The sequence below is a fragment of the Streptomyces sp. NPDC030820 genome, from assembly GCF_055572075.1.
Genome location: NZ_JBVIEB010000002.1, coordinates 56,494 through 111,905, shown reverse-complemented (window position 1 = coordinate 111,905; position 55,412 = coordinate 56,494). Strand labels below are relative to the sequence as shown.

The window sequence follows — 55,412 nt, the reverse complement described above, 5'->3', positions numbered from 1 at the left end:
GACCTTGACGTCGAAGACCGCCTGGACGGCCTGCTTGATCTGGGTCTTGTTGGCGTTCGGGTCGACGATGAACGTGTACTTGTTCTCGTCGAGGAGCGCGTAGCTCTTCTCGGAGACGACCGGCTTCAGCAGGACGTCACGGGGGTCCGTGTACGACTTGCTCAGCGGGGTCTCGACGGTGTTCTTGCCCTCGGCGGCGTGACGGCGCGCCTTGGCGACGCGCGCGGCCTTGGCGGCCTTGGCCGCCTTCGAGGCGATAGCGGGGTGACGGATAGCCATCAGGCCTCGCTCCCTTCGGTGTCATTGGCCTTCGGGCCGGACACGAAGGACTCGAACGCGGACTGGGTGAAGACCACGTCGTCCGAGACGAGAACGTCGTACGTGTTCAGCTGGCCCGGCTCCAGGATGTGGACCTGGGGCAGGTTGCGGGCGGACAGCCACGCGGCCTCGTCGGCGCGCTCGACGACCAGGAGCAGGTTCTTGCGCTCCGAGATCTTGCCGAACAGCGACTTGGCGGCCTTGGTGCTGGGGGTCTCGCCCTCGATCACGCCGGAGACGACGTGAATGCGGTTGTGACGCGCCCGGTCGGTGAGGGCACCGCGCAGGGCGGCGGCCTTCATCTTCTTCGGGGTCCGCTGCGAGTAGTCACGCGGCACGGGACCGTGCACGACGCCACCACCGGCGAACTGCGGTGCGCGGGTCGAACCCTGGCGGGCGCGACCGGTGCCCTTCTGGCGGTACGGCTTCTTGCCACCACCACGGACTTCACCACGGGTCTTGGTCTTGTGCGTGCCCTGACGGGCAGCGGCCAGCTGCGCGACGACGACCTGGTGGATCAGCGGAACGCTGACCTTGGCGTCGAAGATCTCCGCGGGGAGCTCGACGGAACCGGCCTTCTCGCCCGCCGGCGAAAGGATGTCAACAGTGCTCATCGGTTACCTCAGGCCCCCTTGGCCGCGGTGCGGACCAGGACGAGGCCGCCGTTCGGACCAGGAACCGCGCCCTTGATGAGCAGCAGACCCTTCTCCGCGTCAACGGCGTGGACGGTCAGGTTCTGGGTGGTGACCCGCTCGTTGCCCATGCGACCCGCCATGCGGAGGCCCTTGAACACGCGGCCCGGGGTGGCGCAGCCACCGATGGAACCGGGAGAGCGGTGCTTGCGCTGGGTGCCGTGTCCGGCGCCGAGGCCACGGAAGTTGTGGCGCTTCATGACACCGGCGAAGCCCTTGCCCTTGCTCTTGCCGGTCACGTCGACCTTCACACCGGCCTCGAACACCTCAGCGGTGATCTCCTGGCCGAGCGTGTACTCGGAGGCGTCCGCGGTGCGGATCTCGACGAGGTGACGACGGGGGGTGACGTCGGCCTTGGCGAAGTGGCCCTTGAGGGGCTTGTTCACCTTGCGCGGGTCGATCTCGCCGAAGGCGATCTGGACCGACTCGTAGCCGTCGACGTCGTTCGTACGAACCTGGGTGACGACGTTGGGGCCGGCCTTGACGACGGTGACCGGAACAACACGGTTGTTCTCGTCCCACACCTGCGTCATGCCGAGCTTCTCGCCCAGGATGCCCTTGATCTGCTTAGCCATTCTCAGCCCACCAGCCTCAGAGCTTGATCTCGATGTCGACACCGGCCGGGAGGTCGAGTCGCATCAGAGAGTCAACGGTCTTGGGGGTCGGGTCGAGAATGTCGATCAGGCGCTTGTGCGTGCGCATCTCGAAGTGCTCGCGCGAGTCCTTGTACTTGTGCGGCGACTTGATGACGCAGTACACGTTCTTCTCAGTGGGCAGCGGCACCGGGCCCGCGACCGACGCACCAGTGCGGGTCACCGTCTCGACGATCTTCTTCGCCGAGGAGTCGATGACCTCGTGGTCGTAGGCCTTGAGCCGGATGCGGATCTTCTGTCCCGCCATGGCTACTCAGTAGTCCTGTCTCTCTTACGCTCTGGCACTCGGCGGATTCCTTCTGCTGCCGTCGTTTCTCCGACCCACGCGGTCGGGCGTGTCGCGCTCCCGCTGACATGGATGTCCCTTGTTCGAACATCCCTGCGGGAATGCACACGGCCCTTCCGGAACCGCGGACCGGGGACCTCGGGCCCACCGGGCGCCTGGCCGGTGCCGCGCCCACACTTCCCGGAAGATTCCCGTACGTCCGCCCCAGTGCTGCCCGTGGGCAGTTAGGACGACGAGTACTGTGGGACTCGCTTCCGGTCCTCCCGGCGGGAGGCGCGCAGCATCAACACTCGACCGAGCAACTCGGACAGTCTGCCATATGGGGCGGGGCGGATGCCAATCGGGGCGGAGAGAATACCCCCGAGGTGACGTGGGTCAAACCGGAGCGCCGGTCTCCCCGGCCTCCGCGGTCACCGGAGCTTGTCGACTGCCTCGCTCCGAGCGGAGGCCGCGGTGTCCCGGGAGCCGTACGCCAGTGCGTCCTGCAGCCCGCCGTCGACACCGAGCGCCTTGCCCCAGATGCGGCTCAAGTCCATGCTCTGGGCTTCCAGCTGCGCGAGCGCGTTCGTGGCGTCGGCGCCCTTGAGTAAGCCGACGTCGGGCCGCTCTCGTTGCGGAGGTCGTTCGCGCAGCCAAGCCGAAAACAAAGGAACCCCTGCTCGTGGAGCAGGGGTTCCGCTCGCCGCAACTCGCTAGGGCACCGGACCGGCCGGGGGCCAAGGGGCGGAGCCGGAAGGCGGTGGGCCCCACTGCGGTGGAGGGGCCGACGCGGCGGCGAGGCGGCGGCGGTGGCGGCTGCGCCGCACGCCGGTGACGACGGCGATGGTCACGGCCGCGGCGAACCCGGCGAGCAAGAGCCCGATCCCGGCAGCCATATTGCCGACCGTGGCCCCCACCCGGGGCTTGTCCCCCAGCGCGAACTCGGCCGGCAGCACCGACGACCTGCAGGTGAGCACGTAATCTCCGGTGCTGCCGGGGTGCACCTCGAGGACGCGGTCCCAGGTACGGCTCCCGGCGGTGATGCGGAAGGTGCTGCTCGGCTGGGTCATCGCCCCGGACCGCATCCCCGGGATCCGGCAGACGACGTGGCCCGGCCCCGGCTCGGAGACGTAAATCGCCTTGGTCTTCCCCTGGACGAAGCTGAACGTCCGCGTGTCACCGCTGGAGAAGCTGTGGGCGGTGTCGATCAAGCCCATGGTGTCCTTCACCGTCACCACGATGAACCCGACGCCGGCACCCGCCAGTACCAGCCCCAGCAGCCCGGCCACCAGGTACCAGATACGCCGGGGCCGCAGGTCCTTCGCCGGGATGTTCGGCGGCGGAGGCGGCGGGCCGCCGTACGGGGGTCCCCACGGGTACGGATTCTGTATCGCCACGACGGCGCATCGTACGGCAATCACCGGGCGAGTACGGCGAAGAGGCCCGTACGACCGAAGTCGTACGGGCCTCTTCCAGGTCGGAGACCTCAGGTCAGATGACCCTCAAGCAAGCCGAACTTACTTGATGATCTTGGTGACCTGGCCGGCGCCCACGGTGCGGCCACCCTCGCGGATGGCGAACTTCAGGCCCTCCTCCATGGCGACGGGCTGGATGAGGTCCACCTTCATCTCGGTGTTGTCACCCGGCATGACCATCTCGGTGCCCTCGGGGAGGGTCACCACGCCGGTCACGTCCGTCGTACGGAAGTAGAACTGCGGGCGGTAGTTGTTGAAGAACGGCGTGTGGCGGCCACCCTCGTCCTTGGACAGGATGTAGGCCTGGGCCTCGAACTCGGTGTGCGGGGTGACCGAACCCGGCTTGATGATGACCTGGCCGCGCTCGACGTCCTCGCGCTTGATGCCGCGGAGCAGCAGACCGACGTTCTCACCGGCCTGGCCCTCGTCGAGCAGCTTGCGGAACATCTCGATGCCGGTGACCGTGGTGGAGGTCTTCTCCGGCTTGATGCCGATGATGTCGACGGTCTCGTTGACCTTCAGGACACCACGCTCGATACGGCCGGTGACGACCGTACCGCGACCGGTGATCGTGAAGACGTCCTCGATCGGCATGAGGAACGGCTTGTCGACGTCGCGCTCCGGCTGCGGGATCGACTCGTCGACGGCGGCCATCAGGTTGAGGACGGAGTCCACCCACTCCTTCTCGCCCTCGAGGGCCTTGAGAGCGGAGACCTTGACGACCGGAACGTCGTCGCCCGGGAACTCGTACTCGGAGAGGAGCTCACGGACCTCGAGCTCGACGAGCTCCAGGATCTCCTCGTCGTCCACCATGTCGGCCTTGTTCAGGGCGACGACGATGTACGGAACGCCGACCTGGCGGGCCAGGAGCACGTGCTCCTTGGTCTGCGGCATCGGGCCGTCGGTCGCGGCGACCACGAGGATGGCGCCGTCCATCTGCGCCGCACCCGTGATCATGTTCTTGATGTAGTCCGCGTGACCCGGGCAGTCGACGTGGGCGTAGTGACGCGCCTCGGTCTGGTACTCGACGTGCGCGATGGAGATGGTGATACCGCGCTGACGCTCCTCGGGCGCCTTGTCGATGTTGTCGAACGGGGTGGCCTCGTTCAGGTCCGGGTACGCGTCGTGCAGCACCTTGGTAATGGCGGCCGTGAGGGTCGTCTTACCGTGGTCGATGTGACCGATGGTGCCGATGTTGACGTGCGGCTTAGTCCGCTCGAACTTCGCCTTCGCCACTGGGGTCCTCCTGTGGAGTGGTTCTGTACGCCTTACTTCATCGGCGCCAGGTGATCTTTGCTGTAAAGGCCCGGAACCGGGGGCAAACATCCGGGTTTACGGCTGTTTGCCCCTTGAGGCTCCGGAGTCAAGCCTACGGCGTGTGAACGCGGTGCGTTACTCGCCCTTGGCCTTCGCGATGATCTCCTCGGCGACGTTCCGCGGAACCTCGGCGTAGGAGTCGAACTGCATGGAGTAGCTGGCGCGGCCGGACGTCTTGCTGCGCAGGTCGCCGACGTAACCGAACATCTCCGAAAGGGGCACGAGGCCCTTCACGACGCGGGCACCGGCCCGCTCCTCCATGGCCTGGATCTGGCCACGGCGGGAGTTGATGTCGCCGATGACCTCACCCATGTAGTCCTCGGGCGTGGTGACCTCGACGGCCATCATCGGCTCGAGCAGCACGGGCGAAGCCTTGCGCGCGGCCTCCTTGAAGGCCTGCGAACCGGCGATCTTGAAGGCGAGCTCGGAGGAGTCGACCTCGTGGTAGGCACCGTCGTGCAGGATCACGCGGACACCGGTCATCTCGTAACCGGCGAGGATGCCGAACTGCATGGCCTCCTGCGCACCGGCGTCGACCGAAGGGATGTACTCCTTCGGGATACGACCACCGGTCACCTTGTTCACGAACTCGTACGAGGTGTCGCCACCCTCGAGCGGCTCGATGCCGATCTGCACCTTCGCGAACTGACCGGTACCACCGGTCTGCTTCTTGTGGGTGTAGTCGACGCGCTCGACGGCCTTGCGGATCGTCTCGCGGTAGGCCACCTGCGGCTTGCCGACGTTGGCCTCGACCTTGAACTCACGGCGCATACGGTCGACCAGCACCTCGAGGTGCAGCTCGCCCATACCACCGATGATGGTCTGGCCGGTCTCCTCGTCCGAGTGGACCTGGAAGGACGGGTCCTCCTCGGCCAGGCGCTGGATCGCGACGCCCAGCTTCTCCTGGTCGCCCTTCGACTTGGGCTCGATGGCGACCTGGATGACCGGCGCCGGGAAGTCCATGGACTCCAGGATGACCGGGTTCTTGTCGTCGGACAGCGTCTCACCGGTGGTGGTCTGCTTCAGGCCCATGACGGCGACGATGTCGCCGGCGCCCACCGACTCGATCTCCTCACGCTTGTTGGCGTGCATGCGGTAGATCTTGCCGATGCGCTCCTTCTTGCCCTTGACGGAGTTCAGCACCTGCGTGCCGGACTCCAGGCGGCCCGAGTAGACCCGAACGAAGGTGAGCTTGCCGAGGTGCGGGTCGCTCATGATCTTGAACGCCAGCGCGGACAGCGGCTCGTCGTCGGACGGCTTGCGCTTGACGGTCTCCTCCGGGTTGTTGACCGCGTGGCCCTCGATGGCCTCGATGTCAACCGGGGAAGGCAGGTAGCGCACGACCGCGTCGAGCAGGGGCTGCACGCCCTTGTTCTTGAACGCGGTACCGCAGAACACCGGGGTCACGGTGGTGCCGGTGCCCTTGCCGGAGGCGATGGTGATACGACGGATCGCCGCGTAGAGCTGCTCCTCGGTGGGCTCCTCGCCCTCCAGGTACAGCTCCATCAGCTGCTCGTCGTTCTCGGCGACGGCCTCAAGGAGCTTGCCGCGCCATTCCTCGGCCGCCTCGGTGTGCGTGGCCGGGATGTCGACGACGTCGTACATCTCGCCCTTGGTCGCCTCGGCGGACCACACGAGCGCCTTCATGCGGACCAGGTCCACGACGCCCTTGAAGTCGGCCTCGGCACCGATCGGCAGCTGCATCACGATCGGCTGAGCGCCGAGGCGGTCAGAGATCATGTCGACGCAGCGGTGGAACTCGGCACCGGTCCGGTCCAGCTTGTTGACGAAGCAGATACGCGGAACGCCGTAGCGGTCCGCCTGACGCCACACGGTCTCGGACTGCGGCTCAACGCCGGCGACGCCGTCGAACACCGTCACGGCACCGTCGAGCACGCGCAGGGAGCGCTCCACCTCGACGGTGAAGTCGACGTGGCCCGGGGTGTCGATGATGTTGATGGTGTGGTCGACGTTCTCCAGCGGCCAGTGGCAGGTGGTGGCAGCAGAGGTGATCGTGATGCCACGCTCCTGCTCCTGCTCCATCCAGTCCATGGTGGCAGCGCCGTCGTGGACCTCACCGATCTTGTACGAAACGCCGGTGTAGAACAGGATCCGCTCGGTGGTGGTCGTCTTTCCCGCGTCGATGTGGGCCATGATCCCGATGTTCCGGACCCTGGCCAGGTCAAGTGAAGTGGTAGCCATAAGGCTTCAGTCTTCTCTCGGTCTCGATGTGGGTAGCGACTACCAGCGGTAGTGCGCGAAGGCCTTGTTGGACTCGGCCATCTTGTGGGTGTCCTCGCGCTTCTTCACGGCCGCACCGAGGCCGTTGGAGGCATCGAGAAGCTCGTTGAGGAGACGCTCGGTCATGGTCTTCTCGCGACGGGCGCGGGAGTAACCGACCAGCCAGCGCAGCGCCAGGGTGTTGGCACGGCCGGGCTTGACCTCGACCGGGACCTGGTAGGTGGCGCCACCGACACGGCGGGACTTGACCTCGAGGGTCGGCTTGATGTTCTCAAGAGCGCGCTTGAGCGTGATGACCGGGTCGTTGCCGGTCTTCTCGCGCAGGCCCTCCATGGCGCCGTAGACGATGCGCTCGGCGGTGGAGCGCTTGCCGTTCAGCAGCACCTTGTTGATCAGGGAGGTCACCAGAGGAGAACCGTAGACCGGGTCGATGATGACCGGGCGCTTCGGGGCGGGGCCCTTACGAGGCATTCTTACTTCTCCTTCTTGGCGCCGTAACGGCTGCGAGCCTGCTTGCGGTTCTTGACACCCTGGGTGTCGAGGGAACCGCGGATGATCTTGTAGCGAACACCCGGCAGGTCCTTCACACGGCCGCCGCGCACGAGCACGATGGAGTGCTCCTGCAGGTTGTGTCCCTCACCCGGAATGTAAGCGGTGACCTCGATGCCGCTGGTCAGACGCACACGCGCGACCTTGCGGAGGGCCGAGTTCGGCTTCTTCGGGGTGGTCGTGAACACACGCGTGCAGACGCCGCGACGCTGAGGGGAACCCTCGAGTGCGGGCGTCTTGTTCTTCTCGACCTTGTCCTGCCGGCCCTTGCGGACCAGCTGCTGGATCGTAGGCACTACTTCTCCGGTTTCTGTGTGCCGATGGGTACAGCTAACCTGGAACTTCGCCGACCCACGCGGTCGGGTGTGTCGAATCCGGCGGACTCCCGCCGCAAGGCGAAAAGAGCACAGATTACGGTGGCCGCTCACAGCTCGCCATGCGGTCTGAAGGCACGCACGAGAGCCAGGGCACACCCCAGGCACAAGGTCTGAGCGTACCTACCTCATTCGCTGTGGTCAAAACAAATGGGCCCTGCCTCTATCACGTCGGTCGCGCTGTCAAGCCCCTGCGCCGCGCGACACCCCTGTTGTCGGCGAGTACCGGCAGTCGAAACGGTTGAAACATAGCCGAATCCGGCCACTGACCGTACCGCCGGCCCGGCGCATTCCCGACCCGGGGTGGGGCGGAGCACACCGGCCGCGTCCCGGAGCTCCTGCAGCGCGCCGCGCGGCCCTGGAGCGGCTGGAGACCGCCGCGCGCGCCGGCAGGGGCTCCACTGGACCCCGCGGGCTCCGGCAACGCCCTGGTACGGCTCCCGCGCCCGCCGCGGCGGCTCCGCGCTGCCGGTGTTCGAGCTGGAGCCGCACGCGGCCTTTCGCACCGCCCCGCCGCGCAGCCGGGTGCTGGTGCCGGTCCGGCCCGGCCCCGCGGCAAGCTGTCCCTCGGCGTCCGCACGAGCGGCCGGTGGCGGCTCACCCTGCGGCCGGCCACCGAGATGCACCGCTGGGAGCCGGGCGCGCCGCTCTCCGGGGAGGGCACGGATGTGGTCCTGCGGGACGGGACGTCCCGTCCCTGCGTCACGACCGCCGGCTCACCACCGGCCACGGCCCGTGCCGGAAACGCCGAAGGGCGGCCACCCCACGGGGTGACCGCCCTTCGGCGTCAAACTGCTCGCTTACTGGTTGTACGGACCGTAGTCGTAGTCCTCCAGCGGAACGGCCTGGCCGGAGCCGGTGCCGAACGGCGAGTAGTCGATGTCGTCGTAGCCGACGGCCGAGTACATCGCGGCCTTGGCCTCCTCGGTCGGCTCGACCCGGATGTTGCGGTAGCGGGACAGGCCCGTACCGGCCGGGATGAGCTTACCGATGATGACGTTCTCCTTGAGGCCGATGAGGCTGTCGGACTTGGCGTTGATCGCCGCGTCCGTCAGGACTCGGGTCGTCTCCTGGAAGGAGGCGGCCGACAGCCAGGATTCCGTCGCCAGCGAGGCCTTGGTGATACCCATCAGCTGCGGACGACCGGAGGCCGGGTGACCGCCCTCCTGGACCACACGACGGTTCTCGTGCTCGAAGCGCGAGCGCTCGACCAGCTCGCCGGGCAGCAGCTCGGCGTCGCCGGACTCGATGATCGTCACACGGCGGAGCATCTGCCGGATGATGATCTCGATGTGCTTGTCGTGGATCGACACACCCTGCGAGTTGTAGACCTTCTGGACCTCGCCGACCAGGTGGACCTGGACGGCACGCTGGCCCAGGATGCGCAGCACGTCGTGCGGGTTGGTGGCACCCACGGTGAGCTGCTGGCCCACCTCGACGTGCTCGCCCTCGCTGACCAGGACCTTGGCACGCTTCGAGATCGGGTAGGCCGTCTCGTCGCTGCCGTCGTCCGGGGTGACGACGATCTTCTTGGTCTTCTCGGTCTCCTCGATGCGGACGCGGCCGCTCGCCTCGGAGATCGGGGCGACACCCTTCGGGGTACGGGCCTCGAAGAGCTCGACGACACGCGGCAGACCCTGTGTGATGTCGTCACCGGCCACACCACCGGTGTGGAAGGTACGCATCGTCAGCTGGGTACCGGGCTCACCGATGGACTGGGCGGCGATGATGCCGACCGCCTCACCGATGTCGACCAGCTTGCCGGTGGCGAGCGAGCGGCCGTAGCACATCGCGCAGGTGCCGACGGCGGACTCACAGGTCAGGACCGAGCGGGTCTTGACCTCCTCGACGCCGTGCTTGACCAGCTCGTCGATGAGCACGTCACCGAGGTCGGTACCGGCCGGGGCCAGCACCTTGCCGTCGACGACGATGTCCTCGGCGAGGCAGCGCGCGTACACGGACGTCTCGACGTTGCCCGCCTTGCGCAGCACGCCGTCCGCACCGCGCTCCGCGATGTGGAGCTTGAGGCCACGGTCGGTGCCGCAGTCCTCCTCGCGGATGATGACGTCCTGGGAGACGTCGACCAGACGACGGGTGAGGTAACCCGAGTCGGCGGTACGCAGAGCCGTGTCCGCGAGACCCTTACGGGCACCGTGCGTGGAGATGAAGTACTCCAGCACGGACAGACCCTCACGGAACGACGCCTTGATCGGACGCGGGATCGTCTCGTTCTTCGCGTTCGACACCAGACCACGCATACCGGCAATCTGACGCATCTGCATCATGTTGCCTCGTGCACCCGAGTTCACCATCATGAAGATCGGGTTGGTCTTCGGGAAGTTCTCGTTCATCGCCTCGGCGACCTCGTTGGTCGCCTTGGTCCAGATCGCGATGAGCTCCTGCGTGCGCTCGTCCTTGGTGATCAGACCGCGCTCGTACTGCTTCTGGACCTTCTCGTCCTGGGCCTCGTAGCCCTTGACGATCTCCTTCTTCGCCTCGGGAACGACGACGTCGGAGATGGCGACGGTGACGCCGGAACGGGTGGCCCAGTAGAAGCCGGACGCCTTCAGGTTGTCGAGCGTCGCCGCCACGATGACCTTCGGGTAGCGCTCGGCGAGGTCGTTGACGATCTCGGAGAGCTGCTTCTTGCCGACCTCGTAGTCGACGAACGGGTAGTCCTCGGGCAGCAGCTCGTTGAAGAGCGCACGGCCCAGCGTGGTGTTCAGCCGGAAGCTGTCACCCTGCTGCCACTCCGGCTCGCCCTCCTCGCGCGCCGGCGGGGTCCAGCCGCGCGGCGGGATGGTGCCCACCGGGAAGCGGATGTCCACGCGCGACTGCAGCGAGAGCTCGCCGGCGTCGAACGCCATGATCGCCTCGGCCACGGACGCGAACGAGCGGCCCTCGCCCTTGACGTCACGCATCTCGCCGTCGGTGGTGAGGAAGAACAGACCGAGGACCATGTCCTGGGTCGGCATCGTCACCGGACGGCCGTCGGCCGGCTTGAGGATGTTGTTCGAGGACAGCATCAGGATGCGGGCCTCGGCCTGCGCCTCCGCGGACAGCGGCAGGTGCACGGCCATCTGGTCACCGTCGAAGTCCGCGTTGAACGCGGTGCAGACGAGCGGGTGGATCTGGATGGCCTTGCCCTCGACCAGCTGCGGCTCGAAGGCCTGGATGCCGAGGCGGTGCAGGGTGGGAGCACGGTTCAGCAGGACCGGGTGCTCGGCGATGACCTCTTCGAGGACGTCGTACACGACCGTACGGCCGCGCTCCACCATGCGCTTGGCGCTCTTGATGTTCTGCGCGTGGTTCAGGTCGACCAGGCGCTTCATCACGAACGGCTTGAACAGCTCCAGCGCCATCGCCTTCGGCAGACCGCACTGGTGCAGCTTCAGCTGCGGGCCGACGACGATCACGGAACGCGCCGAGTAGTCGACACGCTTGCCGAGCAGGTTCTGACGGAAGCGGCCCTGCTTGCCCTTCAGCATGTCGCTGAGGGACTTCAGCGGGCGGTTGCCGGGACCGGTCACCGGGCGGCCGCGACGACCGTTGTCGAAGAGGGCGTCAACAGCCTCCTGAAGCATGCGCTTCTCGTTGTTGACGATGATCTCCGGGGCACCGAGGTCCAGGAGCCTCTTCAGACGGTTGTTGCGGTTGATGACACGGCGGTACAGGTCGTTCAGGTCGGAGGTCGCGAAGCGGCCACCGTCCAGCTGCACCATCGGACGCAGGTCCGGCGGGATGACCGGGACGCAGTCCAGGACCATGCCCTTGGGGCTGTTGGACGTCTGCAGGAACGCGGAGACGACCTTCAGGCGCTTGAGGGCACGGGTCTTCTTCTGGCCCTTGCCGGTACGGATGATCTCGCGGAGCTTCTCGGCCTCCTCCTCGAGGTCGAAGGACTCCAGGCGCTTCTGCAGCGCCGCGGCACCCATCGAGCCGTCGAAGTACGTGCCGAAGCGGTCACGCAGCTCGCGGTAGAGCAGCTCGTCGCCCTCGAGGTCCTGGACCTTGAGGTTCTTGAACCGGTTCCACACCTCGTCGAGGCGGTCGATCTCGCGCTGCGCGCGGTCGCGCAGCTGCTTCATCTCGCGCTCGGCACCCTCGCGCACCTTGCGGCGCACGTCGGCCTTGGCGCCCTCGGCCTCCAGCTCGGCCAGGTCGGCCTCGAGCTTCTTGGCGCGGGCCTCCAGGTCGGCGTCGCGCCGGTTCTCGATCTGCTGGCGCTCGACCGAGACATGCGCCTCCAGGGAGGGCAGGTCGCGGGTACGGCGCTCCTCGTCGACGTACGTGATCATGTACGCGGCGAAGTAGATGACCTTCTCGAGGTCCTTGGGAGCCAGGTCGAGCAGGTAGCCCAGACGGCTCGGGACACCCTTGAAGTACCAGATGTGCGTGACGGGCGCGGCCAGCTCGATGTGGCCCATCCGCTCACGGCGCACCTTCGCACGCGTGACCTCGACGCCACAGCGCTCGCAGATGATGCCCTTGAAGCGGACGCGCTTGTACTTGCCGCAGTAGCACTCCCAGTCCCGGGTGGGGCCGAAGATCTTCTCGCAGAAGAGGCCGTCCTTCTCGGGCTTGAGGGTGCGGTAGTTGATGGTCTCGGGCTTCTTGACCTCGCCGTGGCTCCACTGACGGATGTCGTCAGCGGTGGCCAGGCCGATCCGGAGCTCGTCGAAGAAGTTGACGTCGAGCACTATGCGTCAATCCCTCTCAGGGTCGTAAGTCTTTGGTCTGTACGGGGGCCTGGGGGTCGGCGGGGCCCCTGGTGGGTCAGGGGCCCCGCCGGACTCCCGTCAGACCTCTTCGACGCTGCTCGGCTCGCGCCGGGACAGGTCGATGCCGAGCTCCTCCGCAGCGCGGAAGACGTCCTCGTCGGTGTCACGCATCTCGATGGACATACCGTCGCTGGACAGCACCTCCACGTTCAGGCAGAGCGACTGCATCTCCTTGATGAGGACCTTGAAGGACTCGGGGATGCCGGGCTCGGGGATGTTCTCGCCCTTGACGATGGCCTCGTAGACCTTCACGCGGCCGGTGACGTCGTCGGACTTGATGGTCAGCAGCTCCTGGAGGGCGTAGGCGGCACCGTAGGCCTCGAGTGCCCACACCTCCATCTCACCGAACCGCTGGCCACCGAACTGGGCCTTACCACCCAGCGGCTGCTGGGTGATCATCGAGTACGGACCGGTCGAGCGGGCGTGCAGCTTGTCGTCGACCAGGTGGTGCAGCTTCAGGATGTACATGTAGCCGACCGAGATCGGGTCCGGGAACGGCTCACCGCTACGGCCGTCGAACAGCCGCGCCTTGCCGGACGGGAGCACCATGCGCTCGCCGTCGCGGTTCGGGATGGTGTGCTGCAGCAGACCCGCCAGCTCGTCCTCGCGGGCACCGTCGAAGACCGGGGTCGCGACGTTGGTGCGCGGGGCGACCTGGTCGGCGCCGATGGCCTGCAGGCGCTGGGCCCACTCGTCCGCGAGGCCGGAGACGTCCCAGCCGCGGCTGGCGAGCCAGCCGAGGTGGATCTCCAGGACCTGTCCCGGGTTCATTCGGGAGGGCACACCCAGCGGGTTGAGGATGATGTCGACCGGGGTGCCGTCCTCCAGGAACGGCATGTCCTCGATCGGCAGGATCTTGGAGATGACACCCTTGTTGCCGTGCCGGCCGGCGAGCTTGTCACCGTCGGTGATCTTGCGCTTCTGCGCGACGTAGACGCGGACCAGCTGGTTCACGCCCGGCGGCAGCTCGTCGCCCTCCTCGCGGTCGAAGACGCGCACACCGATGACCTTGCCGGTCTCGCCGTGCGGCACCTTCAGCGAGGTGTCACGGACCTCACGGGCCTTCTCGCCGAAGATCGCGCGCAGCAGGCGCTCCTCGGGGGTCAGCTCGGTCTCACCCTTCGGGGTGACCTTGCCGACGAGGATGTCACCGGCGATGACCTCGGCACCGATACGGATGATGCCGCGCTCGTCGAGGTCGGCGAGGACCTCCTCGGAGACGTTCGGGATGTCCCGGGTGATCTCCTCGGGGCCGAGCTTGGTGTCACGGGCGTCGACCTCGTGCTCCTCGATGTGGATCGAGGAGAGGACGTCGTCCTGCACGAGGCGCTGCGACAGGATGATCGCGTCCTCGTAGTTGTGACCCTCCCACGGCATGAACGCCACGAGCAGGTTCTTGCCGAGGGCCATCTCGCCGTTCTGGGTGGCCGGGCCGTCGGCCAGCACCTGGCCGGTGACGACGCGGTCGCCCTCGTTGACGATGACCTTCTGGTTGACCGAGGTGCCCTGGTTGGACCGGGAGAACTTGGCCAGGCGGTACGTGATGTACGTGCCGTCGTCGTTGGCGGTGGTGATGTAGTCCGCGGAGACCTCCTGGACCACACCGTCCTTCTCGGCCTTGACCACGTCGCCGGCGTCGACCGCGGAGCGGTACTCCATGCCGGTGCCGACGAGCGGCGCCTCGGACTTAATCAGCGGCACGGCCTGACGCATCATGTTCGCGCCCATGAGGGCACGGTTGGCGTCGTCGTGCTCGAGGAAGGGGATCATGGCGGTCGCGACCGACACCATCTGGCGCGGCGAGACGTCCATGTAGTCCACGTCCTCGGGGCCGACGTAGTCGACCTCGCCGCCACGGCGGCGGACCAGCACGCGGGCCTCGGCGAACCGCATCTCGTCGTTCAGCGGCGCGTTGGCCTGCGCGATGACGAAGCGGTCCTCCTCGTCGGCCGTCAGGTAGTCGACCTCGTCGCTGACCTGGCCGTCGACGACCTTGCGGTACGGCGTCTCGATGAAACCGAACGCGTTGACCCGGCCGTAGGAGGCGAGCGAGCCGATCAGACCGATGTTCGGGCCTTCCGGCGTCTCGATCGGGCACATCCGGCCGTAGTGCGAGGGGTGCACGTCACGGACCTCGAAGCCGGCCCGCTCACGGGAGAGACCACCCGGGCCGAGGGCGTTCAGACGACGCTTGTGCGTCAGCCCCGACAGCGGGTTGTTCTGGTCCATGAACTGGGACAGCTGCGAGGTACCGAAGAACTCCTTGATCGACGCCACGACCGGGCGGATGTTGATCAGGGTCTGCGGCGTGATCGCCTCGACGTCCTGGGTGGTCATGCGCTCGCGCACGACACGCTCCATACGGGCGAGACCCGTACGGACCTGGTTCTGGATCAGCTCGCCGACGCTGCGGATACGGCGGTTGCCGAAGTGGTCGATGTCGTCGGTCTCGACCATGATCGAGCGACCCGACGCGCCGACCGTCTCGGTCTCGCCGGCGTGCAGCTTCACCAGGTACTTGATGGTGGCGATGACGTCCTCGGTGGTGAGCACACCGGCGTCCAGCGGCTCGTCCGCACCGAGCTTCTTGTTGACCTTGTAGCGGCCGACCTTGGCGAGGTCGTAACGCTTCGGGTTGAAGTACAGGTTCTCCAGCAGCGTCTGCGCGGCCTCACGCGTGGGGGGCTCGCCCGGACGCAGCTTGCGGTAGATGTCGAGCAGCGCGTCGTCCTGGCCCTGGGTGTGGTCCTTCTCCAGGGTGGCGCGCATGGACTCGTACTCGCCGAACTCCTCGAGGATCTGCTCGGTCGTCCAGCCGAGCGCCTTCAGCAGTACGGTGACCGACTGCTTGCGCTTGCGGTCGATGCGGACACCGACCATGTCGCGCTTGTCGATCTCCATCTCCAGCCAGGCACCCCGGGACGGGATGATCTTGGCGGAGAAGATGTCCTTGTCGGACGTCTTGTCGATGGTGGAGTCGAAGTAGACACCGGGGGAACGGACCAGCTGAGACACCACGACACGCTCGGTGCCGTTGATGACGAAAGTGCCCTTGTTCGTCATGAGCGGGAAGTCGCCCATGAAGACCGTCTGGGACTTGATCTCACCGGTCTCGTTGTTGGTGAACTCGGCGGTGACGAAGAGCGGGGCGGCGTACGTGAAGTCGCGCTCCTTGCACTCGTCGATGGAGTTCTTCGGCGGCTCGAAGCGGTGGTCCCGGAACGTCAGGGACATCGACCCGGAGAAGTCCTCGATCGGGGAGATCTCCTCGAAGATCTCCTCCAGACCGGACTTGGTGGGGACGTCCTGACCGTTCTCCAGAGCCTCCTCGACCCGACTCTGCCAGGCGGTGTTGCCGAGCAGCCAGTCAAAGCTCTCGGTCTGCAGCGCGAGCAGGTTCGGAACCTCGAGAGGCTCCTTGATCTTTGCAAAGGAGATGCGCAGCGGGGCGGTGCTGGCGCCGTTGTTCATATTCGCGGTCGAGGCATTGCGCGAGGCGGCCAAGAGGGGGTCCTTCCGAGGGCTCGGACTCACTACGCGCGTACCGGCCCCTCGCCCGTACACAGAGACAGAAACCCCAGGTCAAGGGAGCTTTTGTCGTCAGTGCTCGAGTGAGGGCAGACCCCTGGTGACGGGCAGGGGACAGCTAACAGGCAGCGCAAAGGGTCAGTGTAGCCACTTGGCACACTGATGTCCAGTGCGGGTTTTTCGAGACCCTCGCTGTGCTCACCACTCTTGTCAACGCCCTCGGGATGCTGCCCTCAACGCACGTTGATACTGCCCTCTTCGCCGTCGATCCATGCCTCGGATTCGGATCCTTGTGACGACGCGTCCTGAGAATTGCGCGCTGCGTGCGGTTCGTCAAGGGTTCCCTTGCGGGAACCGGGGATCCGGAGACACGACGAAGATCACCCTACCCCTCACGAACACAGGTGCAAGGTAGCCCGGGCCGGACCCGGCGGAACGCCGAAGGGCGACCACCCAGATGGATGATCGCCCTTCGGTGCGTTCGCGTTACAGCCCTACGAGACTGATTTCAGCGCGCAGTCGGGTCCTGGGGACCCGGAAGGTCTTACTTGACCTCGACGGAGGCACCGGCGCCCTTGAGGGCCTCGGCAGCCTTGTCGGCGGCTTCCTTGTTGACCTTCTCGAGGACCGGCTTCGGGGTGCCGTCGACGAGGTCCTTGGCCTCCTTCAGACCCAGGGAGGTCAGCTCACGCACGACCTTGATGACCTGGATCTTCTTGTCGCCGGCGCCGGTGAGGATGACGTCGAACTCGTCCTTCTCCTCCTCGGCAGCGGCCTCGGCGCCACCGGCGGCACCGCCGGCGATCATGACCGGGGCAGCGGCGGCAGCGGTGACGTCGAACTTGTCCTCGAAGGCCTTCACGAACTCGGAGAGCTCGATGAGGGTCATCTCCTCGAACTGGGCAAGCAGCTCGTCCTGGGTGAGCTTCGCCATGATGGCGGTCCTTCCACTCAAATCGGCAGGTGCCGGATGTACTGGATAAGGCGGGCGTACGTCGGCCCGCTGCGACCCGTGCCGTCGGCGCGGGTCAGAAAGCGAGCCGAATTACTCGGCACCGCCCTGCTCGGCCTGCTTGGCGCGCAGCGCGTCCACGGTGCGGACGAGCTTCGACGGCAGCGCCTGGAAGACGGAGGCAGCCTGGGACTGCTTCGCCTTGAAGGCACCGGCCAGCTTGCTGAGCAGAACCTCGCGGGACTCGAGGTCCGCAAGCTTCTTGATCTCGTCGGCGGAGAGGGCCTTGCCCTCGAGGACACCGCCCTTGATGACGAGATTGGGGTTGTCCTTGGCGAAGTCACGCAGACCCTTCGCCGACTCCACCGGGTCACCGGTGACGAAGGCGACGGCCGTCGGGCCAGCGAAGAGCTGGTCCTCCAGCGTGATCCCGGCCTCCTTGGCCGCAATCTTGGTCAGCGTGTTCTTCACCACGGCGTACTGGGCGTTCTCACCGAGCGACCGGCGCAGCGTCTTGAGCTGCGCCACGGTGAGACCGCGGTACTCGGTCAGCACGGCGGCGTTGGAGCTGCGGAACTTGTCCGTCAGCTCCGCAACCGCGGCAGCCTTGTCGGGCCTCGCCATAGAGCCTCGGCCTCCTTCCGGGTGATTCGGACCGCGCGGACCCGAAGGAGGACTGGGGAAAACGAAACGCCCCGGCGCAGGCGCACGGGGCGGACTCGACCGGCCGCACACGCGCTCGGCGCGCGCACTCCGGGAGTTCTTCCACTGTCACCTGCGCGGGTCGCCCACTTTTCAGCGGATCCTTCGGCCACCGCGCCCTCGTACGAGCGCGCGGCAACGACCAGCGGTCTTTGGCTTCTGGAAGAGAGTACGGGACCTGGGCTCGGTCGAGCAAATCGGGTCAGGACGTCGTGCCGGTGCCGCCACCCGTGGCGGTGCCGTTGGGCAGGCGGCTGGACTTCATGAGCTTGGCGAAGTCCAGCGTGTCGGAGGCCGGCGGGGCCTCGGCGGAGACCGGCACGCCGTAGTCGCTGTAGAAGGCGGTGCTGGTCAGGGCGCCCTTGGCCGTGTCCGCCTTCTCGCTCTTCTTCACGAGCAGGTTCTGGTCGTTGAGCCAGATGTCGACGGTGTCGGTGGTGACGCCCGCCTGTTCGAGCTGCTGCTTCAGGGCGGCCAGCTGGTCCGCGCTGAGGCTGCTGCTCTTGCCCGCGAAGTCGGCGACGTTCACCGTGCCCGAGTAGTGCGTCGTACGGACGCCGGAGACGGTCTCCTCGCCGACCTTCTTGACGTCATGGGAGGCCAGCAGCAGCTTCACCGACTGGTTCGGCGTGGAGTTCTGGAACTGGTCCTTCATGTACGAACCGGAGGCGCCGCCGAACTTGGCGAGGTCGGCGTACGCGTACTTGAGCCAGTGCTTGCCGCCCGTCTTCTGGGCGAAGGTGTCGCTCATGTGCGCGTAGTACGCGTCCGGCAGATAGCGGGCCTCCGTCGTCGACGTGCCGACCGCGCGCATCATCTCGGCCATCCGGCCGCCGGTGTACGTGAGGGTCATGGTGCCCTTGAGGCCGTGGGCCCAGGTAAGGGCGCCGGTCCCGGTCGCCGACATCAGGTTGCCGAGTGACATCGTGGAGCGCACCTTCGCCGATTCCGCCTTGTCGGTGGACTGCTCGGCGCTGCGCAGCACGGCTGCGACGGGGCTGACGCGGATCGTGGTGCCGCCGGCGGCCTTGTCGCCCTTGCCGGAGCCCGAGGAGGACCCGCAGGCTGCCACGGAGGTCAGCGCGGCGACCACCGCTATGGAAAGGGCCGTACGGCGGACGGTCGTGCTCTTCATCTGGTCCCACCCCTAAGACAACTCATGTGTCCTGCACGGTAACTCAGGCCACTGACAGTCGTACGAAAGCTCACACGAAGAAAGGACGGACCCCGCACCTGGAAGGTTGCAGGGCCCGCCCTCACTCACGCGTACCTGACGCGGCTACCGGGCTGAGCGGAGGGCTCAGACGGCGGCCGGGTCCTCCTCGACGAGGAGGTTGCGGGTGCGGTTCGGGTCGACCGGGATGCCGGGGCCCATGGTGGTGCTGACCGCGGCCTTCTTGATGTAGCGACCCTTGGCGGCGGACGGCTTCAGACGGAGGATCTCCTCCAGCGCGGCGCCGTAGTTCTCCACCAGCTTGGCGTCGTCGAAGGACGCCTTGCCGATGATGAAGTGCAGGTTCGAGTGCTTGTCGACGCGGAACTCGATCTTGCCGCCCTTGATGTCGGTGACGGCCTTGGCGACGTCGGGGGTGACGGTGCCGGTCTTCGGGTTCGGCATCAGACCACGCGGGCCGAGGACGCGGCCGAGGCGGCCGACCTTGCCCATGAGGTCCGGGGTGGCGACGACGGCGTCGAAGTCCAGGCGGCCCTTCGAGACCTCGTCGATCAGCTCGTCGGCACCGACGATGTCGGCGCCCGCGGCACGCGCGGCCTCGGCACGGTCGCCGGTCGCGAAGACCAGGACCCGGGCGGTCTTACCGGTGCCGTGCGGAAGGTTCACGGTGCCACGGACCATCTGGTCGGCCTTGCGCGGGTCGACACCCAGACGGAAGGCGACCTCGACGGTGGCGTCGAACTTGGTCGTGGAGGTCTCCTTGGCGAGACGGACGGCCTCGAGCGGGGCGTACAGCTTCTCCCGGTCGACCTTGGCGTCCGCAGCGCGGAGAGCCTTGCTGCGCTTGCTCACAACTTGCTCCTGTGTGTTCTAAAAGGAGTCGTGGTCCCTGGGCCGAGCAGGCCCTGCCACGTGCGACCGGCTACGGCCGCATGACTGCTTGGGGGTTTGGGGTCAGCCCTCGACCGTGACGCCCATGGAACGCGCGGTACCGGCGATGATCTTCGCGGCGGCGTCCAGGTCGTTCGCGTTCAGGTCGGGCATCTTGGTCTGGGCGATCTCGCGGACCTGCGCCTCGGTGATCTTGGCGACCTTGGTCTTGTGCGGCTCGCCGGAGCCCTTCTCGATGCCCGCGGCCTTGAGGATCATCTTCGCGGCCGGCGGCGTCTTGGTGACGAAGGTGAAGGAGCGGTCCTCGTAGACCGTGATCTCCACCGGGATGACCCAACCGCGCTGCGACTCGGTCGCGGCGTTGTAGGCCTTGCAGAACTCCATGATGTTGACACCGTGCTGACCCAGCGCGGGGCCGACCGGCGGAGCCGGGTTGGCGGCACCGGCCTGGATCTGGAGCTTGATGAGCCCCGTGACCTTCTTCTTCTTGGGAGGCATAGCTCTCCGGGTCCTTTCATTCGGGTCCATGCCCGCGCGAGGATCGCGATCCTGACGCAGGCATACCGCACAACGATAACGGGTATAGATGCGCGGCCAAAAACCGCGCAGGTCAGACTGGCTGAGACAGCCCGCCTGACCTGCGCGGAAGAGCGACGTCCAGAAATGGACTAGTTCTTCTGGATCTGGTCGAAGGACAGCTCGACCGGCGTCTCGCGGCCGAAGATCTCCACCAGGCCCTTGACCTTCTTCGAGTCGGGGTTGATCTCGTTGATGGTCGCCTGCAGCGTGGCGAACGGGCCGTCGGTGACGGTGACCGAGTCGCCGACCTCGAAGTCCAGCACCTGGACCTCGACCTTGCGCTGCGGGGCGGGCTTGCCCTCGGCCTCGGCGGCCTCGCGGGCGGCCTTCTCCTCGGCCTCCGGGGCGAGCATCTTGACGATCTCGTCCAGGGTCAGCGGATACGGGTCGTAGGCGTTGCCGACGAAGCCGGTGACGCCCGGGGTGTTGCGGACGACGCCCCAGGACTCGTTGGTCAGGTCCATGCGGACCAGGACGTAACCCGGCAGCTTGTTCTGCTTGATCGTCTTGCGGTCGCCGTTCTTGATCTGGACGACCTCTTCCTGCGGCACCTCGGCCTGGAAGATGTAGTCCTCGACGTTCAGCGAGACGGCGCGCTGCTCCAGGTTGGTCTTCACGCGGTTCTCGTAACCGGCGTAGGTGTGGATGACGTACCACTCGCCGGGCAGAGAGCGCAGTTCTTCGCGCAGGGCCTCGACGGGGTCGACGGGCTCGGCCGGCTCCTCCTCGGCGGCCTCGACGGCAGCCTCCTCGGCCTCTTCCTCGTCTTCCTCGTCCTCGACGTTCAGGGCAGCCTCTTCGGCCGGCTCCCCCGCCTCGGCCTCGGCAGCCTCGAACTCGTCCTGCTCGTCCGCGCCCTCGACGATGTCGCGCTCGTCGTCCACCATCTCGGCAGCGGTCCCGCGAGGCTCGATGGCGTCGTCGTTCAGGTTCGGGTCAGACACGATGGCTGCTTCTTCCTGGATACATAGGGGTGGAACATGCGAAAACGGGCGCCGGTGCCACGGCGCCCTTCGCTCTTGGCTCAGCCGAAGACGTACTTGGCCGCGTGGTTGAGCCCATAGTCAATCACGGTCACCAGCGCGATCATGATGGCGACGAAGAAGATCACCACGGTGGTGTACGACGTCAGCTGGTTGCGCGTCGGCCAGACGACCTTGCGGAGCTCCGCGATGATCTGCCGGTAGAAGGTGGCGAGGCGCTTCAGCGGGCCCTTCTTGGCGCGCTTGCCGCCCTTGCGGGCCCTCTTCTTCGATTCGAGCGCCTCGTCCTGGGCATCAGGCGTGTCGATGGAGCCCACGGCGTCCGTCATTGTCCTCACCTGGTCCCGGGTCGTGGCCGTGCCGCGCCCGGTTTCTGAGCCGCACGGCGGTGCATTGCTGTACGTACATGCGCACACATCCTGGCGGTGTGTGTAGCAGGGCCGGAGGGACTTGAACCCCCAACCGCCGGTTTTGGAGACCGGTGCTCTACCAATTGAGCTACGACCCTTTGTGTGTCCCCCAACGTACCGCATCCGACCGGGTGCGCGGTGTGCACCGGTTTCGGCGGCGGCTTCTGAAGGCCAACGAGGTGAGAGTGTACGTGGTCAACGGCCCGGCGTCGAACAGAAAGTGCCCGTCCGGGGCCGGGTGACCAAAGATCGTCCTGGCCGGAGGCCGGATTCGGACCCGTGTTCACGTCCCGACCCGTTGCTGTTCAGTCTGTGAAACCCGTGTGCCGGGGGGATTTCCGGTCTGGAACGATGGGCTCCATGAGCGCTGCAACCCCACCCACCGAGCGCCGGGTCTCCGCCCGAGTCGGCGCGATCTCCGAGTCCGCCACCCTCGCCGTGGACGCCAAGGCCAAGGCCCTGAAGGCCGCCGGGCGTCCGGTGATCGGCTTCGGCGCCGGTGAGCCCGACTTCCCGACCCCGGACTACATCGTCGAGGCGGCCGTAGAGGCCTGCAAGAACCCGAAGTACCACCGCTACACGCCGGCCGGCGGCCTGCCCGAGCTGAAGGCCGCGATCGCCGCGAAGACGCTGCGCGACTCCGGCTGGGAGCCCGACGTCTCGCAGATCCTCGTCACCAACGGCGGCAAGCAGGCCATCTACGAGGCGTTCGCCGCGATCCTCGACCCGGGCGACGAGGTCATCGTCCCGGCCCCGTACTGGACGACGTACCCGGAGTCGATCCGCCTGGCCGGCGGTGTCCCGGTGGAGGTCGTGGCCGACGAGACGACCGGCTACCGCGTCTCGGTCGAGCAGCTGGAGGCGGCGCGCACGGAGAAGACGAAGGTCGTGCTCTTCGTCTCCCCGTCCAACCCGACCGGCGCGGTGTACTCCGAGGCCGACACCGAGGCGATCGGCCGCTGGGCCCTGGAGCACGGCCTGTGGGTGCTCACCGACGAGATCTACGAGCACCTGGTGTACGGCGACGCGGTGTCCGTGTCGCTGCCGGCGCTGCTGCCCGGGCTGCGCGACAAGTGCATCGTCGTCAACGGTGTGGCCAAGACGTACGCGATGACCGGCTGGCGCGTGGGCTGGGTCATCGGCCCGAAGGACGTCGTCAAGGCCGCGACCAACCTGCAGTCGCACGCCACCTCGAACGTCTCCAACGTGGCCCAGGTGGCCGCCCTGGCCGCCGTCTCCGGTGACCTTGAGGCCGTGGCGAAGATGCGCGAGGCCTTCGACCGGCGCCGCAAGACCATCGTGCGGATGCTCAACGAGATCGACGGCGTGGTGTGCCCCGAGCCGGAGGGCGCGTTCTACGCCTACCCGTCGGTCAAGGCCCTGCTCGGCAAGGAGATCCGCGGCAGGCGCCCGCAGGACACGGTCGAGCTGGCCGCGCTGATCCTGGAGGAGGCCGAGGTCGCGGTCGTCCCGGGTGAGGCCTTCGGCACGCCGGGCTATCTGCGGCTGTCGTACGCGCTGGGCGACGAGGACCTCGTCGAGGGCGTGAGCCGCATCCAGAAGCTGCTGGCGGAGGCCAAGGCCTGAGCCTGTCCACATGTGGACTGGGGCACCCCCGAGGGTTCGGGGGTGCCCCAGTTCGTTTGTGCGAGCAAGACCACGTCCGGGGAAACGGCTACCGGTACGGCAGGGACGTACGGCAGGATCTGGGAATGGAGCGTGTACGTGATCTCTCTGAGCTGCCGAAAGCCCATCTGCACCTGCACTTCACCGGTTCGATGCGGCCGGGGACCGTCCTGGAACTGGCCGACAAGTACGGCGTGCGTCTGCCGGAAGCCCTGACGGAGGCACTGACCAGCGGCGAACCGCCGAAGCTGCGGGCCACCGACGAGCGGGGCTGGTTCCGCTTCCAGCGGCTGTACGACGCGGCGCGCTCCTGCCTGCGCCGGCCGGAGGACATCCAGCGCCTGGTCCGGGAGGCCGCCGAGGAGGACCTGAAGGACGGCTCGGGCTGGCTGGAGATCCAGGTGGACCCGACGTCGTACGCGCCCCGGCTGGGCGGGCTGATCCCCGCGCTGGAGATCATCCTGGACGCGGTGGAGACCACGTCCCGAGAGACCGGGCTCGGCATGCGCGTGCTCGTCGCCGCCAACCGCATGAAGCACCCTCTGGACGCCCGTACGCTGGCCCGCCTCGCGGTGCGGTACGCCGACCGGGGCGTGGTCGGCTTCGGGCTCTCCAACGACGAGCGGCGGGGCATGGCGCGGGACTTCGACCGGGCCTTCCACATCGCGCGCGAGGGCGGTCTGCTGTCGGCCCCGCACGGCGGCGAGCTGACCGGCCCGGCCTCGGTGCGCGACTGCCTGGACGACCTGCACGCCTCGCGGATCGGGCACGGGGTGCGCGCGGCGGAGGACCCGCGGCTGCTGAAGCGGCTCGCCGACCGGGGCGTGACCTGCGAGGTGTGCCCGGCCTCGAACGTGGCGCTCGGCGTGTACGAGAAGCCCGAGGACGTGCCGTTGCGGACGTTCTTCGACGCCGGCGTGCCCATGGCGCTCGGGGCCGACGACCCGCTGCTGTTCGGCTCCCGGCTGGCCGCCCAGTACGAGATCGCCCGGCACGCGCACGGCTTCTCGGACGCCGAACTCGCCGAACTGGCACGCCAGTCGGTACGGGGTTCGGCCGCCCCGGAGGACGTCAGGGAGCGGCTACTGGCCGGCGTGGACGACTGGCTGGCCGGTCCGGCCGCCTGACTCGCGCAACCTCAGCCGCACCGGCGGGTCCCATGCAAGGCGTTTGTCATGCCCAGCGTGAGGCTCACGCCGAGGCAGACGCAACGGAGATCCCGCCCACCAGCGTCCGCGCGAGCCGGGCGGCGAACTCGTCGACCGGCGGCCGCTCCCCCGTGCCGGTCGCGTCGTAGGCGAACGCGCGCTGCGCGCAGGCGCCCAGCAGCAGCGATGCGGCCGCGAAGGTGTCGGCGTCGGCGCGGACCCGGCCGACGGCCTGTTCGGCGCGCAGATAGGCGTCCAGGTCCTGGATGGGCCGGTGCGGGCCGGAGCCGAGCGTGCGCAGGGCGTCGTCGTGGCGCCGCTTGAGCTGGGTCTCGGCGTACAGGGAGGCGGCGATCGGGAAACTCTGCTCGTAGAAGAGCGCGGCCTGGCGGGCGATCTCGGTGAGGTTGCCCTCCAGGGTGCCCTGTCCCGGTTCGGCGGCGAGGCTGCTGAGCAGGGGCGTGAGCCGGGGCAGCCGCTCGGCGAGCACGCGCACGAACAGATCCTCCTTGCTGTCGAAGTACTTGTAGAGGGCCGCTTCGGAGCAGCCGGCCGCGCGGGCGATCTCCTTGGTGGTGGCGCGGGCGAGTCCGATGGTGAGCATGAGCTCGTGGGCGGCGTCGAGGATGCGGACACGCGCCGGCTTCGGCTCCATGGGCGTCCAATCGGGCTTGACGGGTGGGTGAGTGCTTACCCACTCTAGAGGGCGGAGGGGTGAGTGAATACTCACCCACTGGTTCCACTCCACCCATCCCGAGTACGGGAGCACTCATGAACCTCACCGTTTTCGGCGCCACCGGCGGCATCGGCCGCGAGATCGTGCGCCAGGCGCTCGGCGCCGGCCACCGGGTGACGGCCGTGGTCCGCGATCCGGCCCGGCTCGACGTCACAGGGGACGCACTGGAGGTGTTCCGCGCCGACCTCACCGACCCGGAGGAACTGCGCGCGGCGGTCAGTGGCCGGGACGCGGTCCTGTCCGGCCTGGGCGCGCGCAGCCGCAAGGACGCCGGGGTCGCCACCCGGCTGACCCGTACGGTCCTGCGCGCCATGGAGGCGGAGGGCGTACGACGGCTGCTCGTCGTCAGCGCCGGCCCCGTCGGCCCCGCCCCCGAGGCCGACGGCGCGCTGGACCGTGCGATGCGCGGCCTGGTCTCGGCCGTCCTGAAGGACGTCTACACCGATCTGCGCGGGATGGAGGCCGAGCTGGGCCGCAGCGGCACGGACTGGACGTCCGTACGGCCGCCGCGCCTGCAGAACAAGCCGCTCACCGGCCGCTACCGCACCGCCGTCGGCGGCTTCCCGCGCAAGGGCCGCTTCATCGCGCGCGCGGACGTGGCGCACGCGATGCTGGCGATGATCGACGACGAGGGGACGGTGAAGCAGGGGGTGGGCGTGGCGTACTGAGCCCCTGCCGTGGGTGCCGTCAGAGGCTGACGCCGACCGTCACCGGCTCGTTGACCAGCGTGATCCCGAAGGCCTCGCGTACGCCGGCGACCACCTCGCGGGCCAGGGCCAGCAGGTCCTCGGTGGTGGCGGCGCCCCGGTTGGTGAGGGCGAGGGTGTGCTTGGTGGAGATGCGGGCCGGTCCGGAGCCGTAGCCCTTGGTGAAGCCCGCCTTGTCGATCAGCCAGGCCGCGGAGGTCTTCGTCCGGCCCTCCCCCGCCGGGTAGGCGGGCGGCTCCACGCCGTCGCCCAGCCGCTCGCGCACGCGCGCGTGGAACGCGGCGAACTGCTCGGCGCTGAGGATCGGGTTGGTGAAGAAGGACCCGGCGGACCAGGTGTCGTGGTCCTCGGGGTCGAGCACCATGCCCTTTCCGGCGCGCAGCTTCAGCACGGTCTCGCGCGCGTCGGCCAGCGGCACCCGGTCTCCCGGCTCGACGCCGAGCGCGCGGGCCGCCTCGGCGTACTTCACGGGCGCCGAGAGCCCGTCCGCGTCCTCCAGCTCGAAGCGGACGCGCAGCACGACATAGCGCTCGGGGTCGGCCTTGAAGCGGCTGTGGCGGTACGAGAAGGCGCACTCCTCGTTCGCCAGCGTGACGGTCTCGCCGGCGCGCCGGTCGTAGGCGATGACCTCGGTGATGGTGGTGGAGACCTCCTGGCCGTAGGCGCCCACGTTCTGGATCGGCGTGGCGCCGGCCGATCCCGGGATCCCGGCGAGGCACTCGATCCCGGCGAGCCCGGCCTCGACCGTGCGCGCCACGGCATCCGTCCACACCTCGCCGGCCGCGAGCTCCAGCGTCGTGCCGCGCAGCTCGACACCGCGCGTGGCGATGCGCAGGGCGGTGCCGTCGAAGCCCTTGTCGCCGATGACCAGGTTCGAGCCGCCGCCGATGACCAGCAGCGGCGTCCCGCTGTCGTCGGCCTCACGGACGGCGGCGATCACCTCGGCGTCGGTGTCGGCGGTGACCAGCCGGGCCGCGGGACCGCCCAGCCGGAAGGTGGTCAGCGGGGCGAGGGGGGCGTCGTGGAGTACCTGCACGGGCCCAAGACTACGAGATGCCTCCGACAGCACCGCATCCACACGTGCGGCGGCCAGGGAGCCCTGGCAGAGGGCGGTTCCGCGCCATGCAGGGCCGGGTGGGTCTCCATGCCTCGCCCGGCGGGCAGCTCCTCGCCTTGGTGGGCGGGGCGGGGCCCGCGGCGGTTGGCCGGGAGCGCGTCGCCGGGACACGCCGCGTCCCGGCGCGGTGCCGCCTACGGTCCCGGCCAGGCGACCGCCCCGAGCGACTTCGCGGCATATACGGCCTCCGGCCCCGGCCACGCCCGCGGGCGGCGGCTGCGTTGCGCCGCGCGCGGCCTGCGACCCCGCCAGGCCCGCGGACACCAGGGACAGCGGCCTCCCCACACGCGCAACCTCCCACCCAGACCACACCCGCGCACAGCAGGGACAGCAGCATTCCCGCACGCGCAACCTCCCACCCCGACCACAGCCGCAGGCCAATCGGGAGCGGCGGCCTTCCCGCGCGCTGTGTCCCTTGGCCCCGTGCCCACGCGGGCCGGGCGGAACGGCGGCCCTTGCGGCGCGGCGCATTGTGCTCGTGCCGACCGCGACCAGCGGCCCCGGCCGCCCACCGGCGCGAGCCGCCACTCGCGCACGCGCGCGTGGGCTCCTGATACGCGTGAGCGCCCGACACACGTGCACGCGCGCGTGGTCTCCTCCCGAAGCCCACGCGCGCGTACCCCACGTACCGCAACTGCCGACCGGCGGTCTACCCGAGCCGCCGTTCCGCCTCCTCCCAGCTCACCGGCAACTCGTCGCTGGAGGTCTGCCAGGTGGCGAACGCGGCGTCGCGCATCTGGGAGGCCAGCCCGCGGGAGGTGGGGCGGTGGGCACCGGAGTGGGCGAAGGCCTTCAGCGCGTCGGCGGACTCCCAGGCGGACAGCGTCCAGAAGGTCCGCCGCAGGGGCTGTGCCTTGAGGGAGGCCCCGTAGGCGCCGGGTGCCTTGCCCACCTGCCGCCATACGGCCGGGGTGCGGGCGAGGAAGCGGAGCGCGCCCCACAGGGAGCGGGTCTCGAAGCGCGAGGCGAAGACGTGCACCTCGGTGCCCTGCGGCGGGGTGTTCGGCACGATCCAGGGAAGAGCGGGGAGAGCGGGCATCGCGAACTCCTTGGGACGAGGGTGACGAGGTTCCGGGCGGGTCTCAGCGTGCGGTGCTCTCCAGGGCGGTGCCCGCCGGCGCGGGAGCCTCGGCGGCAGCGGCCCCCAGGGCCGGCGCGGGCGTCCCGTCCCCCGCGGCGAGGCGGGCGGCGGCGCGCCGGGCCGGGATCACCAGAGCCGCGACCGCGGCGAGGGCGACCACCGCCGAGCCGGTGACCAGGGCGGGCCGCAGGCCGTCGACGAAGCTCTGCGCACTCTCGTAGCCGCCCTGTGCGGAGAAGATCGACGACATCACCGCGATGCCGAGCGCGCCGCCCACCTCGCGCAGCGCGTTGTTGGCGCCGGAGGCGATGCCCTGCTCCTGCGGGCGGACGCTGGACATCACCAGATTGGCGGCCGGGGCGAAGTACAGGGCCATGCCGATCCCGCTGACGACCAGGGCGGGCAGCTGGGCGGCGTAGGAGGCATCCGTGGTGGCCACGGCGGCCATGTAGCCGAGACCGACGGCCTGCAGGAACAGGCCGGCCGCGACGACCGGGCGGCCGCCGATGCGGTCGGAGAGGATCCCGGCGATCGGCGCCACGAGCATCGGCATTCCGGTCCACGGCAGCATCCTGAGGCCCGCCTCGGTGGGCGAGTAGCCGAGCACGCCCTGCATGTACTGGCTGAGCAGGAAGATCGAGCCGAACATGCCGACGAACATCAGCAGGCTGGCCGCGTTGATGCCGGAGAAGGCGCGGGACCGGAACAGCCGCATCGGCAGCATGGGGTTGGCCGCGCGGGAGCTGTACAGGACGAACCCGGTCAGCAGTGCGCCACCGGCGAACAGCGCGGTGAGGACCACGGTGTCGGTCCAGCCGTCGGCGGGCCCGCGGACCAGGCCGTAGACGATCCCGAAGAGGCCGCCGCTGGCGAGCAGGGTGCCGGGGACGTCGAGCCGGGCCCCGGTGCCGTGGGACTCGGCGAGGCGCAGCCGGGCGAGCGGCAGCGTGATCAGGCCGAGCGGCACGTTCAGCCAGAAGATCCAGTGCCAGGAGACGTGCTCGGTGAGGCTGCCGCCGATGAGCGGTCCGGAGGCGACGGCGAGTCCGTTGACGGCGCCCCAGATGCCGTACATCATCCCGCGCTTGGCGGCGGGCACGGCCGCGGTCAGCAGGGTCAGCGTGAGCGGCATCATCACGGCCGCGCCGACGCCCTGGACCGCGCGGGCGGCGATCAGGGAGCCGATGCCGGGGGCCATGGCCGCGGCGGCGGAGGCGCCGGTGAAGACGGCGAGCCCGGCGATGAAGAGCCTGCGGCGCCCGAAGCGGTCGCCGAGCGCCGCGCCGAACATCAGCAGGACGGCGAAGGTGAGCGTGTAGGCGCTCACGGTCCACTCGAGGTCGTCCAGGGCGCCGCCGAGGTCCTTGCGGATGGAGGGCAGGGCGGTGGTGACGACGAGGTTGTCGAGGGCCGCCATGAAGCCGGCGACGCTGGTGATGACGAGGGCCCAGGCGGCGCTTCCGCGGCCTGTGCTCGTTGCGGTCTGCTGTGACATCTCTCCCCCAGAGAGCTGCTAGTTAGTTATTGATGACTAACTTTCCTGCGCAGGAAAAAGGCGGGACAACCGCCTCGTTCCGCTACTTCTCCAGCCGGCCGGTGATCCGGGCCGACGGATACATCCCCTGCCAGACGCGGTGCTCGGGCGGAAACCCCATGGCGGCGAGGGTGTTGATGAGCATTCCGTACGCCAGGAAGATCGTGGTCTGGTTGTCGTCCGCCCCCAGCGGCAGATGGACGGTGTCCCAGAGCTTCATCCAGGCGGCCCGTACGGCCTCGCCGAACTCGTGGTCACCCTCGGCCTCGGCCGCCGCGACCGTGATGTAGGTCTGCATCTGCATCTGGAGCTTCTCGGGCTGCTCCGTGATCAGCCGCACATAGGCGTTCGCCATGGCGTGCAGGGCCTCCTCGCCCGCCAGCCCCTCGGCCGCCTCCTCGAAGACCCGGCAGGTGTCCTCCACACACCGGAGCGACGCGGCGGCGAAGATCGCCTTCTTCCCCGCGAAGAGCCGGAAGAGATACGGCTGCGACACACCCACGCGGCTCGCGATCGCCTCCGTGGAAGTGCCGTAGTAGCCCTTCTGCGCGAACTCGGCGATCGCCGCGCGAATGACGCTCTCGCGTCGCTCTTCTGCACTCATCCTGGGCATGGAAAGTAAGTTAGTGCTCAATCACTAACTTGGCAAGCCGCCCGGCCCCGGACACCCGTAAGGGGCGCCCCACCGTGGTGGACGCCCCTTACAGCGCTGCTCGCGGTGGTGCCGTCAGGCCAGTCGTACGACCGCCCGGGACATACCCAGCACCTTCTGGCCACCGCTGGTCGCCGTCAGGTCCACGCGCACGGTGTTGTCGTCCAGCTTGGCCGCCACCTTGCCGCTGACCTCGATCAGCGCGCCCTGGTCGTCGTTCGGCACGACGACGGGCTTGGTGAAGCGGACGCCGTACTCGACGACCGCGCCCGGGTCCCCGGTCCAGTCGGTGACCACGCGGATCGCCTCGGCCATGGTGAACATGCCGTGCGCGATGACGTCCGGCAGACCGACCTCCTTGGCGAACTTCTCGTTCCAGTGGATCGGGTTGAAGTCCCCGGAGGCACCCGCGTAGCGCACGAGCGTGGCGCGGGTCACGGGGAAGGTCTGCGCGGGCAGTTCGGTGCCGACCTCGACGTCGTCGTACGCGATCTTCGCCGTCATCAGGTACTCACGCCTCCTCGGCCGCGCGGGCCACGAGCTTGGTCCAGGCGGTCACGACGTGCTCGCCCGCCTCGTCGTGCACCTCACCGCGGATGTCCAGGATGTCGTTGCCCGCGAGGGACTTGATCCCCTCGATGGTGGAGGTGACCGTGAGCCGGTCGCCGGCGCGCACCGGGCGGCTGTAGGCGAACTTCTGGTCGCCGTGGACCACGCGGCTGTAGTCGAGACCGAGTTGCGGGTCCTCGACGATCTGCCCGGCGGCCGGGAAGGTGATGGCGAACACGAACGTCGGCGGCGCGATCACATCGGAATGACCGAACGCCTTCGCGGCCTCCGGGTCCGTGTAGACCGGGTTGGTCTCGCCCACCGCCTCGGCGAACTCGCGGATCTTCTCCCGGCCCACCTCATAGGGCGCGGTGGGCGGGTAGGTCCGTCCAACGAAGGACTGGTCGAGCGCCATGGCCCGGCACCTCCTGGTGTCTGCTGTGATGGCCCCAAATTAGCCGGAATCCTGCCGGGGAATGCGCAGGGGGGACGGGTGAGGACCGGCCGCTGAAGCGCGGGTGAAGCCGAGGCGCCGGGGAAACCGAGGCGCCGGTGAGGTGGTGAAACGCCGCGAGGCCGCCCCCCGGAAGGGGACGGCCTCGCGAACGAGCCTGTTTATCGCGTCTCGCGGTGCGCGGTGTGCGCGTTGCAGCGAGGGCAGTGCTTCTTCATCTCAAGACGATCCGGGTTGTTACGCCGGTTCTTCTTGGTGATGTAGTTCCGCTCCTTGCACTCCACGCAGGCCAGCGTGATCTTCGGGCGGACGTCGGTGGCAGCCACGTGAGTGCTCCTAAGACGAACGGGTGGACTAATTCAACGCAAGAAAGAGTAGCCGATCGAAGGACCGACCCCGCAATCGGCTACTGTGAGTAGCGGTGACCGGACTTGAACCGGTGACACAGCGATTATGAGCCGCTTGCTCTACCGACTGAGCTACACCGCTGCGATGCGATCGGACCCCGCCTTTCGACGGGAACCTCTCACACCAGAGCCCCAAAACGGAATCGAACCGTTGACCTTCTCCTTACCATGGAGACGCTCTGCCGACTGAGCTATTGGGGCGAGCGATGAAGACATTACACGGTCCGCCGCCGTTCACCCAAATCCGTATCCGGCAGCCCCGGACCACCCCCATCCCAGGGCCCGCAGTGACCTCATGAGCCGTCACACGGTGCGGGAACCGTGTCCACGCGTGCGTGGACGTCGTCGGGGAGGGCGGGGGCCACGCGGGTGGGTGACACGTGTACCGCCAAGGACGGACCACGCCGGTACGACTATTGCGCTCCTGCGCGCCCGGCACGGCTCGCCACCCTAGGCTCGACTCGCCCGGCGTGATCTTGGGGCCCGGGCCCCGGTGTCTCACGCGGGCCCGCCCGAGCCCCCGGCCCCGATCCTGGAGCGCGATGCCCGACAGCCAGCCGCAGCCTCATCCGCCGTCGAACTCCCCGGGATCCTCGGGTCAGTCCGACCCGGCCGTCCTGCTGCTGTGCGGGGCGCGGCTCACCGACGGCCGGACGGTGGACGTACGGCTGGTCGGCGGGCGCATCGAGGCGGTGGGCACGGCCGGCAGTCTGGCGCCGGGACCCGCCCGGACGAGCGCCACGCGCGTGGACCTGGACGGCTATCTGCTCCTGCCGGCCCCGGCCGAACCGCACGCCCACGGCGACACCGCGCTGTCCGCCGAGCACCCCGGCCCGGTGTCGTACGGCCCCGAGGACGTCCAGCGCCGGGCGACGGAGGCGGCCCTGCTGCAGCTCGGGCACGGGGCGACGGCGGCACGCACGCACGTGCACGTGGGCGACGTACAAGGGCTCGGCGCGCTGGGTGCGGTCCTGCAGGCGCGGCGCTCGCTGCGGGGGCTCGCCGAGCTGACGACGGTGGCGATGCCACGGCTGCTGACCGGGGTGGCCGGGGCCGACGGGCTGGCGATGCTGCGCGACGCGGTCAAGATGGGCGCCTCCGTGGTGGGCGGCTGCCCCGACCTGGACCCCGATCCCACGGGCTATGTGGAGGCGGTCCTGGAGGTGGCCTCCGAGCACGGCTGCCCGGTGGACCTGCACACGGACGCCTCCGACCCGGCCCGGTTGTCCCGGCTCGCGGCCATGGCCGGGGGCCTGCGCCCCGGCGTGACGATCGGGCCGTGCGCCGGCCTCGCACGCCTCCCCACCCAGGCCGCCTCCCGCGCCGCCGACCAGCTCGCGGCGGCCGGTGTGACGGTCGTGTGCCTGCCGCAGGGCGGCTGCTGCGGAACCGACCGCCGGGGCGCCGCTCCGGTACGGCTGCTGCGCGCGGCCGGGGTGCGCGTGTCGGCCGGCAGCGGCGCCCTGCGCGACGCCGCCAACCCCGTCGGCCGCGGCGACCCCCTGGAGGCGGCCTACCTCCTCGCCTCCGCCCAGGGCCTGCGCCCGGAGGACGCCTACGACGCCGTGAGCACCTCGGCCCGCGCGGTGCTGGGCCTGCCGGAGGTACGCGTGGAGGCCGGCTTCCCTGCAGACCTCCTCGCCGTACGCGGCAACCGCCTGGCCGGCGCTCTGTCCCTGGCATACAGCCGGATCGTGGTCCACCGGGGCCGGGTGGTGGCGCGCACGAGCGCGGTGCGCGAGTACTGCAATTCGGCGGCCACGGTGGGACTCGGGTTGCCGCGACAGGGGCGGGGCGAGCTGTCGTGAGGGCGCGCGGTACGGAGCGCTGTCGGGAGCCCGGTGCGCGGGGTGGGGAGCCGCGGGGCGCGCGGTCCGGAGCGCTGTCCGGAGCCCGGTCCGGGGTGGGGCCCGAGGGGCGCGCGGGTGCGTGTGCGGGGCCGGAGCGTGCGCTCGTGGGCGCTCCGGCGCGGGCCGGTGGGCATGAGCCCGGCGCGGTGCTGCCACGCCGCTTAACCCGTGCGGCAGATGCGCCCCTTCCGGCGTACGGTCGGAATCATGCGCATTGTCATCGCTGGTGGTCATGGTCAGATCGCGCTGCGGCTGGAGCGCCTGCTCTCCGCGCGCGGGGACGAGGTCGCGGGGATCATCCGCAAGTCCGAACAGGGCGACGATCTGCGGGCGGCCGGCGCCGAACCGGTGCTGCTCGACCTGGAGTCCGCCTCGGTGGAGGGGGTCGCGGCGCATCTGCAGGGCGCCGACGCGGCGGTCTTCGCGGCCGGCGCGGGCCCGGGCAGCGGGGCGGCCCGCAAGGAGACGGTGGACAGGGGCGCGGCCGTGCTGTTCGCGGACGCGGCCGTTCGCGCGCGTGTGCGCCGTTTCCTGGTCGTGTCCTCGATGGGCGCGGATCCCGCGCACCAGGGCGACGACGTCTTCGACGCGTACCTGCGTGCCAAGGGCGAGGCGGACGCGTACGTCACCCGCCAGGAGGCCCTGGACTGGACGATCCTGCGCCCCGGCACGCTGACGGACGACGCCGGCACCGGTCACGTCCGCCTGGAGGCGCACACCGGGCGCGGCGTGGTCCCCCGGGACGATGTGGCGGCCGTACTCGCGGAGTTGGTGGACACCCCGGCGACGACCGGCCTGACCTTGGAGCTGATCAGCGGATCGACGCCGGTGTCGGTGGCGGTGAAGTCGGTGGCCGGGAACTGAGACCGCCCGCGGGCCGTTGAACGGACAGACCCCGCCAACGGGCCTTCAGCACCGTCGGCCTGTCGCCCCATCAGCTCTCCAACAGCCCGCCCCACACACGCAAGCCCCTTCCGCCCCCTCCGCCTCTTCGCGAACTCAGAACAGGGGCAACTGCCCGGGGAACTCCGGTACGGCGTATCCGTCCAACGCCGGCTGGACGGCCCCGAGTTGTGCATGCTGCCGTGATCCGGCGCAGGAGACGAGTCCCCCGTTCTCCCGCGCCCCGGGCGGGTCGTGCCGCGCATAGCGGCCCGCGACGACGGCGATGTCGCGATGGCACACAGGGCAGGTTCTGCGTCGGGAGGACATGCCGTCAGTGTGCCCGCACGAGCGGCGGCCGCGACACCGCTGTCAGGTGCGGGTCTCCGCTTCCCAGCGATCGGGGCCCACCCCGCGCCAGTCGATCAGCGGTGAGTCGGCCACTTGCTCCGGCTCGATCTCCAGCCCCGCGCGGCGCAGGAACTCCACAAGGTCGCCCACGTTGTGCGCCAGGCCGAGGATCTCGCCGTCCACGCGGACCCGGCGGCCGCCGGTCGGGGACGGCAGATGCACGATGATGGGTCGTTTCCCGGCCATGGCTCCAGCATCTTCCGGACCGCCCGGGCCCGCACCCGGACCGGTCATTCCAGTATCCCCAGCGCACTCTCGGGGCGGCACAGCGGGCATGCGGCGACCTCTCCTTCGGTGAGTGCGCGGACGGCCTGCTCCCGGCTGACCGCCTTGGACCGCCCGCCGGCGCTCGCACAGCCGCCGAGGTGAAGGTACACCGCGGTGCGGCCGTTCAGGCCGCGCTCGATCAGCCAGTCCGGAGCGGCCTGCCGGACGGCGAAACGGCGCTGCCGTTCGGCCTCCCGGCGCTCTTCGTCCGCGATCCACCGGTCCATCAGGGCGAGCTGCCGCGCGGCCTGATGTTCGACGACGCGGCGGGCGAAGCGCAGCATGTCGAGACGCGTCAGCGGACGGTCATCGTTCACACGTTCGATTCTAGTGAAGAGACCCGGAAGTGCGACCAGCGGGATGCGACCGAACAGGGTCCGCGTGAAACGGTTCTCCACCGTTGAGACGCAGGTCACATTCATTCCTGTCACGGCGCGCGGTGCCGCTCTGTCCAAGAGGGCGTACGAACCGGCAACCACCCAGGAGTACACCGTGGAAGCTCGTCTGAACGTCATGGCCGCCCCGGTCGCGGCCAAGGTCATGAAGCACATCATCGCCGCGGGCAGGGCGCTCTCGGAGTCGACCGTGCCGGCCTCGACGCGCGAACTGATGATGCTCCGCGCCAGCCAGATCAACGGCTGCGCCGGATGCATCGACATGCACACCAAGGAGGCCGCCGCGGCCGGCGAGACCGCCGTACGCCTCCATCTGGTCGCCGCCTGGCGGGAGGCCAAGGTCTTCACCGACGCCGAGCGCGCCGCGCTGGAGCTGACGGAGGAGGGCACCCGCATCGCGGACGCGGCCGGCGGCGTCCCGGACGAGGTCTGGGCGAACGCGGCCAAGTACTACGACGAGGAACAGCTCGCCGACCTGGTGGCCCAGATCGCCGTCATCAACGCCTTCAACCGCGGAAACGTCATCACCCAGCAGCCCGCCGGAGACTACGAGGCGGGCATGGCCGCCAAGTTCCACTGACGGCTGACGACAAGCGCCCCGCGACCTGCTCTCGCAGGTCACGGGGCTCTCGTTCCCGTGTGGACCTGCCGTTTCCCGGCCCCGCGGCACCACCGCCCCACGTCGGCTGGACTTTCGTCCGGATCCGAGGCGCGAGATCCTGGTACTGCGACCGTGACCAGCGAACACCACGCGCGGGCCGGGACGCCTCTCACGCGTCGTAAAGCCCACCTCATGCTCATACGGCCCTCAGCGCGGCGGGCGCTGTCGCGACTTCCCGAAGGAGGCCGGGCGATGAATCTCCCGTCGTACCGTGACAGCAGAAGCGCTACAGCACCACAGCGGGTCCCCGGCCGGGCCAGGAACGCCAGGAACGCACGAAGACTGAGCACGGCCGCCGCCGTGGCGGCGCTGCTTGTGGCGGGCTGCGGCACGGACACCCCCAAGGCGGCCCCGCACTCCAGTGGCCCGGGAGTGTCCCTGCTCCCGACACCCGTGCCTTCCCACTCCCGTTCGTCCTTCGCCCCGGACCTCACCACAGCCGCCACCGCATGCACCAACAGCACGAAGCTCGCCGGCTGGTCGAACCACCGGCTGGCCATGCTGACCATCGCCGTCCCGGTGTCGGAAACCTCCGTGTCCGACGCCGCTTCCGAGGTGAGCGCCGGTGCGGGCGGTGTGCTGCTGTTCGGCAGCAAGGCGCCGTCCGACCTCGGCTCACGGCTGGCCGCCCTGAAGTCCCACGTTCCGGGCCATCTGGGCCTGTTGGTGATGACCGACGAGGAGGGCGGCGGCATCCAGCGCATGGCAAACCTCGTCGGATCCCTGCCCTGGGCCGCGTCCATGGGCACGCACTGGACCCCGGCCCAGATCCAGCAGAACGTCAGGAAGGTCGCCACCAAGATGGCGGCCGCCCAGGTCAACATGGACCTCGCACCAGTGGTCGACGTAGACGGCAGGAACGCGGCTCCCAGTCATACCAACCCCGACGGATGGCGGTCCTTCAGCGGCAGCACCTCGGTGGTCTCCAAGGACGGTGTCGCGTACATGAACGGGTTGCGCGCCGCACAGGTGATACCCGTCGTCAAGCACTTCCCGGGCCTCGGCGGCTCCAGCTACAACTCCGACTTCGGCGCCGCCCGCACCCTGCCCTGGTCCACCCTGCAGAAGGTGGCCATCCCGCCGTTCACAGCGGCCATCAAGGCCGGTGCCCCGGCCATCATGGTCTCCAACAACATCGTGCCGGGCCTGGGCACCTATCCGGCGAGCCTGTCACCCACCGCCATCGGCTCCGAGCTGCGCGGCAAGCTGGGCTTCAAGGGGCTGGTGGTCACCGACTCCCTCAGCGCCAAGGCGATCTCCGCCGCAGGCTTCAGCATTCCCGCCGCCGCCGTCCAGGCCCTGCGCTCCGGTGCCGACATGGTCATGTTCGACCTGGGGAGCAACGTCGGCTCCCAGACGTCCTCGATCGCCTCGGCGATCACCAAAGCGGTGGCCGGCGGACACCTCGCCCGCAGCCGCCTCATCGACGCGGCGGGGCACGTCCTGGCCGTCCGGCACGTGAATCTCTGTTCCTGAGCGCGAGGGGCGCCTCTGAGATCTTCTCCCGGTACGGGGACACGACAAGGGCCCGGTGACCTGCTAGTTCTTGCAGGTCACCGGGCCCTTGTTCCCATGTGGCGGCGCCAGGATTCGAACCTGGGAAGGCTGAGCCGGCAGATTTACAGTCTGCTCCCTTTGGCCGCTCGGGCACACCGCCGGGGTCGGCCACCAGATCGAACCGCTTTTCGGCGGTCCCCCTGGCGACGACGTAAACAATACCCGATACACGGGGGTGCTTCGCCACCCGGTTGATCACCACCCCTCGGCTCGCGGGGTGGCTAGGCTGGTGCGGATGCGGCCCGGTCTGACGCCGGGCCCGGCGGCCGCCGCCGCGCACGCCGGCACGCACCCGATACGCACCCGATACAAGGAGCCACAGGACATGGCCGACTCCAGTTTCGACATCGTCTCGAAGGTCGAGCGGCAGGAGGTCGACAACGCCCTCAACCAGGCCGCCAAGGAGATCTCGCAGCGCTACGACTTCAAGGGCGTGGGCGCCTCGATCTCGTGGTCCGGTGACAAGATCCTCATGGAGGCGAACTCCGAGGACCGGGTGAAGGCTGTCCTCGACGTTTTCCAGTCCAAGCTGATCAAGCGCGGCATCTCGCTGAAGGCGCTGGACGCGGGCGAACCCCAGCTGTCCGGCAAGGAGTACAAGATCTTCGCGTCGATCCAGGAGGGCATCTCCCAGGAGAACGCCAAGAAGGTGGCGAAGATCATCCGTGACGAGGGCCCGAAGGGCGTGAAGGCCCAGGTCCAGGGCGACGAGTTGCGCGTCTCCTCCAAGAGCCGGGACGACCTGCAGGCCGTGATCGCGCTGCTGAAGGGCAAGGACTTCGACTTCGCGCTGCAGTTCGTGAACTACCGGTAGGAGACCGGCAGGACACCGGTGGGACCGGCACACCAGCCGGACACCCGCGACAGCACGGAAGGGTGGGCGCCCCCGAGCGGTGCTCGCCCTTCCGTGCTGTCGTCGCGCGCGTTCACTGCCTGTCGACCGCGTGTTCGTGGCCTGTTGACGAGGGAGACGCCGACGGTCCACCTCCCGGTCGCGGCGCTCAGTAGGGTGCCGCGCATGACAACTTCCGGCACCGGGCTCCGACGCACCCTCGGCGTGCGGGACGCCGTGATCGTCGGCCTCGGCTCGATGGTCGGGGCAGGCGTGTTCTCGGCCCTGGGGCCCGCCGCGCGCGGCCGGTACGGGACTGCTGCCCGGGCTGGCGCTCGCGGCCGTGGTGGCCTACTGCAACGCCATGTCCTCGGCCCGCCTCGCCGCCCGCTATCCCGCCTCCGGCGGCACGTACGTGTACGGACGGGAACGGCTGGGCCCCTTCTGGGGCTATCTCGCGGGCTGGGCCTTCGTGGTCGGCAAGACGGCGTCCTGTGCGGCCATGGCGCTCACCGTGGGCGCGTACGTCTGGCCGGGGCAGGCCCACGCGGTGGCGGTCGCGGCCGTGGTGGCCCTGACGGCCGTGAACTACGGCGGGATCCAGAAGTCGGCGTGGCTGACGCGCGTGATCGTGGCGGTGGTGCTGGCCGTGCTCGCGGCCGTGGTGGTCGTGTGCCTGGCCTCCGGGCGGGCCGACGCCGGACGGCTGGACATCGGGCTGCCGTCGGGCGTGGGCGGCGTGCTCCAGGCGGCGGGGCTGCTGTTCTTCGCGTTCGCCGGGTACGCGCGGATCGCGACCCTCGGGGAGGAGGTACGGGATCCGGCGCGCACGATTCCGCGGGCGATCCCGCTGGCCCTGGGGATCGCACTTGTGGTGTACGCGTGCGTGGCCGTCGCCGTGCTCGCCGTCCTCGGTACGGACCGGCTCGGGCACGCGGCGGCGCCGCTGACCGACGCGGTACGGGCGGCCGGTGTGCCCGGATTCGCGCCGGTGGTGCGGGGCGGGGCCGCGGTGGCGGCGCTCGGCTCGCTGCTCGCGCTGATCCTCGGCGTGTCCCGTACGAGCCTCGCCATGGCCCGGGACGGGCATCTGCCGAGGGCGCTGGCGGCCGTGCACCCGCGTTTCCAGGTGCCGCACCGGGCGGAGCTGGCCGTGGGCGCGGTGGTCGCCGTACTGGCAGCGACGGTCGATGTGCGCGGGGCGATCGGCTTCTCCTCCTTCGGCGTGCTCGCCTACTACGCCGTCGCCAACGCCTCCGCGTGGACCCTGAGTCCGGCCCCATCGGCCCGCATGGTGCCCGTGGTGGGCCTGCTGGGCTGCGCCACGCTGGCGTTCGCGCTGCCCGCCGTCTCGGTGGCCGTGGGGGCGGGCGTGCTCGCGGTGGGCGTGGCGGCCTACGGCGTACGACTGCGGGCGCGGCGGCGCACCGAGTGACGCCGGGAGACGCCCAGCGGGATCGTCTCCGGACGTTCCCGATCACGCCACAAGGACGCTGCGGTTCTGCGCCCGAACGCCCGGCACGCTGATACTTGTGACAGCAGGCATGCCGGTGGAGCGACCTGGAGAGGTGCCGATCATGAAGGTGTTCAACCTGCTGCTCAACATCCTGTGGCTCGTCTTCTGCGGCTTCTGGATGGCGATCGGTTATCTCATCGCTGCCCTGATCTGCTTCGTCCTGATCATCACCATCCCGTTCGGCATCGCGTCGCTGCGCATCGCCGGCTTCGTCCTGTGGCCGTTCGGCCGGACCACCGTGGACCGGCCGGACGCGGGGGCGGGCTCCTTCATCGGCAACGTGATCTGGGTGATCTTCGCGGGCTGGTGGCTGGCGCTGGGCCACCTGATCACGAGCATCCCGCTGTTCCTGTCGATCATCGGGATCCCCTTCGGCTGGGCGAACCTCAAGCTGATCCCGATCTCCCTCATGCCGCTCGGGCGTGAGGTGGTGCCGTCGGACCAGGGTTTCGCCGGGCGCTGATCTCGCGCGCCGGGCGCGATCTTCTGCGTCGGCCGCCGGTCTCCCGTCGCCGGCCGCCGGTCACGGCGGGAGCAGCGTGCCCAGCGGTCCGAGGTCGATGTTGAGGTCGCCCAGGGTGAGGCCGTAGCTGTCGCACAGTTCGGCCATCCGGTCGTGCAGCAGCATCAGGGTCAGGCCGAGACGTTCCTCCTGATCCTCGGTCAGATCGCCCTCGTCGACGCGGCGGAGGGCCTGCCGCTCCATCAGCTGGCGCAACAGCTCCACGATGGTCAGGACAAGCCGGACGAGGTCCCGCTCCACCGTGTCCGGGTCGGCGCGAAGCCGGCGCGCGGCGCCCTGGACCCGGCCGGTGGGCGACGGCGAGACGTCCTCCGGACGGGCGGGCAGCAGCGAGAAGGCACGGTCCGCGGCTTCGGCGACCTCGCGCAGCCGATCGGGGGACGGGCGGTCAGCGGGGCTCGTCACCGGAACCACCGTCTCCACCGTCTCCGCCGTGTCCGGTGAGCGCCTGCCGCGACGGAAGGAAGGTGGTCCACTGCTCGTCGAGCTGCTCGTGGACGGCGACCACCACGGCGCGCAGCGAGATCCTCACGAGATCGATGTCGGCGATGGACAGGACGAGGTCCCCGGTGAGCACCACACCGCCGCTCAGCAGCCGGTCCAGCAGGTCGATCAGGGCCACTTGCTGCTGACGGACCGAACGGTCGTCGTACGCGCCGTGCTCACTCACCGCCGCCCGGCCTCCCCCGGCGCATCCTCCTGCGCATCCCCCTGCCCGTCCTCCTGCGCGTCGGGCTCGGGCCGAGTGGTGAGTTCGGGCGGGGTGGCGAAGGAGTACGGCGCCCAGGGGCCGGTGACGTCCACGCGGATCCCGGGCAGGCCGTCCGCGGCACGCAGCATCCGGGTGCGGAACTGCTCGGCCAGATGGCGCGGGACCAGATAGGCGTCATTGGCGACGTTCACGCCCGGGACCTGGGCGAGTGTGCCCTCCTGCGGCCGGTGCCGGGTCCGGTCGACCGCGAGGCCGCGGGCCTCCTCCTCCGTACGCCGGACAGCCTCCTCGGCGAGTCGCCACGTGTCCTCCCGCTCCTGCCGCTGGTGCCTGCGGCTGCGCAGATAGGCGCGTCCGGGGCTCGTGCCGTCGGCCGGGCCGCGAGCTTCCGCAGGGGCGGGCTCGGACGGGGGCGGCACCTCGGCGTACACCTTGACGCCCCATTCCTCGTGGCCGGCGAGCCGGTCCAGCAGCGCGGTGAAGGACGCCTCCTGGCTGCGCAGCATGTCCCGGACGCGGTTCTCGTCGAGATACACGGTCGCCAGCCGCAGGGGGAGGATCGTGGCGTTCCGGGCCAAGGTCTCGATCACCAGGTTGTGAGCCCGGGCGGTCGCCTCCAGCCACCGCAGGTCCTCAAGACCGGTCTTCAGCGCTGCCTCCGAGAACTCCTCCCGGGGCACCGCGCTGACCGCGGCGGCCACCGCACCCGAGCGGACCAGGCTGACCGGGGCGTCCGCCACGCCCCGGAGCCGGGCGAGCGCCGTCGGCTCCGGCGCGGCGGACGAACCCACCACGGCGTACGCGTAGCACAGCTGCTCGTCCACCGTCCTCAGCTCCGGTCCTCGTCGTCCTCGTCGTCCCCGGCCGTACGGCGCTTACGGCGTGGCTCGGCACGCGTCGCACGGCGGGCCTGGTCGGCGTCACTCGCCCGCCGGGCCTGATCGGAGTCACCTGTGTCGTGGGACCGACGACGGCTGCCGGATCCGCTCTCGGACAGCTCCGGCCGGGACCCGTCGAGCTGCCTGCGCAGCACCTCCACTTCCTCGCGCAGGCGCTTGTTCTCGGCCTGGATGCTGTGCCTGCGGTCGGCGCGGGACGAAAGGGCGGGGTCGTGCTCCCACCAGTCGATGCCGATCTCCCTGGCCTTGTCGACGGACGCCACGAGGAGCCGGAGTTTGATGGTGAGCAGCTCGATGTCGAGGAGGTTGATCTTGATGTCGCCGACGATGACGATGCCCTTGTCGAGCACGCGCTCCAGAATGTCGGCAAGGTTCGCGCTGGACCCCTGACCGTACGGGGAGAGGGATCGCGACGACCCGGGGACGGCGGGCTCGTACTCGCTCACGGCATCTCGACCTCGTTTCCTGGGCAGCGGAATCTATCCGCGGCGCCGGCGACTGTCGGCGGTGCGGCTCTCGGCGGGTTCTTCCTCCGCCTCGTCGTAGTAGCGGTCGTCGTAGGAGCGGTCGTCGGTCTCTCCGCCCTCGTCCTCCTCTTCGGTGTCTTCCTCGTCCTCCTCTTCGGCCTCGTCGTAGGACTCCTCGGGCTCCTCTTCCTCCTCGGGCTCCTCTTCCTCCTCGGCTGCCTCTTCCTCCTCGGCTCCCTCTTCGCCCTCGTACTCCCCCTCGTCCTCGCCTTCGCGCGCCTCGGCCTCCTCCGGGCCGCGCACGACCTCGCCGCCGCGAATTTCGCCGCGCCACCCTCCGGTGGCCTCTCCGCGCATCATCACGAAGGTGCGGAAGAGCTTCAGATCCAGCCGGGCGCGGCGCCCCTGCGCCCGTACCAGGCCGCCGACCCGCTCGACCACGCCCTTCGGGAAGTACTCCAGGACGAGCAGCACCTTGGTGAGGTTCTCCCCGAGGGGATGGAAGGTGACGACGCCCTTGGTGACGGCCTTCTCCCCTTCGGACGTCCAGGCGATCCGTTCGTCGGGCACCTGCTCCGTGATGATGCCCCGCCAGCGACGGCCCGCCTTGGCGATCCTCACCTCCCAGTGGGTGGTGATCTCGTCCTCCTGCTCGACGTGGACGACGCCCTTGGCGAACCGCTCGAACTCCGTGAACTGCGTCCACTGGTCGTAGGCCTCGCGTACGGGCACGCCGACGTCGATGTCCTCGATGATGGTCAGGCCCCTGCCCGTGCCCGGGCTCACCGTGGCCTTCTCGTGCCGCTTCTCGGCGACGTCCTTGGCCTTGTCCAGCAGTGTGTCCTTGGCGTGGGACGCGGTCGAGGTCAGCGCCTCGCCGGACGGCAGCGCGTGCCGGAGGAGCTTCAGGCCGCCTTTCGTCGCGGCGGTCGTCAGCACGCCGGGACTGAGGTGCGTCTCGCTCAGTTTGCGTGCCCCTTCGCCGAGCCGGTGGCCCACGCCCTCCAGCATCAGTTGGAGCCGGGCTTCCAGGTACTGCTCGACCTCTTCCTTCAGCCGGTTCGCGCCAGGGTTCTGCAGTGCCTGTTCACGGACCTTGCTGAGAGTCCCGGCACCGCCCGAGCCACGTCCCGGCGTCTTGCCCTCAGCCATCGTCAGGCCTCCTCGCTCATGCGGTGTCGCTCTTGGATCGGCCCCCGGTCCCCGTCGTCCTCCTGCGGCGCGGCTCGCCCTCGTCCTGATCCGGCCCGCGGTGCTGCGCCTTCCTTGCGCGCCCCTGGCTCCGGCGGGTCTCACCCTTGTGGCCTTCGCTCCGGCGCCCGCCGGCTCCGGCCTCGCGTTCCTCCTCCTCGCCGTCCTCGTCCTCGTCCTCGCGGGCCTCGTCCTGGCGCGACTCCGAGGCCCGGTCCGCCTCACCACCGTGCCCCGCACCGTCCGGATGCCCCTTTTCGTGCAGTCCCGCCGTGCGTTCGTGGATCGCGTCGGCCAGGCTGTCGGCCTTCGCCGTCAGCACGGAGGTCGCCGCCGCCTTGCCCGCGCCCGACAACTCGGTGCGCACCTGCTCGGTGACGTTGCTGAGGAAGGGGGAGTCCTGTACGGCCTTGACGAGCTGCCCGGGCTTGATCCGGGATCCTGCCAGCAGCCCGGCCAGGCTCAGAGCGAACTTGGCCTTCTTCGTCCGGCCCAGCACATATCCGGCGAGGACTGCCGCGCCGATCTTGGCGTTGTTCATAGTGCGACTTCTTTCCTGTCCGGCGCCTCACAGACCGCCCTGCGCACCGCGTCGCAGGTGATAGGCCCTGATCTCCTCCAGGTGGTGCATCAGCTCCGCCTCGCGGCGGGCGAACTCCTCGTCGTCGATACGGCCCTCGGTCCGCTCCCGCTCCAGGCGCACGAGGCGTTCCTGAACGGGTCCGGGGTCGTAGTACTCGTCCTCGGCGGCGCGTACGACCTTGTCGAGCACCCACCAGACCCCGCGCACGGGGGCAGCCGGGAGTGCCAGGATCTCGCCGATCAGTCCTCCCATATCGCCTCCTCGTGCGGTCCGGGCAGGTCACGCAGCGGGTCAGGCGAAGCTGTACGGCGGCAGTGGCCCCCGCACCCGCAGTTCGACGTCCTCTCCGTACCGCTCGGCCAGCTCCTGGGCGGCACGGGTGAATTCTTCGGACTGCTCGCCGTCCATCAGGAAGGAGACGTTCACGAAGTACTGCTGGGACGGCTCCGCGAGTTTCTCGGCCATCGCCAGTGGCCGCAGGGCGGCGAGTACCTCGCCGGCGAGCGCCTCCTGCCGGGTCTGCACCCCCTGGGCCAGGAGTTCCCCGAGCGCCACCCGGTCCTGCTGGGTTCCGCCGCCTTCGCGGGTCGCCTCGTTGAGCGCGCGGGCCTGCTCGGACGTCTCCAGGACGTCCCGGAGCAGCACATCCTCGTCGCACAGGCCCTTGACGTTGAACTCCACCCGTCCGGTGAGCTCGTCGAGGCGTTGCGCGTACGCCTCGGCATTGGCCTCCAGTACGGCGCGTACGGCGCCCTCGTCCTGGGCGACGTACCCGAAGCTCAGCGGGAGGACGGTGCCGCCACTCCACAGCTGATTTATGACCTCGTGGTGCGCCCCCAGATCCCGCCGGGAGACCGAGAGGTCCTCCGGGGTGTCGCTGACCACGGCGCACAGCGAGTCGCCGCGCACCACACGCAGTTCGGCGGGCGATTCACCCACTCCCTTCAGACCGCTCAGGTCCAGCGAGTGCGAGTTGTTGGTGATCGCGTACACGTACACGGGCATCACGTGCTCACTCCTCCCGCTCCCTGGAGGAACGGCGGCCCGCGCCGCGTTCTACGTGATTGTGCTGCTTCTCCCGGTCCCGCTCGCCCTCGGTCGCCTGACTCTTCTGGAACGAGTCGGTGAACGCCTGGACCGCGCCGGTCAGCGCCCCTTTGCTCTTGCCACGGGCGCCGCCCTCGGCGGTCTTCTCGACGATGTCGGTCAGCTGCGCGGGGGCCTTGCGACCCGCCTCCAGGTCCAGCCGGTTGGCGGCCTCGGCGAAGCGCAAATAGGTGTCGACGCTGGCCACGACCACGCGCGCGTCGACCTTCACGATTTCGATGCCTATGAGGGACACCCGTGCGAACACGTCGATGACCAGTCCTCGGTCGAGGACCAATTCCAGCACGTCGTACAGGTTTCCAGAACCTCCGGCCGGCCCGGCAACGGCGCCACCGCCTTGCGGCACAACAGTCACGGTTCTTTTTCCCTTAGAACGAAGGGGAAGGGCTCAGCGAGGTGTCCTGTGGTCCCAAGACAGTCCTAGCGGCGGCCCTCTTTGTCGACCTGCGCGCGGGTGTAGCGGTGTACGCGCTCGTACGCGACCAGCTTGCCCGCGGGGTCCATGACGACCTGGTAGCCGGCCATGACACTGCTCGTCTCCGGCACGCGCTCCAGTTCCACGACTTCGACTTCGGCTTCCCAGCCCCCGTCGGTCGGTCTCAGCGCCGAAACCGACTCCGGGGTTCGCCCCAGCAGCTCGGCGAGCTGCGCGATCGCGCTGCGCATGGCGTCGGACGCGGACACGCGCTCCGGCGCGGGCTCCTTGTGCGACGCGGTGCGTGCTGCGTCCGCCTTACGGTCCTTCGTGATCAGTCACCTTCTAGCTCTTCTTCAACCTTACGCCCGCCATGCCAGTACCCAGGGGGACGGCGGACTCACCTGTGGCGGCCAGCCATTTGTTCCAGCCGGGCGATGCGGTCCGCCATCGGCGGGTGCGTGGAGAACATCTTGGTCAGGCCCTGGCCCGAGCGGAACGGGTTCGCGATCATCATGTGGCTGGCGGTCTCGATCCGGGGCTCGGGGGGCAGCGGGAGCTGCTGGGTGCCGGTCTCCAGCTTGCGCAGGGCACTGGCGAGGGCCAGCGGATCGCCGGTGAGCTGGGCGCCGGAGGCGTCCGCCTCGTACTCGCGGGAGCGGCTGATGGCCAGCTGGATGAGGCCGGCGGCGAGCGGACCGAGGATCATGATCAGCAGCAGGCCGAGCAGGCCGGGGCCGTCGTCGTCGTCCGAGCGGCCGACCGGGATCAGCCAGGCGAAGTTCACCAGGAACATGATCACCGAGGCGAGCGCGCCGGCGACCGAGGAGATGAGGATGTCCCGGTTGTAGACGTGGCTGAGCTCATGGCCGATGACGCCCCGCAGCTCACGCTCGTCCAGCAGGCGCAGGATGCCCTCGGTGCAGCACACGGCCGCGTTGCGCGGGTTGCGGCCCGTGGCGAAGGCGTTGGGGGCCTCCGTGGGCGAGATGTACAGCCGGGGCATGGGCTGGCGGGCCTGCGTGGACAGCTCGCGGACCATGCGGTACAGCGCGGGGGCCTCGAACTCGCTGACCGGGCGGGCGCGCATCGCGCGGAGGGCCAGCTTGTCGCTGTTCCAGTACGCGTACGCGTTCGTGCCCAGGGCCACCAGGACCGCGACGATCAGACCGGTGCGGCCGAAGAGGCTGCCGATGACGATGATGAGTGCGGACAGTCCCCCGAGGAGTACTGCGGTCCTGAGCCCGTTGTGCCGGCGGTGCACCGTGCGCCCTCCAAGTCGTGCAGCTGGGGAACACTTTGGTCCAGTGGACCCTCCCGCTTGTGACAACGCCAGGCGGCGGCTGCGAGTTCCCAGGTGGGTGCGGCTGCGCGCCGGGGCCGTACGGGTGATGGGCGCGTACGGCCACGCGCGCGTGGAGGCCACGGGTGCCCACGCGCGCGTGGCCGAGCCTTCAGAAAAGGCCGGTGGCCGCGAAGCGGAGGACCAGCTGGGGTGCTCCGGACAGGGCGACGCCGAGTACGCCGGTGAGGGCGAGGGCGGCCGTGAGGGGGGCCGGGACGTGGTGCCGGGCGGGTGCGCCCTCGGGGGCGCGGAACAGCAGGGCCGTCCACTGCAGGTAGTAGAAGAGGGCGATCACCACGTTGACGGCCATGACGACCGCGAGCCAGCCGAGGCCCGCGTCGACGGCCGCCGAGAACACGGTGACCTTGGCGAACAGGCCGATCACGCCGGGCGGCAGCCCGGCCAGGCACAGCAGGAAGAACGCCAGCAGGAGCGCGGTGAGCGGGTTGGTGGCGTACAGGCCCCGGTAGTCGGCGATCCGGTTCAGAGCCCGGCTACGGCCCACCACGGCGGCCACCGCGAACGCGCCGAGGTTCACGGCGCCGTACATCAGCGCGTAGGCCACCGTGGAGCCGATCGCCTTCTGCGGGTCCTTGGCGTAGCCGGCGGCCGCGATCGGCACCAGCAGGTAGCCGGCCTGGCCGACGGAGGACCAGGCGAGCAGCCGTACGGCGCTGAACGCGCGCGTGGCCTGCTGGCGCAGGGCGCCGACGTTGCCGACGGTCATGGTGAGCGCGGCCAGGGCGGCGAGCGCGGGACCCCAGACGTCGGCGTACGACGGGAACGCGACGACGGTGACAAGGATCAGGCCGGAGAAGCCGACCGCCTTGCCGACGACCGACAGGTAGGCGGCGACGGGCAGCGGTGCGCCGACGTAGGTGTCGGGCACCCAGAAGTGGAAGGGCACGGCGGCCGTCTTGAACGCGAAGCCGATCAGGGTGAGCACGACACCCGCCTGGGCGAGCGTGTGCAGCTGTCCGCCGACCTGGGGCAGGCGCTGGGCGACCTGGGTGAGGTAGAGGGTGCCGGTGGAGGCGTAGACGAAGCTGACGCCCATCAGGCTGACCGCCGTGGCCGTCACCGAGGACAGGAAGAACTTCAGGGCGGCCTCGGAGGACCGCTCGTCGCCGTGCCGGATGCCGACGAGGGCGAAGGCGGGCAGGGAGGCGACCTCCAGGGCGACGATCAGGGTGGCCAGGTCGCGGGAGGCGGGCAGCAGAGCGGCTCCGGCCGCGGAGGACAGCAGCAGGAACCAGAACTCCCCCGGCGGGACGCGCCGCTGGTCGTCCCTGAGGTTCGTGACGGACAGCAGGGCCGCGAGGAGCGCGCCGCCCAGGACGAGGAACTGGATGACGAGCGCGAAGTGGTCGGCGGTGTAACTGCACGCGCGCGTGCCGCCGCCGGTGAGGCAGAAGGTGCTGCGGTCGCCGTCGAGGAGGGGCAGCAGCATCAGCGCGGCCACCGCCAGCCCGGCGACCGAGACCCAGCCGAGGACGGCCTTGCGGGCCTCGGGCAGGAACAGGTCGGCGACCAGGACGACGAGTCCCACCGCGGCGGCGATGGTCGGCGGGGCGACGGCCAGCCAGTCGACGGACTGGACGAGCGACTCGGCGAGGGGCTGGGCGCTCATCGGGTGCCTCCTGCGAGGAGCTGGTGCACGGCCGGGTCGGTCAGGCCGAGCAGTGCCCTCGGCCACAGTCCGGCGGCGACGGTGAGGGCGACGAGCGGGGTCCAGGCCGCGAACTCGTAGCCGCGTACGTCGGCGAGCTTCGGGACCTGCTGTTCGACGCCGCCCATGCACACGCGGCGCACCACGATCAGCATGTACGCGGCCGTCAGCAGGGTGCCGAACGCGCCGATCGCCATGAACGTGAGGAACGCCGGCCGACTGAGGTCGGCGGCGGGCTTGAACGCGCCGAACAGGGCCAGCATCTCGCCCCAGAACCCGGCGAGCCCGGGCAGCCCGAGCGAGGCGACCGCGCCGAAGGCGAGCAGGCCGCCGAGGCGCGGGGCCTTGCCGTACAGCGCGGCGCCGGTCTCCTCGGCCAGGGTGTCCAGGTCGGTGGTGCCGGTGCGGTCCTTCAGCGCGCCGACCAGGAAGAAGAGGAGGCCGGTGATGAGGCCGTGGGCGATGTTGGCGAACAGGGCGCCGTTGACGCCGGTCGGGGTCATGGTGGCGATGCCCAGCAGGACGAAGCCCATGTGGCCGACGGAGGAGTAGGCGATCAGCCGCTTGAGATCGCCCTTCGCGCCCTGCTTGGCCAGCGCCAGACAGGCCAGGGACCCGTAGATGATCCCGACGACGGCGAACGCGGCGAGATACGGCGCGAAGGTGTGGAAGCCGTGCGGCGCCACCGGGAGCAGGATGCGGACGAACCCGTACGTACCCATCTTCAGCAGGACACCGGCCAGCAGCACCGAGCCGACGGTCGGCGCGGCGGTGTGGGCGTCGGGCAGCCAGCTGTGCAACGGCCACATCGGCGACTTCACCGCCAGCCCGATCCCGATCGCCAGAACGGCGATGACCTGCACGGATGCGGTCAGCGACCGGCCGTTGTCAGTGGCGAGTGCCACCATGTCGAACGTGCCCGCCTTGATGCCGATCAGGAGCAGGCCGAGCAGCATGACCACGGAGCCGAGCAGCGTGAACAGGATGAACTTCCACGCGGCCCGGGTCCGGCCCTCACCGCCCCAGCGGGCGATGAGGAAGTACATCGGGATGAGCACCATCTCGAACGCGAGGAAGAACAGCAGCAGATCGAGGACGGCGAAGGTCGCGAGGGTGCCGGACTCGAGCAGGAGCAGCAGCGCGACGAACGCCTTCGGGGAGCCGCCCGTGGGCGGCTTGAAGTAGGAGTACAGCGCGCACAGGAAGGTCAGCAGCGCGGTCAGGACGACGAGGGGGAGGGAGATGCCGTCGATGCCGAGGTGGATCCGCACGTCGAGCGCGGGGATCCAGCTGATGTCCGTCGTGGCCTGCATCCTCGACGGATGGTCCTGGTCGAAGCCGAGCGCCAGGGCGATCGCGGCGACGAGGATCGCGCCGGTCACGGTGACGCCATGTCGCAGCACGGCCTGCTCGGGCGACTTCCCCTTCAGCCCGGGCGGGGCAGGGAGAAGGGCGGCGCCGGCGCCGAGGAGCGGGCCGACGACGACGAATGCCAGAAGGAACTGCATCACGGACTCGTTGATATCGATCACGCCTGCTCACGCTCCCGTGGCGACGAGGACGACGGCGACCGCCAGGACGACGGTGCCGGCGAGCAGAGCGCTCACATAGGTCTGCACATTGCCGGTCTGCGCCCGCCGCACGGCGGCCCCGAGCAGCCGGGGCAGGGCGGCCGCGCCCTGTACGTAGGTCTCGACGACCTCGCGGTCGAGGAACCGGACGAGGCTCGCTCCGGCCTGCACCGGGCGGACGAACAGCGCCGCGTACACGGCGTCCAGGTGGAAGCCGACGGCCGCGTGGCGGCGCAGCGGGCCGAGCAGCAGCCGCGCCGGGTCCGCCGGGTCGGGCGCGTAGGCGATGTCGCCGTAGGCCGGCTCGTGGGTGGCGATGGCCTCGGCCTCGACCAGCCCGGCGTCCTCCTCCGGATGGGCGGCGACCGCGCCCAGCGGGACGCGGACGGCGAGCTGGGTGGTGCGCTGCCAGGCGCCGTAGGTGAGCAGCCCGCCGACCACGGCGAGGCCCGTGCCCAGGATGGAGGTGAGAAGGGTCGGGGTCAGGTCGCGGCCGTCGAACCAGCCGGGCAGGACGCGGTAGGCGAGCCCGCCGAAGGCGAGGGACGGCACGGCGAGGACCCACAGCACCACGGTCATCGTCAGCGGCTGGCGGCCGTGGTCGGGGGCCTCGGCGCCCCGGCCGCGGAAGGCCAGGAGCCACAGCCGGGTGGCGTACGCGGCGGTCAGCAGGGCCGTGACCAGGCCGGTGGCGAGGACGGTCCAGCCGGCCGCGCCGGGCACGTGCGCGGTGTGTCCGTCGGCCGCTCGCTCGGCGGCGCCGAGGACGGACTCCTTGGAGAAGAAGCCGCTGAACGGCGGGATCGCGGCGAGTGCGAGGAGCGCCACGGTCATGGTCCAGTAGGCGTCCGGGACGCGGTCGCGCAGGTGGCTCATCCGGGACATGGCGGCCAGTGAGTTGGTGCCGGAGGCGTGGATGATCACACCGGCCGCGAGGAACAGCAGCGCCTTGAAGGCGCCGTGGGACAGGAGGTGGAAGACGGCGGCACCGCGGTCGCCCACGGCGAGGGCGCCGGTCATGTAGCCGAGCTGGCCGATCGTCGAGTAGGCGAGGACGCGCTTGATGTCGTCCTGGGCGAGACCGGCGAGACCGGAGCCCACCATCGTGACGGCGGCCATGACGGCCAGCACGATCATCGCGGCCTGGGAGGCCTCGAACACCGGAAGGAGGCGGGCGACGAAGTAGACACCGGCGGCGACCATCGTCGCGGCGTGGATCAGCGCGGAGACGGGCGTGGGGCCCGCCATCGCGTCCGGGAGCCAGGTGTGCAGCGGGAACTGCGCCGACTTGCCCGCGACACCCGCGAGGAGCAGCAGGGCGACCACCGTCGGATGGTGCAGGTTGCCGCTCGCTACGGCGCCGAGGACGCGGGTGATGCGGAAGGAGCCGGCGTCGGTGGCGAGCGCGAACAGGCCGATGAGGAACGGCACGTCACCGAGCTTGGTGACCAGGAATGCCTTCAGGGAGGCGGCGCGGGCCTCGGGGGTCTCCCAGTAGTGGCCGACCAGGAAGTAGGAGCAGATGCCCATGACTTCCCAGCCGACCAGCAGCACGATCAGGTCGCCGGAGTAGACGACGAGGAGCATCGCGGAGGTGAACAGGGAGACGAGGGCGGCGTACGAGGGGTAGCGCGGGTCGTCGCGCAGATAGCCCGTCGAGTAGATCTGCACGCAGGCCGCGACGAACGCGACCAGGATCGCGACGAGCGCGGCGAAGCCGTCGATGTGCAGCGCCAGCTCGATGGGGACCGAGCCGGTGGGCGTCAGCCCGGTGTGCGCGTCGATGGCCTGACCGCCGCCCTGGCGTGCGGCGACCAGCGCCGCCAGGACGAGCGAGACCAGCGGCGGCAGCACGGCGAGTGGGCGGACGAACCCGGGCGCGGTGCGGCCGAGCAGCAGTCCGGCCGCGGCGCCGAGGAACGGCAGAAGGGGGACGAGGACGGCGAGGGTGGTCGTGGTCACGCGGTGGCCTCAGCCTTCTCGGCCGCGGAGGAGCCCGGTCCCTCGGTGCCGGGGCCCTCGGCGGTGTCGCGGAGCTTGTCGATGTCGGAGGTGCCGCGGTTGCGGTAGACGGCGAGCACGATCGCCAGGCCGATGCCGATCTCGGCGGCGGCGATGGTGATCGTGAACAGGGTCAGCGCCTGGCCGGAGTGCAGGGTGTCCTTCGCGGCCCGGCTGAGCCAGACGTCGAAGGCGACGAGGTTGAGGTTGACGGCGTTGAGCATCAGCTCGACCGACATCAGGACCAGGATCGCGTTGCGGCGGGCGAGGACGCCGTACAGGCCGGTGCAGAACAGGAGGACGGAGAGTACGGCCGGGTAGGCGAGATGCATCAGCGGGCGCCTTCCTGCTCGACCGGGGGAATTCCGGAATCCGTGACGGACGGGGAACTCTCGGTGACGCCCCGGGAGTTCACATGGGGAGGGTTCGACTCCGCCTTCGCCTTGCGGGACAGGACGATCGCGCCGACCAGGGCCGCGAGGAGCAGGACGGACAGGGCCTCGAAGGGCAGCACCCAGTTCCGGAACAGGCTCTCGCCGGTGACCCGGGTGGAGCCGGTGGCCGGGCCGTTCAGATCGATCCAGGTGGTGCGAAAGGCGTCGACGACCACCCAGACCAGGGCGACGGCGGCGGCGACCGCGACGGTCAGGGCGGCCCAGCGGTTGCCGGAGTCGGCGTCCGGGGAGCGGCCGATGGGGGCCTTGGTGAGCATCAGACCGAACAACAGGAGGACGACGACGGAACCGACGTAGATAAGGACCTGCACCCAGGCGATGAACTCGGCCGTGAGCAGCAGGTACTCCACGGCGAGACCGCCGAGCGCGACCACCAGCCACAGGGCGGCGTGCACCAGTTGGCGGGTGGTGACGGTGATCAGCGCCGCGCCGAAGGTGACCAGGCCGACGAGGAGGAAGGCGATCTCGACGCCGGTCGGGGACAGGAAGCCGTGCGAGGCCGCGGCGAAGTGCATGCCGGGTCGCCCCGCGGCGGGACTCAGGGTCGAGGCGAGGGTCATGACGCGCCCTCACCCGGTTCGGCCTGCGCGGCCGCCAGCTTCTCGGCGGTCTTGCGGGCGGCGGCGATCTCCTTCGGCTCCTCGGCGGCGGGGTCGAGGGCCGGCGGGGCGGGGACGGTCCACATCCACTCGCGGAGCTTGTCCCGCTCGTGGGTGAGGTCACGGATGTCGGTCTCGGCGTACTCGAACTCCGGGGACCAGAACAGGGCGTCGAAAGGACACACCTCGATGCAGATACCGCAGTACATGCACAGGGAGAAGTCGATGGCGAACCGGTCGAGGACGTTGCGGCTGCGCTCGCGGCCGCCCGGAGCGGCGGGCGGGACGGTCTCCTTGTGGGAGTCGATGTAGATGCACCAGTCGGGGCACTCACGGGCGCAGAGCATGCAGACCGTGCAGTTCTCCTCGAACAGGCCGATCACGCCACGCGTGCGGGGCGGCAGTTCGGGCTGGGCGTCCGGGTACTGCTCGGTGACCGTCTTCCTGGTCATCGTGCGGAGGGTGACGGCCAGGCCCTTGGCGAGGCCACTGCCAGGAATGGGGGCCATGGTTACGAGATCACCACCTTGACGATGCCGGTGAGGGCGATCTGGGCGAGGGAGAGGGGGACGAGGAGGGTCCAGGACAGCTTCTGGAGCTGGTCCTCGCGCAGCCGCGGGTAGGTGACGCGGAGCCAGATGACGAGGAAGGCGAGGATCGCGGTCTTCAGCAGGGTCCACAGCCAGCCCAGGCCGTCGTGGCCCCACGGGCCGTGCCAGCCGCCCAGGAAGAGGACGGTGGTCAGGCCGCACAGGACGACGATCCCGGCGTACTCGGCGAGGAGGAAGAGTGCGAACCGCAGACCGGTGTACTCGGTGTACGCGCCGAAGATGATCTCCGAGTCGGCGACAGGCATGTCGAACGGCGGGCGCTGCAGCTCGGCGAGTCCGGCGACGAAGAAGACGACCGCGCCGACGATCTGCCAGGGCACCCACCACCAGTGGAAGGCGTGCAGGATGCCGGGCAGCGAGACCGTGCCCGCCGCCATCGCGACCGAGGCGGCGGCGAGCAGCATCGGCAGTTCGTAGGCGAGCAGCTGGGCGGCCGTGCGCAGGCCGCCGAGCAGGGAGAACTTGTTCGCGCTGGCCCAGCCGGCCATGAGCGAGCCGAGCACGCCGACGCCCATCACGGCGAGCACGAAGAACACACCCGCGTCGAGGACCTGGCCGACGGCTCCCTTGCTCGGGCCGATCGGGATGGCGAGCAGCACGAGGAGGTACGGCAGCAGGGCGACGGCGGGGGCGAGCTGGAAGACGCGGCGGTCGGCGCCGGCCGGGACCACGTCCTCCTTCTGCGCGAACTTCACGCCGTCCGCGATGAGCTGGGCCCAGCCGTGGAAGCCGCCGGCGTACATCGGGCCCAGCCGGCCCTGCATGTGCGCCATCACCTTGTGCTCGGTCTGGCCGACGATCAGCGGGAAGGTGAGGAAGACGCCGAACACGACCAGGAGTCGCAGGGCGACGTCCAACGCGCCGTTCACTGCGGGCCTCCTGAGGTGGTGTCGTCGTTGGGCTCGGGGTTGTCGGGGGTGTTGGGGTCGTCGCCGGTGCCGGGGTCGTCGCCGGTGCCGGGGGCGTCGCCGGTGCCGGGGTCGTCGCCGGTGGCGGGC

The 55,412-nt window shown here is 69.6% G+C and carries 58 protein-coding genes, 4 tRNA genes and 1 pseudogene (2 of these 63 only partly in view); 10 read left to right on the top strand and 53 right to left on the bottom strand.

Going from position 1 to position 55,412, the window contains the following annotated elements; translation table 11 throughout:
- From rplW to ACZ418_RS05025, 20 genes are all read right to left on the bottom strand, one after another.
- Nucleotides 1-279: the 5' portion of a 50S ribosomal protein L23 gene (rplW, locus tag ACZ418_RS05120; protein WP_103812796.1), read on the bottom strand. 141 nt of this gene lie to the left of the window's left edge; 279 of the gene's 420 nt are visible here — the first part of the coding sequence; its start codon is at nt 277-279; its stop codon lies beyond the left edge, outside the window.
- A complete protein-coding gene (gene rplD, locus ACZ418_RS05115; RefSeq protein ID WP_468357160.1) occupies nt 279-932 on the bottom strand; it encodes a 50S ribosomal protein L4 in 654 nt (217 codons plus the stop codon). Before rplD ends, rplW begins: the two co-directional genes overlap by 1 nt.
- Before the next feature lie 8 nt (nt 933-940).
- Nucleotides 941-1,585 carry a 50S ribosomal protein L3 gene (rplC, locus tag ACZ418_RS05110; protein ID WP_014674369.1) on the bottom strand — a complete coding sequence of 215 codons (645 nt, stop codon included), beginning with the start codon at nt 1,583-1,585 and terminating at the stop codon, nt 941-943.
- A 16-nt stretch (nt 1,586-1,601) separates the two neighbouring features.
- Entirely contained in the window at nt 1,602-1,910 is a 309-nt protein-coding gene (rpsJ, locus tag ACZ418_RS05105; RefSeq protein WP_003948644.1) for a 30S ribosomal protein S10, read from the bottom strand.
- A 449-nt stretch (nt 1,911-2,359) separates the two neighbouring features.
- A complete protein-coding gene (locus tag ACZ418_RS05100) occupies nt 2,360-2,485 on the bottom strand; it encodes a hypothetical protein (protein WP_468357157.1) in 126 nt (41 codons plus the stop codon).
- Nucleotides 2,486-2,641: 156 nt separating this feature from the next.
- Nucleotides 2,642-3,325 (bottom strand): serine/arginine repetitive matrix protein 2, encoded by a 684-nt coding sequence (locus ACZ418_RS05095; RefSeq protein ID WP_468357154.1) that lies wholly within the window; start codon nt 3,323-3,325, stop codon nt 2,642-2,644.
- 120 nt (nt 3,326-3,445) lie between these two features.
- On the bottom strand, nt 3,446-4,639 hold the full coding sequence (tuf, locus tag ACZ418_RS05090; RefSeq protein WP_468357151.1) for an elongation factor Tu: 1,194 nt from the start codon (nt 4,637-4,639) through the stop codon (nt 3,446-3,448).
- Between the two features lie 156 nt (nt 4,640-4,795).
- Entirely contained in the window at nt 4,796-6,922 is a 2,127-nt protein-coding gene (gene fusA / locus ACZ418_RS05085) for an elongation factor G (RefSeq protein WP_468357148.1), read from the bottom strand.
- A gap of 39 nt (nt 6,923-6,961) precedes the next feature.
- Nucleotides 6,962-7,432: a 30S ribosomal protein S7 gene (gene rpsG, locus ACZ418_RS05080; protein ID WP_003998848.1), complete on the bottom strand. Its 471-nt coding sequence runs from the start codon at nt 7,430-7,432 to the stop codon at nt 6,962-6,964.
- Between the two features lie 2 nt (nt 7,433-7,434).
- The gene (gene rpsL / locus ACZ418_RS05075; RefSeq protein ID WP_003948652.1) at nt 7,435-7,806 is read right to left on the bottom strand and encodes a 30S ribosomal protein S12; all 372 of its coding nucleotides are present in this window, start codon (nt 7,804-7,806) and stop codon (nt 7,435-7,437) included.
- Nucleotides 7,807-8,684: 878 nt separating this feature from the next.
- Nucleotides 8,685-12,584: a DNA-directed RNA polymerase subunit beta' gene (locus ACZ418_RS05070; RefSeq protein WP_450982742.1), complete on the bottom strand. Its 3,900-nt coding sequence runs from the start codon at nt 12,582-12,584 to the stop codon at nt 8,685-8,687.
- A 99-nt stretch (nt 12,585-12,683) separates the two neighbouring features.
- Entirely contained in the window at nt 12,684-16,169 is a 3,486-nt protein-coding gene (gene rpoB / locus ACZ418_RS05065; protein ID WP_451552457.1) for a DNA-directed RNA polymerase subunit beta, read from the bottom strand.
- Nucleotides 16,170-16,737: 568 nt separating this feature from the next.
- Complete coding sequence (rplL, locus tag ACZ418_RS05060) at nt 16,738-17,127, bottom strand: 50S ribosomal protein L7/L12 (RefSeq protein ID WP_468357145.1); 390 nt, start codon at nt 17,125-17,127, stop codon at nt 16,738-16,740.
- A gap of 111 nt (nt 17,128-17,238) precedes the next feature.
- A complete protein-coding gene (gene rplJ, locus ACZ418_RS05055; protein WP_014674354.1) occupies nt 17,239-17,769 on the bottom strand; it encodes a 50S ribosomal protein L10 in 531 nt (176 codons plus the stop codon).
- Between the two features lie 280 nt (nt 17,770-18,049).
- On the bottom strand, nt 18,050-18,982 hold the full coding sequence (locus tag ACZ418_RS05050; protein WP_468357141.1) for an SCO4651 family lipoprotein: 933 nt from the start codon (nt 18,980-18,982) through the stop codon (nt 18,050-18,052).
- A 165-nt stretch (nt 18,983-19,147) separates the two neighbouring features.
- Entirely contained in the window at nt 19,148-19,873 is a 726-nt protein-coding gene (gene rplA, locus ACZ418_RS05045; protein ID WP_468357138.1) for a 50S ribosomal protein L1, read from the bottom strand.
- A 102-nt stretch (nt 19,874-19,975) separates the two neighbouring features.
- Complete coding sequence (gene rplK, locus ACZ418_RS05040) at nt 19,976-20,410, bottom strand: 50S ribosomal protein L11 (protein ID WP_023547415.1); 435 nt, start codon at nt 20,408-20,410, stop codon at nt 19,976-19,978.
- 170 nt (nt 20,411-20,580) lie between these two features.
- Nucleotides 20,581-21,435: a transcription termination/antitermination protein NusG gene (gene nusG, locus ACZ418_RS05035; RefSeq protein WP_468357135.1), complete on the bottom strand. Its 855-nt coding sequence runs from the start codon at nt 21,433-21,435 to the stop codon at nt 20,581-20,583.
- 80 nt (nt 21,436-21,515) lie between these two features.
- A complete protein-coding gene (secE, locus tag ACZ418_RS05030; protein ID WP_468357132.1) occupies nt 21,516-21,803 on the bottom strand; it encodes a preprotein translocase subunit SecE in 288 nt (95 codons plus the stop codon).
- A 106-nt stretch (nt 21,804-21,909) separates the two neighbouring features.
- Nucleotides 21,910-21,982: transfer RNA gene (locus tag ACZ418_RS05025), tRNA-Trp, on the bottom strand.
- Nucleotides 21,983-22,244: 262 nt separating this feature from the next.
- On the opposite strand from ACZ418_RS05025, the gene ACZ418_RS05020 reads away from it, so the two are divergent.
- Together ACZ418_RS05020 and ACZ418_RS05015 are read left to right on the top strand one after the other, a co-directional pair.
- Nucleotides 22,245-23,471 (top strand): pyridoxal phosphate-dependent aminotransferase, encoded by a 1,227-nt coding sequence (locus ACZ418_RS05020; protein ID WP_468357129.1) that lies wholly within the window; start codon nt 22,245-22,247, stop codon nt 23,469-23,471.
- Between the two features lie 125 nt (nt 23,472-23,596).
- Nucleotides 23,597-24,637 carry an adenosine deaminase gene (locus ACZ418_RS05015; RefSeq protein WP_468357126.1) on the top strand — a complete coding sequence of 347 codons (1,041 nt, stop codon included), beginning with the start codon at nt 23,597-23,599 and terminating at the stop codon, nt 24,635-24,637.
- Between the two features lie 64 nt (nt 24,638-24,701).
- Here ACZ418_RS05015 and ACZ418_RS05010 read toward each other — a convergent pair whose 3' ends face one another.
- On the bottom strand, nt 24,702-25,313 hold the full coding sequence (locus tag ACZ418_RS05010; RefSeq protein WP_468357123.1) for a TetR/AcrR family transcriptional regulator: 612 nt from the start codon (nt 25,311-25,313) through the stop codon (nt 24,702-24,704).
- A 116-nt stretch (nt 25,314-25,429) separates the two neighbouring features.
- Here ACZ418_RS05010 and ACZ418_RS05005 point away from each other — a divergent pair, with 116 nt between their 5' ends.
- A complete protein-coding gene (locus ACZ418_RS05005; RefSeq protein WP_468357120.1) occupies nt 25,430-26,062 on the top strand; it encodes an NAD(P)-dependent oxidoreductase in 633 nt (210 codons plus the stop codon).
- A gap of 19 nt (nt 26,063-26,081) precedes the next feature.
- On the opposite strand, the gene ACZ418_RS05000 is transcribed toward ACZ418_RS05005, so the two are convergent.
- The 9 genes from ACZ418_RS05000 to ACZ418_RS04960 form a co-directional block, all read right to left on the bottom strand.
- Nucleotides 26,082-27,167 (bottom strand): UDP-N-acetylmuramate dehydrogenase, encoded by a 1,086-nt coding sequence (locus tag ACZ418_RS05000; RefSeq protein ID WP_468358847.1) that lies wholly within the window; start codon nt 27,165-27,167, stop codon nt 26,082-26,084.
- Between the two features lie 700 nt (nt 27,168-27,867).
- Nucleotides 27,868-28,257, bottom strand: a complete 390-nt coding sequence (locus ACZ418_RS04995) for a DUF3291 domain-containing protein (RefSeq protein ID WP_468357117.1) — start codon at nt 28,255-28,257, stop codon at nt 27,868-27,870.
- A 43-nt stretch (nt 28,258-28,300) separates the two neighbouring features.
- Complete coding sequence (locus tag ACZ418_RS04990) at nt 28,301-29,794, bottom strand: DHA2 family efflux MFS transporter permease subunit (protein ID WP_468357114.1); 1,494 nt, start codon at nt 29,792-29,794, stop codon at nt 28,301-28,303.
- A gap of 82 nt (nt 29,795-29,876) precedes the next feature.
- Entirely contained in the window at nt 29,877-30,446 is a 570-nt protein-coding gene (locus ACZ418_RS04985; protein WP_468357111.1) for a TetR/AcrR family transcriptional regulator, read from the bottom strand.
- A 114-nt stretch (nt 30,447-30,560) separates the two neighbouring features.
- Nucleotides 30,561-30,989: a MaoC family dehydratase gene (locus ACZ418_RS04980; RefSeq protein WP_208899337.1), complete on the bottom strand. Its 429-nt coding sequence runs from the start codon at nt 30,987-30,989 to the stop codon at nt 30,561-30,563.
- Between the two features lie 7 nt (nt 30,990-30,996).
- Nucleotides 30,997-31,449 (bottom strand): MaoC family dehydratase N-terminal domain-containing protein, encoded by a 453-nt coding sequence (locus ACZ418_RS04975; protein WP_153539332.1) that lies wholly within the window; start codon nt 31,447-31,449, stop codon nt 30,997-30,999.
- A gap of 200 nt (nt 31,450-31,649) precedes the next feature.
- Nucleotides 31,650-31,814, bottom strand: a complete 165-nt coding sequence (gene rpmG, locus ACZ418_RS04970) for a 50S ribosomal protein L33 (RefSeq protein WP_003948671.1) — start codon at nt 31,812-31,814, stop codon at nt 31,650-31,652.
- Nucleotides 31,815-31,904: 90 nt separating this feature from the next.
- Nucleotides 31,905-31,977 (bottom strand) — tRNA-Met (locus ACZ418_RS04965).
- A 46-nt stretch (nt 31,978-32,023) separates the two neighbouring features.
- Nucleotides 32,024-32,096: transfer RNA gene (locus ACZ418_RS04960), tRNA-Thr, on the bottom strand.
- Nucleotides 32,097-32,437: 341 nt separating this feature from the next.
- Here ACZ418_RS04960 and ACZ418_RS04955 point away from each other — a divergent pair.
- Together ACZ418_RS04955 and ACZ418_RS04950 are read left to right on the top strand one after the other, a co-directional pair.
- Nucleotides 32,438-33,703, top strand: coding sequence for an amidohydrolase family protein (locus ACZ418_RS04955; RefSeq protein WP_468357108.1), 1,266 nt, complete (start codon nt 32,438-32,440; stop codon nt 33,701-33,703).
- A 249-nt stretch (nt 33,704-33,952) separates the two neighbouring features.
- Entirely contained in the window at nt 33,953-34,609 is a 657-nt protein-coding gene (locus ACZ418_RS04950) for an SDR family oxidoreductase (RefSeq protein ID WP_468357105.1), read from the top strand.
- Between the two features lie 135 nt (nt 34,610-34,744).
- On the opposite strand, the gene ACZ418_RS04945 is transcribed toward ACZ418_RS04950, so the two are convergent.
- Genes ACZ418_RS04945 through ACZ418_RS04935 form a run of 3 tightly spaced genes read right to left on the bottom strand, consistent with a single transcriptional unit; the run spans nt 34,745 to nt 35,622 of the window.
- A complete protein-coding gene (locus tag ACZ418_RS04945) occupies nt 34,745-34,957 on the bottom strand; it encodes a hypothetical protein (RefSeq protein ID WP_468357102.1) in 213 nt (70 codons plus the stop codon).
- A 42-nt stretch (nt 34,958-34,999) separates the two neighbouring features.
- Complete coding sequence (locus ACZ418_RS04940; RefSeq protein ID WP_351612174.1) at nt 35,000-35,224, bottom strand: hypothetical protein; 225 nt, start codon at nt 35,222-35,224, stop codon at nt 35,000-35,002.
- Nucleotides 35,225-35,268: 44 nt separating this feature from the next.
- Entirely contained in the window at nt 35,269-35,622 is a 354-nt protein-coding gene (locus tag ACZ418_RS04935) for a DUF6233 domain-containing protein (protein WP_468357099.1), read from the bottom strand.
- A 175-nt stretch (nt 35,623-35,797) separates the two neighbouring features.
- Here ACZ418_RS04935 and ACZ418_RS04930 point away from each other — a divergent pair, with 175 nt between their 5' ends.
- Entirely contained in the window at nt 35,798-36,280 is a 483-nt protein-coding gene (locus ACZ418_RS04930) for a carboxymuconolactone decarboxylase family protein (protein ID WP_468357095.1), read from the top strand.
- A 381-nt stretch (nt 36,281-36,661) separates the two neighbouring features.
- Nucleotides 36,662-37,837: a glycoside hydrolase family 3 N-terminal domain-containing protein gene (locus tag ACZ418_RS04925; RefSeq protein WP_468357092.1), complete on the top strand. Its 1,176-nt coding sequence runs from the start codon at nt 36,662-36,664 to the stop codon at nt 37,835-37,837.
- Between the two features lie 99 nt (nt 37,838-37,936).
- Here ACZ418_RS04925 and ACZ418_RS04920 read toward each other — a convergent pair.
- Nucleotides 37,937-38,018: transfer RNA gene (locus ACZ418_RS04920), tRNA-Tyr, on the bottom strand.
- 225 nt (nt 38,019-38,243) lie between these two features.
- Between ACZ418_RS04920 and ACZ418_RS04915 the strand changes: the two genes are divergently transcribed.
- The 3 genes and pseudogenes from ACZ418_RS04915 to ACZ418_RS04905 all read left to right on the top strand — a co-directional run bounded on the left by ACZ418_RS04915 (nt 38,244) and on the right by ACZ418_RS04905 (nt 40,729).
- Nucleotides 38,244-38,732: a YajQ family cyclic di-GMP-binding protein gene (locus ACZ418_RS04915; RefSeq protein WP_166001462.1), complete on the top strand. Its 489-nt coding sequence runs from the start codon at nt 38,244-38,246 to the stop codon at nt 38,730-38,732.
- A 204-nt stretch (nt 38,733-38,936) separates the two neighbouring features.
- Nucleotides 38,937-40,185 (top strand): annotated as a pseudogene (locus ACZ418_RS04910) (APC family permease).
- A gap of 142 nt (nt 40,186-40,327) precedes the next feature.
- Entirely contained in the window at nt 40,328-40,729 is a 402-nt protein-coding gene (locus ACZ418_RS04905) for a YccF domain-containing protein (protein WP_153539346.1), read from the top strand.
- Between the two features lie 60 nt (nt 40,730-40,789).
- Here the strand turns inward: ACZ418_RS04905 and ACZ418_RS04900 are convergent, their stop codons facing one another.
- The 19 genes from ACZ418_RS04900 to ACZ418_RS04810 form a co-directional block, all read right to left on the bottom strand.
- Entirely contained in the window at nt 40,790-41,194 is a 405-nt protein-coding gene (locus ACZ418_RS04900) for a gas vesicle protein K (protein ID WP_468357087.1), read from the bottom strand.
- Nucleotides 41,178-41,459: a gas vesicle protein gene (locus tag ACZ418_RS04895; RefSeq protein ID WP_468357084.1), complete on the bottom strand. Its 282-nt coding sequence runs from the start codon at nt 41,457-41,459 to the stop codon at nt 41,178-41,180. Before ACZ418_RS04895 ends, ACZ418_RS04900 begins: the two co-directional genes overlap by 17 nt.
- Nucleotides 41,456-42,325 (bottom strand): GvpL/GvpF family gas vesicle protein, encoded by an 870-nt coding sequence (locus ACZ418_RS04890; RefSeq protein WP_468357081.1) that lies wholly within the window; start codon nt 42,323-42,325, stop codon nt 41,456-41,458. Before ACZ418_RS04890 ends, ACZ418_RS04895 begins: the two co-directional genes overlap by 4 nt.
- 5 nt (nt 42,326-42,330) lie before the next feature.
- A complete protein-coding gene (locus ACZ418_RS04885) occupies nt 42,331-42,846 on the bottom strand; it encodes a gas vesicle protein (protein ID WP_468357078.1) in 516 nt (171 codons plus the stop codon).
- Nucleotides 42,847-42,879: 33 nt separating this feature from the next.
- Entirely contained in the window at nt 42,880-44,019 is a 1,140-nt protein-coding gene (locus ACZ418_RS04880; RefSeq protein ID WP_468357075.1) for an SRPBCC family protein, read from the bottom strand.
- A gap of 16 nt (nt 44,020-44,035) precedes the next feature.
- The gene (locus ACZ418_RS04875; RefSeq protein WP_468357072.1) at nt 44,036-44,599 is read right to left on the bottom strand and encodes an ABC transporter substrate-binding protein; all 564 of its coding nucleotides are present in this window, start codon (nt 44,597-44,599) and stop codon (nt 44,036-44,038) included.
- 27 nt (nt 44,600-44,626) lie between these two features.
- Nucleotides 44,627-44,893: a gas vesicle protein GvpG gene (locus ACZ418_RS04870; RefSeq protein WP_468357069.1), complete on the bottom strand. Its 267-nt coding sequence runs from the start codon at nt 44,891-44,893 to the stop codon at nt 44,627-44,629.
- Nucleotides 44,894-44,932: 39 nt separating this feature from the next.
- Nucleotides 44,933-45,646, bottom strand: coding sequence for a GvpL/GvpF family gas vesicle protein (locus tag ACZ418_RS04865; protein WP_468357066.1), 714 nt, complete (start codon nt 45,644-45,646; stop codon nt 44,933-44,935).
- A gap of 7 nt (nt 45,647-45,653) precedes the next feature.
- On the bottom strand, nt 45,654-46,103 hold the full coding sequence (gvpJ, locus tag ACZ418_RS04860) for a gas vesicle protein GvpJ (protein WP_468357063.1): 450 nt from the start codon (nt 46,101-46,103) through the stop codon (nt 45,654-45,656).
- Nucleotides 46,104-46,168: 65 nt separating this feature from the next.
- Nucleotides 46,169-46,498, bottom strand: coding sequence for a gas vesicle protein GvpO (gene gvpO / locus ACZ418_RS04855; RefSeq protein WP_468358844.1), 330 nt, complete (start codon nt 46,496-46,498; stop codon nt 46,169-46,171).
- A gap of 65 nt (nt 46,499-46,563) precedes the next feature.
- A complete protein-coding gene (gene htpX / locus ACZ418_RS04850; protein ID WP_468357060.1) occupies nt 46,564-47,427 on the bottom strand; it encodes a zinc metalloprotease HtpX in 864 nt (287 codons plus the stop codon).
- Between the two features lie 190 nt (nt 47,428-47,617).
- Nucleotides 47,618-49,138 (bottom strand): NADH-quinone oxidoreductase subunit N, encoded by a 1,521-nt coding sequence (locus ACZ418_RS04845; RefSeq protein ID WP_468357057.1) that lies wholly within the window; start codon nt 49,136-49,138, stop codon nt 47,618-47,620.
- Nucleotides 49,135-50,709 carry an NADH-quinone oxidoreductase subunit M gene (locus ACZ418_RS04840; protein ID WP_468357054.1) on the bottom strand — a complete coding sequence of 525 codons (1,575 nt, stop codon included), beginning with the start codon at nt 50,707-50,709 and terminating at the stop codon, nt 49,135-49,137. The genes ACZ418_RS04845 and ACZ418_RS04840 overlap by 4 nt, the downstream gene beginning before the upstream one ends.
- A gap of 6 nt (nt 50,710-50,715) precedes the next feature.
- Complete coding sequence (locus ACZ418_RS04835; protein WP_468357051.1) at nt 50,716-52,710, bottom strand: NADH-quinone oxidoreductase subunit 5 family protein; 1,995 nt, start codon at nt 52,708-52,710, stop codon at nt 50,716-50,718.
- Nucleotides 52,707-53,081: an NADH-quinone oxidoreductase subunit NuoK gene (gene nuoK / locus ACZ418_RS04830; RefSeq protein WP_468357048.1), complete on the bottom strand. Its 375-nt coding sequence runs from the start codon at nt 53,079-53,081 to the stop codon at nt 52,707-52,709. Before nuoK ends, ACZ418_RS04835 begins: the two co-directional genes overlap by 4 nt.
- Nucleotides 53,081-53,764: an NADH-quinone oxidoreductase subunit J family protein gene (locus ACZ418_RS04825; RefSeq protein WP_468357045.1), complete on the bottom strand. Its 684-nt coding sequence runs from the start codon at nt 53,762-53,764 to the stop codon at nt 53,081-53,083. The genes nuoK and ACZ418_RS04825 overlap by 1 nt, the downstream gene beginning before the upstream one ends.
- Nucleotides 53,761-54,312 (bottom strand): NuoI/complex I 23 kDa subunit family protein, encoded by a 552-nt coding sequence (locus tag ACZ418_RS04820; RefSeq protein WP_468357042.1) that lies wholly within the window; start codon nt 54,310-54,312, stop codon nt 53,761-53,763. The genes ACZ418_RS04825 and ACZ418_RS04820 overlap by 4 nt, the downstream gene beginning before the upstream one ends.
- 2 nt (nt 54,313-54,314) lie before the next feature.
- Nucleotides 54,315-55,283 (bottom strand): complex I subunit 1/NuoH family protein, encoded by a 969-nt coding sequence (locus tag ACZ418_RS04815; RefSeq protein ID WP_468357039.1) that lies wholly within the window; start codon nt 55,281-55,283, stop codon nt 54,315-54,317.
- Nucleotides 55,280-55,412 carry the final stretch of an NADH-quinone oxidoreductase subunit C gene (locus tag ACZ418_RS04810; protein ID WP_468357036.1) on the bottom strand. The gene runs 1,433 nt beyond the window's last position, so only the last 133 of its 1,566 coding nucleotides appear in the window; its start codon lies beyond the right edge, outside the window; the stop codon is at nt 55,280-55,282. The genes ACZ418_RS04815 and ACZ418_RS04810 overlap by 4 nt, the downstream gene beginning before the upstream one ends.

Bases quoted from the DNA above. Each gene is read 5' to 3' on its own strand.
- ACZ418_RS04975 (WP_153539332.1), bottom strand. From the start codon at position 31,449: ATGGCGCTCGACCAGTCCTTCGTTGGACGGACCTACCCGCCCACCGCG.
- rplC (WP_014674369.1), bottom strand. From the start codon at position 1,585: ATGGCTAAGCAGATCAAGGGCATCCTGGGCGAGAAGCTCGGCATGACG.
- rplL (WP_468357145.1), bottom strand. From the start codon at position 17,127: ATGGCGAAGCTCACCCAGGACGAGCTGCTTGCCCAGTTCGAGGAGATG.
- ACZ418_RS04865 (WP_468357066.1), bottom strand. From the start codon at position 45,646: ATGCCCGTGTACGTGTACGCGATCACCAACAACTCGCACTCGCTGGAC.
- rpsG (WP_003998848.1), bottom strand. From the start codon at position 7,432: ATGCCTCGTAAGGGCCCCGCCCCGAAGCGCCCGGTCATCATCGACCCG.
- ACZ418_RS04945 (WP_468357102.1), bottom strand. From the start codon at position 34,957: ATGTCCTCCCGACGCAGAACCTGCCCTGTGTGCCATCGCGACATCGCC.
- ACZ418_RS04905 (WP_153539346.1), top strand. From the start codon at position 40,328: ATGAAGGTGTTCAACCTGCTGCTCAACATCCTGTGGCTCGTCTTCTGC.
- ACZ418_RS05010 (WP_468357123.1), bottom strand. From the start codon at position 25,313: ATGGAGCCGAAGCCGGCGCGTGTCCGCATCCTCGACGCCGCCCACGAG.
- rplK (WP_023547415.1), bottom strand. From the start codon at position 20,410: ATGCCTCCCAAGAAGAAGAAGGTCACGGGGCTCATCAAGCTCCAGATC.
- ACZ418_RS04875 (WP_468357072.1), bottom strand. From the start codon at position 44,599: ATGAACAACGCCAAGATCGGCGCGGCAGTCCTCGCCGGATATGTGCTG.
- ACZ418_RS04820 (WP_468357042.1), bottom strand. From the start codon at position 54,312: ATGGCCCCCATTCCTGGCAGTGGCCTCGCCAAGGGCCTGGCCGTCACC.
- nuoK (WP_468357048.1), bottom strand. From the start codon at position 53,081: ATGCATCTCGCCTACCCGGCCGTACTCTCCGTCCTCCTGTTCTGCACC.
- ACZ418_RS05005 (WP_468357120.1), top strand. From the start codon at position 25,430: ATGAACCTCACCGTTTTCGGCGCCACCGGCGGCATCGGCCGCGAGATC.
- ACZ418_RS05100 (WP_468357157.1), bottom strand. From the start codon at position 2,485: ATGGACTTGAGCCGCATCTGGGGCAAGGCGCTCGGTGTCGACGGCGGG.
- ACZ418_RS04985 (WP_468357111.1), bottom strand. From the start codon at position 30,446: ATGCCCAGGATGAGTGCAGAAGAGCGACGCGAGAGCGTCATTCGCGCG.
- ACZ418_RS05050 (WP_468357141.1), bottom strand. From the start codon at position 18,982: ATGAAGAGCACGACCGTCCGCCGTACGGCCCTTTCCATAGCGGTGGTC.
- ACZ418_RS04870 (WP_468357069.1), bottom strand. From the start codon at position 44,893: ATGGGAGGACTGATCGGCGAGATCCTGGCACTCCCGGCTGCCCCCGTG.
- ACZ418_RS04940 (WP_351612174.1), bottom strand. From the start codon at position 35,224: ATGGCCGGGAAACGACCCATCATCGTGCATCTGCCGTCCCCGACCGGC.
- ACZ418_RS05015 (WP_468357126.1), top strand. From the start codon at position 23,597: ATGGAGCGTGTACGTGATCTCTCTGAGCTGCCGAAAGCCCATCTGCAC.
- ACZ418_RS04980 (WP_208899337.1), bottom strand. From the start codon at position 30,989: ATGACGGCGAAGATCGCGTACGACGACGTCGAGGTCGGCACCGAACTG.
- ACZ418_RS04845 (WP_468357057.1), bottom strand. From the start codon at position 49,138: ATGAGCGCCCAGCCCCTCGCCGAGTCGCTCGTCCAGTCCGTCGACTGG.
- ACZ418_RS04995 (WP_468357117.1), bottom strand. From the start codon at position 28,257: ATGCCCGCTCTCCCCGCTCTTCCCTGGATCGTGCCGAACACCCCGCCG.
- rpsJ (WP_003948644.1), bottom strand. From the start codon at position 1,910: ATGGCGGGACAGAAGATCCGCATCCGGCTCAAGGCCTACGACCACGAG.
- ACZ418_RS04880 (WP_468357075.1), bottom strand. From the start codon at position 44,019: ATGGCTGAGGGCAAGACGCCGGGACGTGGCTCGGGCGGTGCCGGGACT.
- fusA (WP_468357148.1), bottom strand. From the start codon at position 6,922: ATGGCTACCACTTCACTTGACCTGGCCAGGGTCCGGAACATCGGGATC.
- rplJ (WP_014674354.1), bottom strand. From the start codon at position 17,769: ATGGCGAGGCCCGACAAGGCTGCCGCGGTTGCGGAGCTGACGGACAAG.
- secE (WP_468357132.1), bottom strand. From the start codon at position 21,803: ATGACGGACGCCGTGGGCTCCATCGACACGCCTGATGCCCAGGACGAG.
- ACZ418_RS04915 (WP_166001462.1), top strand. From the start codon at position 38,244: ATGGCCGACTCCAGTTTCGACATCGTCTCGAAGGTCGAGCGGCAGGAG.
- rplD (WP_468357160.1), bottom strand. From the start codon at position 932: ATGAGCACTGTTGACATCCTTTCGCCGGCGGGCGAGAAGGCCGGTTCC.
- ACZ418_RS04955 (WP_468357108.1), top strand. From the start codon at position 32,438: ATGCCCGACAGCCAGCCGCAGCCTCATCCGCCGTCGAACTCCCCGGGA.
- ACZ418_RS04950 (WP_468357105.1), top strand. From the start codon at position 33,953: ATGCGCATTGTCATCGCTGGTGGTCATGGTCAGATCGCGCTGCGGCTG.
- ACZ418_RS04990 (WP_468357114.1), bottom strand. From the start codon at position 29,794: ATGTCACAGCAGACCGCAACGAGCACAGGCCGCGGAAGCGCCGCCTGG.
- ACZ418_RS04825 (WP_468357045.1), bottom strand. From the start codon at position 53,764: ATGACCCTCGCCTCGACCCTGAGTCCCGCCGCGGGGCGACCCGGCATG.
- ACZ418_RS05020 (WP_468357129.1), top strand. From the start codon at position 22,245: ATGAGCGCTGCAACCCCACCCACCGAGCGCCGGGTCTCCGCCCGAGTC.